This is a genomic window from Streptomyces sp. NPDC059003, assembly GCF_042740445.1.
Lineage (GTDB): Bacteria > Actinomycetota > Actinomycetes > Streptomycetales > Streptomycetaceae > Streptomyces.
Map to the genome: position 1 here is coordinate 1 of NZ_JBHYJH010000007.1, position 48,848 is coordinate 48,848.

41 protein-coding genes and 1 pseudogene are annotated in these 48,848 nt (G+C 73.7%); 16 read left to right on the forward strand and 26 right to left on the reverse strand.

What is annotated here, in order from left to right; translation table 11 throughout:
* Positions 1-42: 42 nt before the first annotated feature.
* Together ACFWZ5_RS05820 and ACFWZ5_RS05825 are read right to left on the reverse strand one after the other, a co-directional pair.
* Entirely contained in the window at positions 43-942 is a 900-nt protein-coding gene (locus ACFWZ5_RS05820) for a chitosanase (RefSeq protein WP_384800086.1), read from the reverse strand.
* A 58-nt stretch (positions 943-1,000) separates the two neighbouring features.
* The gene (locus ACFWZ5_RS05825) at positions 1,001-2,941 is read right to left on the reverse strand and encodes a protein-arginine deiminase domain-containing protein (protein ID WP_384800113.1); all 1,941 of its coding nucleotides are present in this window, start codon (positions 2,939-2,941) and stop codon (positions 1,001-1,003) included.
* Between the two features lie 302 nt (positions 2,942-3,243).
* Between ACFWZ5_RS05825 and ACFWZ5_RS05830 the strand changes: the two genes are divergently transcribed.
* Complete coding sequence (locus tag ACFWZ5_RS05830; protein WP_384800083.1) at positions 3,244-4,707, forward strand: tol-pal system YbgF family protein; 1,464 nt, start codon at positions 3,244-3,246, stop codon at positions 4,705-4,707.
* A 32-nt stretch (positions 4,708-4,739) separates the two neighbouring features.
* On the opposite strand, the gene ACFWZ5_RS05835 is transcribed toward ACFWZ5_RS05830, so the two are convergent.
* From ACFWZ5_RS05835 to ACFWZ5_RS05850, 4 genes are all read right to left on the reverse strand, one after another.
* Complete coding sequence (locus tag ACFWZ5_RS05835; protein WP_384800080.1) at positions 4,740-5,417, reverse strand: response regulator; 678 nt, start codon at positions 5,415-5,417, stop codon at positions 4,740-4,742.
* Positions 5,414-6,661 (reverse strand): sensor histidine kinase, encoded by a 1,248-nt coding sequence (locus ACFWZ5_RS05840; protein ID WP_384800077.1) that lies wholly within the window; start codon positions 6,659-6,661, stop codon positions 5,414-5,416. The genes ACFWZ5_RS05835 and ACFWZ5_RS05840 overlap by 4 nt, the downstream gene beginning before the upstream one ends.
* 7 nt (positions 6,662-6,668) lie before the next feature.
* On the reverse strand, positions 6,669-7,847 hold the full coding sequence (locus tag ACFWZ5_RS05845) for an alpha/beta hydrolase family protein (RefSeq protein WP_384800074.1): 1,179 nt from the start codon (positions 7,845-7,847) through the stop codon (positions 6,669-6,671).
* Between the two features lie 142 nt (positions 7,848-7,989).
* Positions 7,990-9,360: a hypothetical protein gene (locus ACFWZ5_RS05850; protein ID WP_384800066.1), complete on the reverse strand. Its 1,371-nt coding sequence runs from the start codon at positions 9,358-9,360 to the stop codon at positions 7,990-7,992.
* Between the two features lie 328 nt (positions 9,361-9,688).
* Between ACFWZ5_RS05850 and ACFWZ5_RS05855 the strand changes: the two genes are divergently transcribed.
* Positions 9,689-10,942, forward strand: a complete 1,254-nt coding sequence (locus ACFWZ5_RS05855) for a molybdopterin-dependent oxidoreductase (RefSeq protein WP_384800110.1) — start codon at positions 9,689-9,691, stop codon at positions 10,940-10,942.
* A gap of 382 nt (positions 10,943-11,324) precedes the next feature.
* Here ACFWZ5_RS05855 and ACFWZ5_RS05860 read toward each other — a convergent pair whose 3' ends face one another.
* From ACFWZ5_RS05860 to ACFWZ5_RS05870, 3 genes and pseudogenes are all read right to left on the reverse strand, one after another.
* On the reverse strand, positions 11,325-12,113 hold the full coding sequence (locus ACFWZ5_RS05860) for a class I SAM-dependent methyltransferase (RefSeq protein WP_384890467.1): 789 nt from the start codon (positions 12,111-12,113) through the stop codon (positions 11,325-11,327).
* A complete protein-coding gene (locus tag ACFWZ5_RS05865; protein ID WP_384798755.1) occupies positions 12,110-12,766 on the reverse strand; it encodes a DUF2064 domain-containing protein in 657 nt (218 codons plus the stop codon). The genes ACFWZ5_RS05860 and ACFWZ5_RS05865 overlap by 4 nt, the downstream gene beginning before the upstream one ends.
* 440 nt (positions 12,767-13,206) lie before the next feature.
* Positions 13,207-13,926: pseudogene (locus ACFWZ5_RS05870) on the reverse strand (glycosyltransferase family 2 protein); the annotation flags it as partial.
* Between the two features lie 114 nt (positions 13,927-14,040).
* Here ACFWZ5_RS05870 and ACFWZ5_RS05875 point away from each other — a divergent pair.
* Together ACFWZ5_RS05875 and ACFWZ5_RS05880 are read left to right on the forward strand one after the other, a co-directional pair.
* Positions 14,041-14,868, forward strand: coding sequence for a response regulator (locus ACFWZ5_RS05875; RefSeq protein ID WP_384798758.1), 828 nt, complete (start codon positions 14,041-14,043; stop codon positions 14,866-14,868).
* On the forward strand, positions 14,865-15,974 hold the full coding sequence (locus ACFWZ5_RS05880; RefSeq protein ID WP_384798761.1) for a sensor histidine kinase: 1,110 nt from the start codon (positions 14,865-14,867) through the stop codon (positions 15,972-15,974). The genes ACFWZ5_RS05875 and ACFWZ5_RS05880 overlap by 4 nt, the downstream gene beginning before the upstream one ends.
* Positions 15,975-16,031: 57 nt before the next feature.
* On the opposite strand, the gene ACFWZ5_RS05885 is transcribed toward ACFWZ5_RS05880, so the two are convergent.
* A complete protein-coding gene (locus ACFWZ5_RS05885; RefSeq protein ID WP_384798764.1) occupies positions 16,032-17,081 on the reverse strand; it encodes an NAD-dependent epimerase/dehydratase family protein in 1,050 nt (349 codons plus the stop codon).
* Positions 17,082-17,332: 251 nt separating this feature from the next.
* Between ACFWZ5_RS05885 and ACFWZ5_RS05890 the strand changes: the two genes are divergently transcribed.
* Positions 17,333-17,506 carry a hypothetical protein gene (locus ACFWZ5_RS05890; RefSeq protein ID WP_384798767.1) on the forward strand — a complete coding sequence of 58 codons (174 nt, stop codon included), beginning with the start codon at positions 17,333-17,335 and terminating at the stop codon, positions 17,504-17,506.
* 104 nt (positions 17,507-17,610) lie between these two features.
* Here ACFWZ5_RS05890 and ACFWZ5_RS05895 read toward each other — a convergent pair whose 3' ends face one another.
* A complete protein-coding gene (locus tag ACFWZ5_RS05895; protein ID WP_384798770.1) occupies positions 17,611-18,969 on the reverse strand; it encodes an alkaline phosphatase in 1,359 nt (452 codons plus the stop codon).
* Positions 18,970-19,215: 246 nt separating this feature from the next.
* Here ACFWZ5_RS05895 and ACFWZ5_RS05900 point away from each other — a divergent pair, with 246 nt between their 5' ends.
* The 3 genes from ACFWZ5_RS05900 to ACFWZ5_RS05910 all read left to right on the forward strand — a co-directional run bounded on the left by ACFWZ5_RS05900 (position 19,216) and on the right by ACFWZ5_RS05910 (position 21,985).
* A complete protein-coding gene (locus tag ACFWZ5_RS05900) occupies positions 19,216-19,617 on the forward strand; it encodes a hypothetical protein (RefSeq protein ID WP_384798773.1) in 402 nt (133 codons plus the stop codon).
* 227 nt (positions 19,618-19,844) lie between these two features.
* A complete protein-coding gene (locus tag ACFWZ5_RS05905; protein WP_384798775.1) occupies positions 19,845-20,423 on the forward strand; it encodes a phosphoesterase in 579 nt (192 codons plus the stop codon).
* Complete coding sequence (locus ACFWZ5_RS05910) at positions 20,420-21,985, forward strand: alkaline phosphatase D family protein (RefSeq protein ID WP_384798778.1); 1,566 nt, start codon at positions 20,420-20,422, stop codon at positions 21,983-21,985. The genes ACFWZ5_RS05905 and ACFWZ5_RS05910 overlap by 4 nt, the downstream gene beginning before the upstream one ends.
* A 62-nt stretch (positions 21,986-22,047) precedes the next feature.
* Here the strand turns inward: ACFWZ5_RS05910 and ACFWZ5_RS05915 are convergent, their stop codons facing one another.
* Positions 22,048-22,752 carry a DUF1326 domain-containing protein gene (locus tag ACFWZ5_RS05915; RefSeq protein WP_384798781.1) on the reverse strand — a complete coding sequence of 235 codons (705 nt, stop codon included), beginning with the start codon at positions 22,750-22,752 and terminating at the stop codon, positions 22,048-22,050.
* A 229-nt stretch (positions 22,753-22,981) separates the two neighbouring features.
* On the opposite strand from ACFWZ5_RS05915, the gene ACFWZ5_RS05920 reads away from it, so the two are divergent.
* Positions 22,982-24,130 carry an alkaline phosphatase PhoX gene (locus tag ACFWZ5_RS05920; RefSeq protein ID WP_384798784.1) on the forward strand — a complete coding sequence of 383 codons (1,149 nt, stop codon included), beginning with the start codon at positions 22,982-22,984 and terminating at the stop codon, positions 24,128-24,130.
* A gap of 3 nt (positions 24,131-24,133) precedes the next feature.
* Here ACFWZ5_RS05920 and ACFWZ5_RS05925 read toward each other — a convergent pair whose 3' ends face one another.
* Positions 24,134-24,820 (reverse strand): response regulator, encoded by a 687-nt coding sequence (locus ACFWZ5_RS05925; protein WP_384798787.1) that lies wholly within the window; start codon positions 24,818-24,820, stop codon positions 24,134-24,136.
* Positions 24,805-26,847 (reverse strand): sensor histidine kinase, encoded by a 2,043-nt coding sequence (locus ACFWZ5_RS05930; protein ID WP_384798790.1) that lies wholly within the window; start codon positions 26,845-26,847, stop codon positions 24,805-24,807. Before ACFWZ5_RS05930 ends, ACFWZ5_RS05925 begins: the two co-directional genes overlap by 16 nt.
* Positions 26,848-26,968: 121 nt before the next feature.
* Here ACFWZ5_RS05930 and ACFWZ5_RS05935 point away from each other — a divergent pair, with 121 nt between their 5' ends.
* On the forward strand, positions 26,969-29,470 hold the full coding sequence (locus ACFWZ5_RS05935; protein WP_384890469.1) for a hypothetical protein: 2,502 nt from the start codon (positions 26,969-26,971) through the stop codon (positions 29,468-29,470).
* Here ACFWZ5_RS05935 and ACFWZ5_RS05940 read toward each other — a convergent pair.
* Positions 29,467-30,012, reverse strand: coding sequence for a hypothetical protein (locus ACFWZ5_RS05940; RefSeq protein WP_384798796.1), 546 nt, complete (start codon positions 30,010-30,012; stop codon positions 29,467-29,469). The two genes, ACFWZ5_RS05935 and ACFWZ5_RS05940, sit on opposite strands and share 4 nt — an antisense overlap.
* Positions 30,013-30,134: 122 nt before the next feature.
* Here ACFWZ5_RS05940 and ACFWZ5_RS05945 point away from each other — a divergent pair, with 122 nt between their 5' ends.
* Positions 30,135-30,794 carry a histone deacetylase gene (locus ACFWZ5_RS05945; RefSeq protein ID WP_384798799.1) on the forward strand — a complete coding sequence of 220 codons (660 nt, stop codon included), beginning with the start codon at positions 30,135-30,137 and terminating at the stop codon, positions 30,792-30,794.
* Here the strand turns inward: ACFWZ5_RS05945 and ACFWZ5_RS05950 are convergent.
* The 7 genes from ACFWZ5_RS05950 to ACFWZ5_RS05980 all read right to left on the reverse strand — a co-directional run bounded on the left by ACFWZ5_RS05950 (position 30,775) and on the right by ACFWZ5_RS05980 (position 35,784).
* The gene (locus ACFWZ5_RS05950) at positions 30,775-31,329 is read right to left on the reverse strand and encodes a hypothetical protein (RefSeq protein WP_384798802.1); all 555 of its coding nucleotides are present in this window, start codon (positions 31,327-31,329) and stop codon (positions 30,775-30,777) included. The genes ACFWZ5_RS05945 and ACFWZ5_RS05950 overlap by 20 nt on opposite strands.
* 45 nt (positions 31,330-31,374) lie before the next feature.
* A complete protein-coding gene (locus ACFWZ5_RS05955) occupies positions 31,375-32,343 on the reverse strand; it encodes a threo-3-hydroxy-L-aspartate ammonia-lyase (protein WP_384798805.1) in 969 nt (322 codons plus the stop codon).
* Complete coding sequence (locus tag ACFWZ5_RS05960) at positions 32,340-33,131, reverse strand: transcriptional regulator (RefSeq protein ID WP_384798808.1); 792 nt, start codon at positions 33,129-33,131, stop codon at positions 32,340-32,342. The genes ACFWZ5_RS05955 and ACFWZ5_RS05960 overlap by 4 nt, the downstream gene beginning before the upstream one ends.
* 80 nt (positions 33,132-33,211) lie before the next feature.
* A complete protein-coding gene (locus ACFWZ5_RS05965; RefSeq protein ID WP_384798811.1) occupies positions 33,212-33,817 on the reverse strand; it encodes a CatB-related O-acetyltransferase in 606 nt (201 codons plus the stop codon).
* Between the two features lie 212 nt (positions 33,818-34,029).
* Positions 34,030-34,707, reverse strand: a complete 678-nt coding sequence (locus ACFWZ5_RS05970; RefSeq protein ID WP_384788798.1) for a hypothetical protein — start codon at positions 34,705-34,707, stop codon at positions 34,030-34,032.
* 223 nt (positions 34,708-34,930) lie between these two features.
* Positions 34,931-35,260, reverse strand: coding sequence for a hypothetical protein (locus ACFWZ5_RS05975; RefSeq protein ID WP_384788801.1), 330 nt, complete (start codon positions 35,258-35,260; stop codon positions 34,931-34,933).
* The gene (locus ACFWZ5_RS05980) at positions 35,254-35,784 is read right to left on the reverse strand and encodes a PadR family transcriptional regulator (RefSeq protein ID WP_384788804.1); all 531 of its coding nucleotides are present in this window, start codon (positions 35,782-35,784) and stop codon (positions 35,254-35,256) included. The genes ACFWZ5_RS05975 and ACFWZ5_RS05980 overlap by 7 nt, the downstream gene beginning before the upstream one ends.
* Positions 35,785-35,911: 127 nt before the next feature.
* On the opposite strand from ACFWZ5_RS05980, the gene ACFWZ5_RS05985 reads away from it, so the two are divergent.
* Complete coding sequence (locus ACFWZ5_RS05985) at positions 35,912-36,568, forward strand: cysteine hydrolase family protein (RefSeq protein WP_384788808.1); 657 nt, start codon at positions 35,912-35,914, stop codon at positions 36,566-36,568.
* Positions 36,569-36,664: 96 nt separating this feature from the next.
* Positions 36,665-38,059, forward strand: a complete 1,395-nt coding sequence (locus ACFWZ5_RS05990) for an amino acid permease (RefSeq protein ID WP_384788811.1) — start codon at positions 36,665-36,667, stop codon at positions 38,057-38,059.
* Here the strand turns inward: ACFWZ5_RS05990 and ACFWZ5_RS05995 are convergent.
* Positions 38,043-40,832 carry an NACHT domain-containing protein gene (locus ACFWZ5_RS05995; protein WP_384788814.1) on the reverse strand — a complete coding sequence of 930 codons (2,790 nt, stop codon included), beginning with the start codon at positions 40,830-40,832 and terminating at the stop codon, positions 38,043-38,045. The genes ACFWZ5_RS05990 and ACFWZ5_RS05995 overlap by 17 nt on opposite strands.
* Positions 40,833-40,946: 114 nt before the next feature.
* On the opposite strand from ACFWZ5_RS05995, the gene ACFWZ5_RS06000 reads away from it, so the two are divergent.
* The 3 genes from ACFWZ5_RS06000 to ACFWZ5_RS06010 all read left to right on the forward strand — a co-directional run bounded on the left by ACFWZ5_RS06000 (position 40,947) and on the right by ACFWZ5_RS06010 (position 43,290).
* On the forward strand, positions 40,947-41,150 hold the full coding sequence (locus ACFWZ5_RS06000; RefSeq protein ID WP_384788817.1) for a hypothetical protein: 204 nt from the start codon (positions 40,947-40,949) through the stop codon (positions 41,148-41,150).
* An 89-nt stretch (positions 41,151-41,239) separates the two neighbouring features.
* Positions 41,240-41,965, forward strand: a complete 726-nt coding sequence (locus tag ACFWZ5_RS06005; protein ID WP_384788820.1) for a FadR/GntR family transcriptional regulator — start codon at positions 41,240-41,242, stop codon at positions 41,963-41,965.
* A 38-nt stretch (positions 41,966-42,003) separates the two neighbouring features.
* A complete protein-coding gene (locus ACFWZ5_RS06010; protein WP_384788823.1) occupies positions 42,004-43,290 on the forward strand; it encodes a CynX/NimT family MFS transporter in 1,287 nt (428 codons plus the stop codon).
* A 90-nt stretch (positions 43,291-43,380) separates the two neighbouring features.
* On the opposite strand, the gene ACFWZ5_RS06015 is transcribed toward ACFWZ5_RS06010, so the two are convergent.
* The 3 genes from ACFWZ5_RS06015 to ACFWZ5_RS06025 form a co-directional block, all read right to left on the reverse strand.
* Entirely contained in the window at positions 43,381-45,495 is a 2,115-nt protein-coding gene (locus ACFWZ5_RS06015) for a DUF11 domain-containing protein (RefSeq protein ID WP_384788826.1), read from the reverse strand.
* A gap of 86 nt (positions 45,496-45,581) precedes the next feature.
* Positions 45,582-47,675 (reverse strand): hypothetical protein, encoded by a 2,094-nt coding sequence (locus ACFWZ5_RS06020; RefSeq protein ID WP_384890471.1) that lies wholly within the window; start codon positions 47,673-47,675, stop codon positions 45,582-45,584.
* Positions 47,672-48,848, reverse strand: a 1,177-nt coding sequence (locus ACFWZ5_RS06025; RefSeq protein WP_384890473.1) for a DUF11 domain-containing protein, incomplete at its 5' end; no start/stop codon positions are given. The genes ACFWZ5_RS06025 and ACFWZ5_RS06020, both read right to left, overlap by 4 nt.

Genomic DNA, 48,848 nt, shown 5'->3' on the forward strand with positions numbered 1-48,848 from the left:
GGGCAGACCCGCGCCGCCGCCCGGCGGCGGGGCCGGGTGACCTCAGCGGAGGGTGTACGTGTCTCCGAAGACCGAGAGCCGGACCGGCCCTTCGAGGTCGTAGTTGCCGCGCGCGGCGATGCGGCGTACGGCCGCGACGCGGTCGACGGAGTCCTGCCACTCGTCGGCGGTGCCGGTGTTCGCCGGGGACCTCAGGTCGGCGGCGCGGACGCGCAGGAAGGCGTCGAGCCAGCGCTTCTCGCCGGCTTCGGCGGCGGTGCCGACCTTCTCGGTGGTGCGGTCGACCAGGGCGTGCAGGCCGTCGGGGTCGCGCCCCGTGCCGTGCTGCACGGCGGTGTCGTACAGCTCGGCGCGCGCGAGGGGGGTGGTGAGGCCCGCGCGGTCGGCGGCGCGCATCGCGGGGCCGTAGTAGCGCCGGTCGACCTGCTGGTCCTGGACCTCGCGGAAGTCCGGGTCCTCGGCGGCCTTCTTCCAGGCGGCGACGTACCGGGCCTGGGGCAGGCCGTCGGTGGCGCCGCTGTTCTCCCGCTCCAGCCGTTCCAGCTCGGGGATGAACCGGGCCAGGGGGTTGTCCCGCACCTTGTGGGTGTACGCGCGGATGACCTTCAGGGCGTCGCCGTCGCTGGTGGTGAAGCCGATCCGGCCCGCGGTGATGCCGCGGCCGTCGTGCAGGTTCTCCGCGTAGCCGTACTGGATCCTGGTGGTGCCGTTCTCGAAGGCGCTCACCATCTGGTCGGCGCGGCGGCGCTGGGCGTCGGACAGACCGGCGTCCGACAGACCCGCGCCCGTGGCGGCCCCGTCGCCCTGGTAGCCCCCGCCGCCCCCGTCGTCCTTGCCGTCCCGGCCCGACGCCCACAGCAGCAGGCCGACGAGCGCGGTGAGGGCGGCGAGGCAGACGGCAGCGGCGGCGACACGGCGTCGCGTATGTCCTGTCACGATCACCGAACAAGCATGCGGCATGCTGCCCGCGGGCCGGTGACGGGGCCCGCGGGCAGGGCACTCACGCCGTCTTCCACCAGGGGGCCGTGGTGTCGCGCAGCGTGTTCGTGCCGCAGTGCACCTCACCCATGCCGATGTGGTACGTGTACCAGTCATCGATGTACTTGGTGGTGAAGCCCGCCTTGGCGTACACGGACGTCACGGCGTCGGTGAAGATGTCCCGGCCGCCGATGACCGGACCCCACTGCTGGGGCGCCAGATAGCGGGTCGGGCTGAGCAGGACGCCGTTGACCGCGCCGGGGATGTAGGCGCTGTTCTGCCAGGCGGCGGCCCGGGTGCCGGAGGCCCGGCCGCCGGCGCGCCGGTCACCGCTCGTCGGGGCACCCTTGTCGGCGCTCTTGTCGGCGCCGTTCCGCTGGTTGAGGTCGCGCAGCGAGTCGGGGCCCATGCGCCGCAGCTTGCGGCTGTCGCTGAGGCCGCTGTCCGACCGGCCGCTGGCGCCCTGGCCGTCCCGTACGTAGAGGCCGGGCACCTTCACGATCTCCGCGTCGGTGATGCCGGTCTCGCGCTTGAGGATGTCCAGGTTGGCCTTGATGCGCTCGGCGGCCAGCTTGTTGTCGGCGTGGAACTTGGTGGAGCCGAGGACCTTGTTGATGGTCTCCTTGGGCGCCGGGATGCCGGGCCCGCGCGGCACCGAGAACATCTTCTTCGCGCCGTGGCCCTCGCGCTTGGCCTTGCGAAGGAGTTCGACCCCGGCCTCCGGGTCGGCCACGCCGATGCGCCAGCCGCGCTCGGTGTCGGCGGGCAGGAACTGGATGAACTCGTCGACGTGCCCGACCGACAGCCAGGACGTGTCGAGCAGCAGCGGCGACTGGGCGCCCTGCGAGGCCAGGAACGTGCGCATGGCCTTGGCGGGCTTGGAGCCGGTGTCCTTGCGGTAGCCCTGGATGATGCGCCCGGCCGGGTAGCTCTTGTTCCCCAGCGTGTACGGCGGGATGGTCTCCAGGTTGCCCATGGAGTTGAGGGTCCACTCCTCGCTGTCGCGCACCCCGCTGACCTGCACGACGCCCACGTCCGGGCCGCGCAGCTTCTCGTACAGCTCGCGCCCGGCGTCGCGGTCCGGCTGGGCGGAGCGTATGAGGACGCGCATGGTGCGGGGCTTGCCGCCCGGGCCCGGCATGCTGGCGTACGCGGGCTCGACGAAGTCCTGCGCCCACGGGTCGCCGTACTTGGTGAACTTCGTCAGCGGCTTGGTGATCCCGGCGCTCTTCACCTGCGCCGCCAGCTTCTTGACGAACTTCTGCTGCGCCCGGCTGTAGGCGTCGCGCCCCGGCACCTTGGTCACCAGGACCTGCTCGGCCTTCTGCAGGTGGTGGTGGGTGAGGACGGGCGCGGTGCGCAGGACCACGTCGTCGGAGCGGGACTCGCCGCCGCCGGTGACCGTGAAGCGGACGGTCACGAGGCCGTCCCACTTCTGCTTGTCGCGCACGACGTCGGTGGCCTCGATGCCGAGTTCGACGCCGGAGCGCAGCTCCTTCACGGTGAGCCGGTCGGTGGGCTTCAGCATCGACCAGCGGCCGTCGCGGTTGATGAACACGCGGGACTTCTTGGCGCCGGCGCCGACGGCCTTCACGGTGCCGTGGCTGCCCGCGGGCGTGTCGGGGCGCGGCACGGTCTTCAGGCGCGCGAGGTCGGCGGCGTCACGCTTGCCGTTGACGACGGAGTCCGACGCGTCGTTGCACCGCGCCAGCTTGGCGTCGGAGAGCGGCCTGCCGCGCCCGTCCTTGACCGGGCAGCGCTTGGCGTCGTCGTCGACGTTCGGCAGCAGGACGGCGCCGCGTGCGGTCGTCCAGGTGTCCTCGCCGTCCGTGTCGGTGCTGCCCTCGACGTCCACGCGGCCGTCGCGGTTGACGTCCGCGCGCAGGTCGGGTGCCTCCGTCGCGGCCGCCGAGCGCGTCTCGGCGACGGCCGTGGTCCCCGTCGCCGCGAGCAGCCCCGCCATTGAGGTCGCGAGCGCGACCTTTCTCCAGCTGTGCGCGTGCACAGTTCCCCTCCTAGTCCCGGCCCTCTGGTCGGCTGATCAGGTGGCGAGGGCCGCTGGAGAGGAAGAGTCCGGTTACGGGGGCGGGGTTGCCAGGAGGTACGGAGAATCTGCGGCCGTCGGGAACCTTTCGGTGTCCGGGTCCGTCCCGAACCGGAACCCGACCCCGCACCGGGACCCGACCCCCCACCGGGACCCGTCCCGTGCCAGGCGCCGAACAATGCGTGGGCCGCCCCCGCCCGTTCCGCCGACAGGAGACCGGGATGGATGCCCCTCCGTACGCCGCCGCACCGGAACCCCCGCCCTCCGGGGCACGCAAGCCCGCCCGCGTACGCGATCCGCTGGCCGTGGCCCTCGGCAACGCCTCGCTGCTCGGCGTCGGCTATCTCCTCCTGCGGCGGCGCGTGCTCGCCCTGTTCACGGGAATGGTCTCCGTCGTGCTCGTCTCCGTTCTCGCGGCGGTGGCCCGGCCGTGGTGCGAGGTCGTCGTGCTCGGCTGGTGGGTGGCGGTCGTCGGGCACGGGTGGTTCGTGGCGGGTGGGCGCCTGCGGTGGCGCTCGCCGAGGGGACGGAAGGCAGGCCCGGTGCGCGGGCAGCGCCTCGTGGCGCTCGGCGTCACCGTGCCGGTGCTGCTGGCCGTGGGCCTGCTGCGGTACGACGCCGCCCGGATCCACTCGGACGTCACCGACGCCCGCGAACACGGCGACTGCGCCCGGGTGCTGGCCGCCCAGGACCGGGTGTGGTCCGGGCACCGCGTGGCCGACGCCCCGCTGACCGCCCGCGGCGACCGGACCGTCGAGGCCTGCCATCGCCTCGCGCGGGCCGGGGACGACCTCACCGCCGGACTGCGCGGCGACACGGACGCGTTGGCGTCGGGCTTCGACACCCTCGCCGCGGTCCTCGCGGAACCCGGCAACGACCGGACGGTCGGCGCCGTCCTCGACGCGTTCCTCGCCGGTCTGCCCGTCAAGAGCCCCTGCCGCACCGTCACGGTCACCGACTGGCTGCGCCACCGGCAGCCGAGCCGCACCGCCCTCGACCGCTCCGCCGGTGCCGTCGCCCGGACCGCGCCCGCGGCGCTCGCCGGATGCGGGGACGACCTGATGGCCGCCAAGGAGTGGAAGAAGGCCCGCAAGCACTATCAGCAGCTGCTCGACCAGTACCCGGGGGACGCGCGCGCCCCCGAGGCCCGCAAGGCGGTCGCGCGGGCCACGCTCGCCATCGAGCTGGCGCACGTCCGACGGCTCCTGGACGGGCCGAGCGACACCCAGCCCGAGTACTGCTCCACCCCGGCGAAGTACCGCGGCGCCGCCCCCTACCGCAGGGGAGTCAACCGCGCGCTGTTCTTCGGCAACGACACGTACGCACGGAAACTGCCCGCCGCGTGGCGCACCAGCGACCCCACCCGCGCCGCGCTCGTCGTCTGCGCCGACGAGGACGACGAGGGCACCCCCGTCCGGACCTGCCCCTACGAGAACAAGACGCTCCCCGACTTCCCGGCCGACGTGACGTTCCACAAGATCGCGATCCCCATGAAGGTCTATGAACTGCGCACCGGGAAGCGGATCGCCGACCGCAAGGTGCAGATCAGCGGCGCCAGTTGCCCGCAGGTCCTGGAGTACACCTCCTCCTCCCTCGTCGGCGACCTGGGACCGCCGTCGGACGTGAACGTCAAGGCGTCCAAGGCCGACGTGCGGGCCGCGTTCTGGCCGCTGTTCCACCGGTGAGGGACACCTGCGCGCCGTGCGCGTGTCCTCGGTCAGGGCGAGCCCGGGACGACCAGGCCGCTCTCGTACGCGAAGACGGCCGCCTGGGTCCGGTCGCGCAGGCCCAGTTTGTGCAGGATGCGGCCCACGTGGGTCTTGACGGTCTCCTCGGCGACGACGAGCGCCTCGGCGATCTCGGCGTTGGACAGGCCCTGGGCGATCCGGGTGAGCACCTCGGTCTCGCGGCCGGTCAGCCGCTCGATCCGCACGCCGGCCGGACGCCGCGGCCCGCCGGGCCCCGTGCCGAGACGGGCGAACTCGGCGATGAGCCGCCGGGTGAGGTCCGGCGAGAGCAGGGCCGCGCCGCGGGCCACCACCCGGACGGCCTCGGCGAGTTCGAGCCCGGAGGCGTCCTTGAGCAGAAAGCCGCCGGCTCCGGCGCGCAGCGCCTCGTACACGTACTCGTCCAGGTCGAAGGTGGTCAGGACCAGGATCTTCGTGGGGCAGTCGGGGCGGGCGGTGATCCGGCGGGTGGCCTCGATGCCGTCGACGCCGGGCATGCGGATGTCCATCACGATGACGTCCGGGAGCAGCCGCGCGGCGAGGGTGACGGCCTCGGCGCCGTCCTCGGCCGTCGCGACCACCTCGATGTCGGGCTGTGCGCCGAGAAGCACCGAGAAGGCCTCGCGGACCATGGCCTGATCGTCGGCGATCAGCACGCGGATCGTCATGCGGGAGTGTCCTTGTCCGTTCCTGTGGGCGTGGGGGCGGGGGCGGGCAGCACGGCCGTGACCTCGTAGCCGCCGTCGGGCGTGGGGCCCGCGGCGAAGTCGCCGCCGAGCATCGCGGCGCGCTCGCGCATGCCGGTGACGCCGTGACCGGCGCCGGGCGAGGGCGGTGCCGCCCGGGCGGACCGGCCGTTGGCGACGCGCAGGGTCAACGCGGACCGGCCGTAGGCGAGTTCCACGGTGGTGTCGGCCTCGGGGGCGTGGCGCAGGGCGTTGCTCAGCGCCTCCTGGACGATGCGGTACGCCGAGAGCTCCACGCCCGGCGGCAGGGGGCGGCGCGTGCCGTCGACGCGCGCGGTGACGGGCAGGCCCGCCGCGCGCACGGTGTCGAGGAGCCCGTCGAGCTGGGCGAGGGAGGGCTGCGGGGCGGTGGCGTCCTTGCCGGGCGCGTCGGGGCGCAACAGGCCGAGGAGATGGCGGAGTTCGGCCAGGCCTTCGCGCGCGTTGGCGCGGATCGACGCGAATTCGGCGACCAGTTCCGGCGGCGGGCCCGCGACCCGGTAGGGCGCGGCGTCCGCCTGGATGGAGATGAGCGACATGTGGTGGGCGACGACGTCGTGCAGCTCCCGGGCGATACGGGTGCGCTCCTCCAGGACGGTCCGCAGGGCCCGCTCGTGGGCGGTGGCGGCGATCTGCTCGGCGAGCCGGGCCCGGTCCTCGGTGCGGCCGCGCCGCACCGCCCCGACGACGACGGCCAGGGCGAACAGGGCGCAGCCGGTGAGGACCAGCGCCCAGGAGCCGACGGCGCGGTCCGCCAGCTTCAGGGCCGCCCCGAGCGCCGCGCTCGCGCCCGCCGCCGCGGCAGCCGACGCGAGCCGGATCCGCAGCGACAGGAGCAGCAGCACACCGGCGTGCACGAGCCACGCCCACAGGTCGTTGTCGTGGGACGGCGGGTGGCCGATGGCGATGACGGTGAACAGGCCCAGCGAGAGCCCGTACGCCAGGGCCGGGCGGCGCAGCGCCACGACCAGGGTGGCCGCGTGGGCGGCGGCGAGGAGCCGGGCGGCCGGGTCCGCGCCGGTGGCCGCGAGGGCCGCGGCCGCGAGGGCGACGAGGGTGTGCGGCAGCCACCGCAGCCATCGGGGCCAGGTCAGGGGCGGCAGGGGCGCGGGGCGCAGGGTGAGCAGGTCCGCCATCGGCGTGCGGGCCGCGGGGCGCTCCGCGGGCGGGGCGGACGTCTCGTGCACGGGGGCATTATCGGGCACGGGCGCGGTCCGACGCGTGCTGGAAGACGACCTCGGGGTTGGCGCCGCTCGGGCCGTCGAGGAGCGGCGCGTCCTTGCCGCGCAGCTGCTTGTCGAAGAAGGCACCCACGTAGTCGCGGGTGATCTCCGCGGCGCGCTTGCCGGGCAGCCCTTCCGGGTCGTCCTCGCCGAGCTGTCCGGCGAGCGGGGCCAGGTCGGTGAACGCGAAGTGGTCGGCGCCGGAGACGGTGAGCCAGCGCTTCCAGCCCTTCATGCGGTTCCAGGCCGTGGTCCACGTCGTGTCCCTGCCGCCGGGGCCGTGGAGGTCCTCGGTGCCCATCATCAGGAACGGCCGTCCGGCACGGCGCGACGCGGCGCTCGCGGTGTCGACGAACGGGCCGTCCAGGTTCGCCCCGGCGCGTACGCGCGCGTCCCGGCTCATCGTGGCGTCGGCGGCGGCGCCGCCCAGGGAGTGCCCGGCCATGCCGACCTTCTTCTTGTCGATCATGCCCGCGTACTTCCACGGGGACGTGGGTCCGATCAGCCGGTCCAGGGCGAAGGAGAGGTCCTTGGCGCGGCCCCGGGCGGCAGGCCGGAAGGTGTCCTCGTCGACCTTGTCGCAGGCCGCGCACGGCAGGATGCCCTTGCCGGGGAAGGTGACGCCGGAGGCCTCGTAGGCGTGGTCGACGACCGCGACGACGTAGCCGCGGCTGGTCAGTTCACCGGCGAGAGCGGTGAGGGTGGCGCCGGGCACGGAGAATCCGGGCGACAGGACCACGAGCGGGAACGTCCCGGGCTCGGGCCTCGCGCCCGCGTACGTGTGGGTGCGGGTGGCGCTGAGCACGTCGGCGGGGAGGTCGAGGCCCTTCGCGTCGAGGAAGGCCTTGGCCTCCTTCGGGCGCAGGTAGGGGGCGGGGTGTCCGGTGCCCTTCCGCGCCGGGTAGTACAGGGACACCATCAGCTCCCTGGCGCCCGCCGTCGGCACCCACGGGTCACGGCGGCTCTGGTCGACCAAGTGCAGCGAGGCGCGGCCGACGGCGTGTTCGCCGGTGGGCGCGGGGAGCGCGAGGCGCGCCTGCGCACGCTTCGACCCGCTCCCCGCGGAGGTCGCGGAGGCCGCGGCCGACACGGGTACGGCAACGGCACAGGCAAGCAGGACAGCGACGGCCCCACGACGACGTACAGACATGTTCACGACCCCTTCTCCCGGCGGCCGCACCCTTCCTGGACGGCCTCACACGTCAAAATTAGGAGCCGGGAAGCGGGGAGGAATCACGCCGAGGAGCCAACTCCGGGGGTAGCTCTCAGGAGCCAGGGCCACGCATCCGGGGTCACCAGCCGGTGAACAGCAGGTGGTTGACCAGCAGGGCCAGGACGGCCTGGGCCGTGAGCCAGGGGCGGGCGGTGCGGCGCGGCAGGAGTGCGGTCGCCGTGAGCAGGAACGCGGCGAACGGCAGCCAGATCCGCTCCGTCTCCGCCTTGCTCATGCCGGAGAGGTCGGCGGCGGCGAGCGCGAGCAGAGCCGCGAGCGCCAGGCCCGCGAGCCGGTCGGCCGCCGTGGTCCCGCCGCGGCCCACGCGGCGTACCGCACCCGGTGCCGCGGCGAGCGCCCGCCGCAGCCCGGCCACCGTCGCGAGGCCCACGGTGAGCACCGTGCAGGCCGGGTTGGCCCAGATCCAGTACCAGTACGGGCGGACTCCGCCCGCGCCCTGGTAGTAGCGCTCGACCAACAGCTGGTACGCCTCCCACCAGTGGAAGCCGAGAGCCGTGAACACCAGCGGCACCACCGCCGCGCCCGCCGCGAAGTACGGCAGGGGGCGGGCCGTACGGGCGAGCACGAGGACGCCCGCCGCGACGACCGCGAACAGCGTGAGGCCGTAGGACAGATAGCAGGTCAGGCCGAACAGCAGGCCCGCGGCGGCCGCGACGAGCGCGGGGTGGCGGGTCGTCCGGGTCGCCGCGAGCGCCAGCAGGGCCGTCATCCAGGCCGCGACGGCCGCGAAGTAGCCGTCCGCCGACGCGCCCATCCACACCGCGGCCGGGGCGAGGGCCAGGAACGGCGCCGCCCGGCGGGCGCAGGACTCGTCGGCGAGGGCCTTGACCGTGACCAGGACGGCGACGGCGACCGTACTGCTCGCCGTGATGACGAAGGCTCCCGCCCAGGCGCCGCCCCCGAGGCCGATCCGGTCCAGGAACACGAAGGTCAGGGGCGCGGCGGGTGGGTGGCCCGCGGTGTGCGCGGGCCAGTGGTACTCGCCGGGCGCGCCGAGCAGGATGTGGTCCGTGTAGCCGCGCAGCGCCGCCGGGATGTCCGCGAAGCGGTCGATGACCTGGAGGTATTCGTACTTCGTGGTGAGCCGCTCGGCGACGCCGCGATGCCAGCCGTCGACGAGCGCGAGCGACCAGATCCAGGCCGTGGACGCGGCCCAGGCCCCGGCCAGGAGCACCCGCCAGGGCAGCCGCGCGGCGAGCGCGGGCCCGTACGCCACCACGGCGGCGGCGACCGCGAGCGCGGCCGGGGTGCCCGGGCCGAGGTGCGGGTCCCAGCGGGCGTACAGCGGGGGCCAGTTGACGTGCAGGCTGCCGTCGGAGCGCTCCACGGCCCGGCCGACGACGACGGCCGCGGCGACGAGCAGGGCGCCGCACACGGCGGCGACGAGGTCGCGGCGGACGCCGGGCGTGCGTCGTTCTCGGTGGTTCACGCAGGCACCGTAGGCACAGCCGGGCCGCGACGGGCCGGTGCGCGGCCCCGCGTCACCGAACCGTCAGATCTCGCTCCTCAGCCGTCCCGCTCCTCAGCCGTCCCGCTCACCGCCCGTCTCGCCCACCGCCCGGCCGGACGGCGGAAGGCGTCAGCGTTTCGTCATGGGTCGTGACCGCCCCGGCACGGCTCCCCGGCCGTACGGTCGACCCGAGGCGACGGACCCACGTCGCGCGGACCTGCGAGGGCACAGCATGGGCGAAGCACCGAGGCCGAGGCGCTCCCAGGGAGCGACGGTCACCGCGCAGGCGAACCGGGTCCTGGGCGGGATGTGGCGCAGCCCGGTGCGCGGCCCCTGGTTCACCGCCGTGCTCGGCGCGGTGCTGCTGCCCGGCATGACGCTGCTGTTCGTCACCGGTCTGCTCTCCTACGCCGCGTACAACCCCGGTCTGTCGCCGGTGAACGACAAGACGCCCGACAAGGGGCTGCTCGGCTTCTACCTCTTCGACTGGCCGACCGACCCGCACTGGCTGTACCGCCTCACCCAGGGCCTGCACGTCACCGTCGGCGTCGTGCTCGTGCCGGTGCTGCTCGCCAAGCTGTGGTCGGTGCTTCCGAAGCTCTTCGCGCTGCCGCCCGTCCGGTCGCTCGGCCATGCCCTGGAGCGGCTCTCGCTGCTGCTGCTCGTGGGCGGCGCGCTCTTCGAGTTCGCGACGGGTGTGCTCAACATCCAGTTGGAGTACGTCTTCCCGGGCTCGTTCTATCCGCTGCACTTCTACGGCGCGTGGGTGTTCTTCGGCGGGTTCGTCGTCCACGTGGCACTGAAGCTCCCGAGGACGGTGCGGGTGCTGCGGGAGCGGGGGTTCCGGGACCTGGTGCGCACGCAGGACGGGCGGCAGGACGTCGAACCCGAACCTGACGACGGCACCGGGCTCGTCGCCGTACGGCCCGCCGGGCCGACCGTGACGCGGCGCGGCGCGCTCGGCCTCGTCGGCGGTGGCTCGCTGCTGCTGTTCGGCACCACCGCGGGGCAGAGTTTCGACGGCTGGCCGCGCGCCACGGCCCTGTTCGCGCCGCACGGCGGCCGTGACCCGGGCGCGGGGCCCGGCGCGTTCCAGGTCAACAAGACGGCCGCGGCGGTGGGCATCGCGCCCCGGCACACGGGCGAAGCCTGGCGGCTCGTCGTCGCCGGGCCCGCCCGCACCCTGCGGCTCACCCGCGCCGACCTGCTCGGCCTCGCCCAGCACCAGGCCCGACTGCCCATCGCGTGCGTGGAGGGCTGGTCGACGTCCGACCAGGCGTGGAGCGGGGTGCGCCTTCGGGACCTCGCCGCGCTCGCCGGGTACGAGGACGGCGATCCGCCCGGTGTGCTGGTGGAGTCGCTCCAGCTGCGCGGCGCCTTCCACAGGGCGGCGCTGCGCGCCAACCAGGTGCGGGACGCGCGCTCCCTGCTCGCGCTGCGCGTCAACGGCGCCGACCTGACAGCGGATCACGGCTACCCGGCACGCGTCATCGTGCCCGCCGCGCCCGGCGTCCTGAACACCAAGTGGGTGGCCAGGCTGACCTTCGGAGGGCTGCGATGAGCGAGGAGCCAGTGGTACGGGGTGACGCGTCGCAGGCGCGGGGAGAGGAACCGGTGGCGGGCGGCGGGAGCGGCCGGTGGCGGCGCTGGTACGGCGAGGGTCCGCTGCACCTGCTGCTCCTGCTCGCCTCGTTCGCGCTCGCGCTGTACGCGGGAGTGCGGCTGCTTGCCGACGACTGGGCGGGCGTGGCCGTCTGGTTCGTCGGGGCCGCGCTGCTGCACGATCTGCTGCTCGCGCCGCTCTACGCGGCCGCCGACCGTGGCCTGAGAGCCGCACTCGGCGGGCGGGGCCGGAACCTGACCGTTTTCGTCCGGGTCCCGGCCGCCCTGTCCCTGCTGCTTCTGCTGGTCTGGTATCCGCTGATCACCCGTCAGGTGCCGCGCTACGAAGCGGCGACGGGCCTGCCGCCGGACGTGTTCCTGGCGCGCTGGCTGCTGGTGACGGCGGCGCTCTGCGCGGGCTCGGCCCTGTGTCTTTCGGTGCGGGTGCTGCGTACGGCGCGTCGGCGCAGCGCCACGAAGCAGCGGCCGCCCGCCGTCCACTGATCGGCGACCTGCCAGGCAGGCCCGTGCGCGTACCCGAGCAGGGCGGTCGTGCCGAGCCGCGCCCAGGGGAACGTCCCGCCGGGCTCGCCACGGCCGCGGCCGTCGTCGACGTGCACGCGCACCCGCTCGTCGACGTCGACCGGCGCGGTCTCCGCGAGCAGCAGACCGCGGGGCGCCAGGAGGCGGGCGACCCGGGCGAGCAGCGCCGCCGGGTCGCCACCGATGCCGATGTTGCCGTCCAGGAGCAGTGCGGTGCCCCAACGGCCCTCGCCCGGAAGCGGGTCGAAGACGGACCGGCGCAGGGCCGCGCCGCCCAGGCGCAGTGTGTGCCGTACGGCCGCCTCGCTGACGTCGATGCCGAGCGCGCGGTGCCCGGCCGCGGCGAGCGCGGCGACGAGACGGCCCGGGCCGCAGCCGATGTCGAGCACGGATCCGGCGCAGCGGCGCAGCGCGGACCTGTCCGCCGTGTCCGGTGCCGCGCACCACCGCTCCACGTCGAGCGGAAGCAGCCAGCCGTCGGCGCGGCGCAGGAAGAGGGGGCCGCGGCCGGTGCGCAGCGCCTCCGCGTACACGTCGGCGCTCCATGAGGGTGCCGCGGGTTCGACCGGTACCGCCGCCGTACTCACGGGCGGCCCGCCGGGGCCAGGCGGGCGAGCTCCGCCGCGAACCGGGTGTGCGGGGCCGCGGCCGCGACCCGGGCCGCGTCGTCCGCGGTGTCGACGTCCCACAGCACCGGCAGGTCGCGCACGCGAAGACCGGCCGCGGAGAGGCGGGCGCGCTGGATCGCCCCGGTCGACGGCGTGGACATCGGCACCCCGCGCAGGAGTTCCGGGTCGGGCTCGGCGAGCCCGAGCGCCCAGAAGCCGCCGTCGGCCGCGGGCCCGAACCACGCGTCCGCGGCGCGCCAGGCGTCGGCGGCGAGCGCGGGCGCGAGGAGGGCCGGAGTGACCTGAGGGGTGTCCATGCCGATGAGGACGGTCGGCCCGGCACAGCGGGCGAAGGCCCCCGCGAGCCGTGCGTCGAGGCCACCGGCACACTGCGGTACGACGTCGATCCCGGCCGGGAGCCACGGCCCGGGTTCGCCCGCGAGGGCGAGCACACGGCGGTGCGCGGGCGCCCGCAGGACGGCGTGCAAGGTGTCGACGAGCGCCGCCTCGGCGAGGCGCGCCGCCTCCTCGGGGGTGTACGGCGGGGTGAGACGCGTCTTGACCCGGCCGGGCAGCGGCGCCTTGGCGATGACGAGGAGGGTGGCGGGGGTGTGCCGGGACGGGACGTTCATGACCGCGCCTCCCGCGCACCGGTCTCCGGGTCCGGGCGCCGCGGACGGGCGGGATCCGTGGCGGGCTGCGCTGCCGGATCGGCGGAGGCTTCATGCGCCGGAACCACGGAAGCCGGACGCACCGGCCCCGGGGTGAGCTCCCGTCCCGCTGTCGTGTCCGGCTCCCGTGCCGGGGACGGTGGCGGTGCCTCGGCTGAGAGGGATGCCGAAGTCGCGGGCGGCGCCGAGTCGGGCAGCGGTGCCGCATCCACTCCAGGACCGCGCGCCGGACCCTCGGACACCTCCCGCACCGGGGGCGGACTCGCCCCGTGCGCCGGGGACGGTTCCGGACCCGAGGACGGCCCGGGCTCCACACCCGGACCGCACTCCGGGCCCGCGCCCGCCTCCCGCGCCGAACCCGTGGCGGCCCCCCGCACGGGCCCCGGGGAGGGATCACGCACGGGACCCGCGAGCGGTCCCTCCGCCAGTACCCGCCGCATGTCGCGCACCGCCTGCCACGTGCCCCGCCATGTCCCGGTGACCTTCGAGGTGCCGGTGCGTGGCAGGTAGGGCACGTCGCGTTCCTCGATCCGCCAGCCCGCGTCGGAGGCTCGGACCACCATCTGCAAGGGGTAGCCGCTGCGGCGGTCGGTGAGCGCGAGGGCCAGCAGATCGGTGCGGCGGGCGGCCCGCAGGGGGCCGAGGTCGCGCAGGCGCAGGCCGGTGCGGCGGCGGAGCATCCGGGTCAGGGCGAGATTGCCCGCGCGGGCGTGCGGCGGCCAGGCACCCCGTGTTCGGGGGCGTCGGCGGCCGAGGACGAGGTCGGCGCGGCCCGCCGCCACCTCGCGTACGAAGGGGACGAGCAGTCCCGGGTCGAGCGACGCGTCGCAGTCGCAGAAGCACACGATGTCCGCGTCGGCGGCGGTGAGCCCGGCGTGGCAGGCGGCGCCGAAGCCGCGCCGGGGTTCGTGCACGACGGTCGCGCCGAGCGACCGGGCGAGGTCGGCCGAGCCGTCCGTGGAGCCGTTGTCCACGACGATCGCACGCCAGCCCGCGGGAACGCGCGCGAGCACCCAGGGCAGTGCCGCGGCCTCGTCCAGGCAGGGCAGCACGACATCGACGGGAGGCACAGGCGGAGCCGGGGCCGGGGAGTCGGGGAAGGAGTGGGTCACGCCTCTCACCCTATGAAGCAGAAGGGGACTTTTCGGACTTCGGGTTCTTACGAAACAGGGACGTCGGCCCCGCCGACCGCCGCGCGCGTCCCGCACGCGCGGCCACGGTGCGAGGCTTGCCACATGGACACACCACTCCCGGGCACCGGCTCCCGCGTCCTCGTCGTGGACGACGACCGCACCGTCGCCGAGGTCGTCACCGGCTACCTGGAGCGCGCCGGATACGCCGTCGACCAGGCCGAGGACGGCCCGCTCGCGCTCGAGCGCGCGGCGCACCGCAGGCCCGACCTCGTCGTGCTCGACCTGATGCTGCCCGGCATGGACGGCCTGGAGGTGTGCCGCAGGCTCCGCGCCCGCGGTCCCGTACCCGTGATCATGCTGACGGCGCGCGGCGACGAGGACGACCGGATCCTCGGCCTGGAGATAGGCGCCGACGACTACGTGACGAAGCCGTTCAGCCCGCGCGAACTGGTGCTGCGGGTCGAGTCGGTGCTCCGCCGCGGCCGCGTCCCCGCGCCGACGCCCGGTGCCCTGCTGCACGCCGGAGGCCTGACCCTCGACCCCGCCGCGCGGCGCGCCGCGAAGAACGGCGCCGAACTCTCCCTGACGGTACGCGAGTTCGACCTCCTGGCCTTCTTCCTGCGGCACCCGCGCCGGGCGTTCGGCCGCGAGGAGCTGATGCGCGAGGTGTGGGGCTGGGACTTCGGCGACCTCTCCACCGTGACCGTCCACGTCCGCAGGCTCCGCGGGAAGGTCGAGGACGACCCGGCCGCGCCGCGGCTGATCCGGACGGTGTGGGGCGTGGGCTACCGCCTCGACGCCGGCGAACCGGATCCTGCGGACACGCCGGAGCCGGGCCTTGCGGACGCGCCGGAGCCGGGCCCCGCGGACGCACCGGAGCCGGGCCCGACCGGCTCGCCGGAGCCGACGGCGCCGGGCGGCCCGTCGTGACCGACGTCCTGCTCATCGCCCTCTACGCCTTCCTCGGCGCCGCCGCGGCGGGGCTGCTCGGCGCGCTCGCGCTGCGGCTGCTGCGGCACCGCTCGCTCGTCGCGCTGCTGACCGTCGTCGCCGCCGTGGCCGTGACCGCGATGCTCGCGGGAACCCTCGCCGTGGCCTGGCAGATGCTCCTGTCCCCGCACGACCTGACCGTGGTCACCGTCGTCGTCGCCATGGCCGCCGTGGTGTCGTTCGCCACCGCGCTGCTGCTCGGGCGGTGGGTCGTGGCCCGCAGCAGGGCGCTGACCCTGGCGGCCCGCTCCTTCGGCATCGGCGGCAGCTTCGCCGCACCCGACGAGCCGGCGACCGCCGAACTGGCCGCGCTCACCCGCGAGTTGGAGGCGACCAGCGCGCGCCTCGCCGATTCCCGCGAGCGCGAGCGCGCCCTGGAGACCTCGCGGCGCGAGCTCGTCGCCTGGATCTCCCACGACCTGCGCACCCCGCTCGCCGGGCTGCGCGCCATGGCCGAGGCCCTGGAGGACGGCATGGCCGCGGAGCCGGACCGCTATCTGCGCCAGATCCGCACCGAGGTCGAACGGCTCAACGGCATGGTCGGCGACCTCTTCGAGCTCTCCCGCATCCACGCCGGCGCCCTCGCGCTCTCGCCCGCCCGGATCTCCGCGTACGACCTCGTGGGGGACGCGCTCGCGGGCGCGGACCCGCTCGCGCGGGAGCACGGCGTACGCCTCGTGGGCCACCGCATCGACGCGGTACCGGTCGAGGTCGACAGCAAGGAGATGAGCCGCGTCCTGGGCAATCTGCTGATCAACGCGATCCGCCGGACACCGGCCGACGGCACGGTCGCGATCGCCGCCGAGCGGTCGGACGCGGGCCTCGTGCTGTCCGTGACCGACGAGTGCGGGGGCATCCCGGACGAGGACCTGGCGCGCGTCTTCGACACGGGCTGGCGCGGCACGAACGCGCGGACGCCCCCGGCGGGCGCCGGTCTCGGCCTCGCCATCGTCCGCGGCATCGTCGAGGCGCACCGGGGCCGGGCGGCGGTGCGGAACGTGTCCGGGGGCTGCCGGTTCGAGGTGGTCCTGCCCCTGGCGGGCTGACGCCGGGTGGCTGCCCTCCCCCTCGCCCACAGTCACCGCAGCCCCACCCACGCGCCCCTACCGCAGCTCCGCCCGCGCGAACTCCCGCATGCCATCGGCGAAGCCGACCCGCGGCTTCCAGCCGAACTCCCGGCGCAGCCGCGCCGAGTCCGCCGTCACATGGCGCACGTCCCCGAGCCGGTACTCGCCGGTCGTCACCGGCGGCGGCCCGCCGTACGCCGCCGCGAGAGCATGCGCCATCTCGCCGACCGTGTGCGGGTCGCCGCTGCCGGTGTTGTACGCGGCGAACGACCCCGCGCCCCGGCCCCGCACCGCCTCCACGGCCGTCGCCGCCGCCTCCGCCACGTCACGGACGTGGACGAAGTCCCGCCGCTGGCCCCCGTCCTCGAAGACGCGCGGCGCCTCGCCGCGGGCCAGGGCCGACCGGAACAGGGCGGCGACCCCGGCGTAGGGGGTGTCGCGCGGCATGCCGGGGCCGTACACGTTGTGGTAGCGCAGCGACACCGCGCGGCCGCCCGTCGCACGGGCCCACGCCGCGCACAGGTGCTCCTGCGCGAGCTTCGTCGCGGCGTACACACTGCGCGGGTCGGGCGGCGCGTCCTCGGTCACCAGGCCCGGCGCCAACGGCGCCCCGCAGGACGGACATCCCGGCTCGAAGCGGCCCGCGGCCAGGTCCTGCTCGGCGCGCGGCCCGGGCCGCACCACGCCGTGGCGCGCGCAGGCGTACCGGCCCTCGCCGTACACCACCATCGACCCGGCGAGCACCAGCTCCCGCACCCCGGCCCGGGCAAGCGCGGCGAGCAGCACCGCCGTGCCCAGGTCGTTGCAGCCGACGTACGCGGGCGCGTCCGCGAAGTCCTTGCCGAGTCCGACCATCGCCGCCTGATGACACACCGCGTCGACGCCCCGCAGCGCGTCGGCCACGGCGTCCTCGTCGCGCACGTCACCGACGACGAGCCGCTCCCCCGGGCGCGCCGCACGGGGCGGGCCCTGGTGCGCCGACGCCAGCACCACGTCGTACGAGACGACCTCGTGGCCGCGCGCGAGCAGCGCGTCGACGATGTGTGTTCCGATGAAACCGGCGCCGCCGGTGACCAGTACCCGCATGCCGTCCACGCTAGGCAGCCGGCACCCGCGCCGTCCCGCGCCGCGGCCCCACGTCACCGTTCCGTAAGGGCGCGCCACACGGCGGCATCAGTCGTCGACGCGGGCGTCCGCGCGCAGCGCGGGCCACAGCAACGCCACCACCCGCCCGGCCGGTGACCGTCGGGGGTGCGGTGGCGGCGGTTGCGGGGAACACAGACAGGACCGGGCTGAATCGATACAGCGCGGGGAGTCGGCAGGGGCGGTGATCGGTCGTGGGTGGCTACGCCGATGCGTTGATCGAGCGGGTGCGTCAGGCGCGGACCGCGCTGGCGGACGCCATGGCGGACGAGGACGTGTACGCCGTGGCGGTGGCCGAGGACGAGCTGGACGACGCGCTGCGGATGGCGCGCCGGCACGGGCTCGCCAAGGAGGTCGGCGAAGGGTGAGCACGAAGATGCCGGTTCCGTTCCCGGAACCGGCATCTCGGCATGCGCCGTCATGCGTGGTCAGCCGCGGGCGCCCCCGGCCGTCCTCGGGCGCCCGCGCCAGGTCAGCGCAGTCGCAGCGCCTCACGGACCGTCCCGAACAGGTCGGTCTGGTTCGTGACGCCGAGGACCCGGTAGGCCTGCGGGCCCTGCGCGGCGATCCGGACCTGGGTGCCGGTGTGCTCCTGGGCCTTGCCGGGCGTGTTGGTCGAGTAGTTGACCTTCAGCTGCTGGCCCTCGTTGGTGACCAGCGTGGAGGACAGGCCGGGCGGGGTGGCCTCCAGGGGCACGATCTGGCTGGTGTGGGCGTGGTCGGCGGTGGTCACCACGAGGGTGTCGGGGTGCTTGGCCGCGTAGTCACGGGCCACCTTCACCGCGCGGTCGAAGGCCGCGGTCTCACCGATCTGCCCGCAGGGGTCGGCCGCGTGGTCCTGCTTGTCGATCGAGGCGCCCTCGATCTGCAGGAAGAAGCCCTTCTTGGAGTGCTTCTGCTTGGCCTCGAGGAGCTTGATCGCCTTGCTCGCCGAGTCGGCGAGGGCCGGGGTGCCCGACGGGCGGTCCGGGTTGGAGGTGACGCAGCGCTGCGGGTCGGTGCCGCCGGTCGCGGCGCCCTTGCCGGTCCACTCCACCGGCACGTTGCCGGGGGCGAAGAGGCCGAGCACCGGCTTGCCCGCCTTGGCCTTCTCCATCCCGGTCTTGTCCGTGACGACCTGGTAGCCGAGCCCGCGCGCCTGCTCGGTGACCGTCTTCCCCTTGTACTTGCCGTCGGTGACCTTCTGGTCGAACCGCTGCTTCCCGCCGCCGAACAGCACGTCCACCTTGTGGTTGACGGACTGCTCGGCGATCGAGCCGGGGCCGCCCTTGGCGATCGTGTCCGCCGGGCACTTGGCCATGTCGGCCGGGCCCTGGCAGGAGCGGTCGGTCGCATGCGAGGCGAGCACGGCCGGGGTCGCGTCGGTGAGCTCGGCCGTGGTGACGCTGCCGGTCGCGTAGCCGTTCTTCTGCGCGAGCTCCAGGATCGTCGGTACGGCCTTGTCGGTGCCCGGCGTCTTCGAGATGCGGCCGTTGACGGTCTTGACGCCCGTGGCCCAGCCCGAGCCGCTCGCCGCGGAGTCGGTCACGTAGTCCGGCGTGCCGTCCTTGTGCACGGCGTACGTCGTGTACGAGCCGGTCAGCGGGAACTTGTCCATGTTCAGGCGGCCGTTCGCGCCGACCGTGTAGTCCCGGGCCAGGGTGATCTCCGAGTCCCCCATGCCGTCGCCGATCAGCAGGATGACGTTCTTCGCCTTCCCGCCCTTGATCGCGCGCTCGGCCTGTTCCTTGGTCCCGGAGGCGCCGGCGGCGGTCGTGACGGCCACGGCTGCCACGGCGGCGGCGACCACTGCGGTGCCGACCATGAGGTGGCGACGGGAGGGGCGGTGCATGGAATCTCCTTGGATCGTGCGGACGGGCCCGGGGGCCGACGGGCGTCAGCTCACCAGCCGTCGGTGAATCAGAGGTGACGTTTCTGCGCCGCCGCTCCATCCGGAACATGACGTGCACCTCTCAGGCCGGGGGCCTCCACGGCGTAACCGATGATCTTGTCCCGCGTTGGTCCGCCTGGACAGGAGTCCTCCTGTGCCAGGACACCGACAGCGCCCGGCGCCCCGTCGCCGGGCCACGAGGAAGGCATGAGGGCAGCACACATGCAGGTCATCTCCCAGCGGATCGCGGCGGGCGTCGCAGCGCTCGCCGCGGCGCTCGGCTGTGTCGTCGCCACCGGGCCCTCGGCCGTCGCGGACGGCAAGTGGTGCAACCACTCGGTCTGCATCGAGACGTACGACACCGGCACCTACCTGGGCCGGGTCGAGGTGTCGGTCACCAACACCAACCAGCCCCACCGCATCAGCGCGCGCGTGTGGACCACCAACGGCTGGAGCGCGCACACCAAGGTGGAGGACGTCGCGGCGTTCCGCACCTACCGGGACCAGGCGTACCCGCAGCGGCACTTCCCCGCGGGCACCCGGCTGTGCGCGGAGGGCTTCCGCGGCGGCGCGAGCGTGGGCCTGCCCTGTGTCACGCTGACCAACTGACCGTCGGACGGCAGAACGCCCGCAGGCCGAACACCGGCCAACTGAAAACCGACCATCGGCGGGACGGCGCCGGGGGAACCACCTGGGTGGTTCCCCCGGCGCGCACGTCAGATGTGCACGATGACACCCCCGCGACGGACGTAACAGAATTCGCCGCCACGCTTCTCCCGGTTCACACGGGGCTGGTGGGCTGACCGCGCTCAAGTCACCCACCACAGGAGGCGCGCGTGAATCTCGTCGTCAACGGCGACGCGGAGAGCGGGGCGGGCGGCAGCGCCGACCCCGTGACCACCGTTCGCGGCTGGAAGGTCCTGCAGGGAGCGCCCGCGCTCATCGCCTACAGCCTGGGCGGCGGCTACCCGACGCCCGCCGACCCCGGGCCCGCACGGCGCGGCAGCCGGTTCTTCTCCGGCGGCAACAGCCCGCGCACCGCGCTCGTCCAGGACGTGGACCTGCCCAAGGGCGGGCCGACGGGGCGCCGTGCCGTCGACGCGGGCCGGGTGCGGTACACGCTGACCGCGTGGCTCGGGGGCTTCGCGGGCCAGGAGGACGGCGCCCGCCTCTCCGTGGAGTTCCGCGACGCCAAGGGCACCCCCGTGGCCCTGAGTGTCCTCGGTCCCGTCGGCGCGGCGGAGCGCGAGAGCCGTACCGGGCTACTTGAGCGGACGGCCGAGGCGCTCGTCCCGCCCACGGCCCGGTCGGCGCGGCTGCTTCTGGTGTTCACGCGCAGCGGCGGCGGCACGTCCAACGACGGCTACGCCGACGCCCTTTCCCTCACCCTGAGCGCCACCGGAGGCCGCCGATGACCGTCAACCGCCGTGACCTGCTCAAGGCCGCCGCGGCCGCCGGCGCCCTCAACCTCGCCTGGCCGCTTGCCCCCGGCCTCACCCCCGCGCAGGCCCGCGAGGCCGCCGAGACGCTGGGCGCCGAGTACGACCCCGCGCCGTTCACGCTCGGCGTGGCCTCCGGTGATCCGCAGCCGCACTCGGTGGTGCTGTGGACCAGACTCGCGCCCGAGCCGCTCGCCGCCGAACAGCAGCTCCCCGAGGCCGTCGAGGTCGACTGGGTCGTCGCCAAGGACGCGGGCCTGCGCCGTGTCGTCGCCCGCGGCACCGCCGTGGCGTCGGCGACGCTCGGCCACAGCGTGCACGTGCCGGTGAGCGGCCTGGCTCCCGGCCGGCACTACTGGTACGGGTTCAAGGCGCTCGGCAGGACCAGCCGCGTCGGCCGGACCAGGACCGCGCCGCGCGGCAAGGTCAAGAAGGTCACCTTCGCCGCCGCCAACTGCCAGGCGTTCCACGACGGCTACTACGCGGCACACCGCGGCATCGCCCGCGAGAAGGTCGACTTCGTCGTCCACCTCGGCGACTACATCTACGAGCACGGCCAGGTCGGCGGCGTACCCGAGAAGCACGTGCGCGACCACGACGGTCCTGAGATCCTCACGCTCGCCGACTACCGCAAGCGGCACGCGCTCTACAAGGGCGACAAGTCGCTGCGCGAGGCGCACGCGGCGCATCCGTGGTTCCTGACATGGGACGACCACGAGGTGGTCAACGACTACAGCGGCACGGGCGGCGGGGCCTCGTTCATGCGGCGCCGCGCGGCCGCGTACCAGGCGTGGTACGAGCACATGCCGCACCGCGACTCCTTCGGCGGGGCGGCGCTTCCCGACCCCGAGATCCACCGCGTGCGCCGCTGGGGCGACCTGCTCGAACTGACGGTGCTCGACCTGCGCTCGTACCGCTCCGCGCAGAATCTGCCCGACGGCACGATCCTGGGCGCCGACCAGAAGGCGTGGCTGCGCAAGGTCGTCGACCGGGCGCCGGACTCCTGGCACGTGTGGGCCAACTCGATCATGCTGAGCCAGCTGCGCGGCAGGCCGGGCGGCTCGTACATGTTCACCGACCAGTGGGACGGCTTCCTCGCCGAGCGCAAGGAGGTCCTTGGCCATGTGCACAGCAGCGGCCTCGAGGACCTGGTCGTCATCACCGGCGACTGGCACTCGGCGTTCGTCGACGACGTCCGCACCGACTTCGACCACCCCGATTCGCCGCTGGTGGGCACGGAGTTCACCGCGCACTCGGTGACGTCGGGGGCCTACTCCCCCGAGTGGAACGCCGCCAACGGCCCGCTCATGGGCAAGGCCAACCCGCACCTGAAGTACTTCGAGGGCAACCGGTACGGCTACGACGTGTACGAGGTGACGCCGGAGCGCTTCAGCGCCCATATGCGGGTGATCGGCGACCGCCGCGATCCGCTCTCCCCCGTCACGACGCTCACCACGTTCCACGTGGACCGCGGCACGGCGGGTTCGTACGAGGACGACGCCACGAAGTCGTCGCCGGCGCAGTACCGAAGGGGTTAGCTGCGGCCGCACGCACGGCCCCGGACCGCGGTGCCGGTCCGGGGCCGTGCGTGCGGGGCCGGTCAGGGGCGCCAGTCGAACGGGAAGTGCTTGCTGGATCCGCCGCGGTACTCGTGGGAGAAGTCAAAGCCCTCCGCGTGGTCGTTCTCGACCACGCCCCACGTCGCTATCTGGCCGGGCCCGACCTCGGCGCCCGGGGCGTTGATCAACTGGACGCGGCGGTTGGGGTCGGCGGTGGGGCCGGTGAGCGCGGTGGCGCCGACGGAGACCTTGCCGTCGACACTGGCCCGCCAGTACGAGAGGTCCTCGGCGGCGTCGAAGTGGACCGGGGCGTACCGGATCTCGCGCAGGTCGCTGATGAGCGAGCCGAACTTGCCCGGCCAGCCGCCGACATGACCGGCGAAGATCTGCTCCAGGGCGTCGCGCTGGGCCTGGTCGCCCTTGGCGTCGATGTAGAGCATCACCTTCATGGTGGCGTCCGGGTCGTCGACCCACATGTTGCCCGCGAACTCGCCGAGCGCGACCACGCCCAGGCCGTCCAGGCGCACGTCCCCGAAGTGCCCCTCGTGGACCTGCCAGACGAGGGTGAACACGCAGTCCCCGTGGGTCGGCGTCTGGGCGAAGGTGCAGGGGCAGGGCAGCGCGCAGCTGCAGACGTCGAACCACTCGCCGCGCAGGTGCCAGTCGGGGAGCGTGCTGTCAACCCCGGCGCGGACGACGGTGGTTGCGTCGGGAGCACTCTGCGGCGCGGCGGATGTGGTGCACATGGTTCGGCCTCCTGTCGAGACGGGAGCAGATACCTCCAGGGGGTACCTGCCGTCGATGAGAGAGAAGCTAGGGCTCGCCGACCGCGCACGTCAAGTACCCCCTAGGGGTATCAGCCCCAGCTCTTCTCCTCATGGCTGAAAACCGTTCATTCTCCGGTGACTTACCGCCTCGTCATGGCGGTCCTACTGTCCACGGCGTCCACCCCCCGCGTGTGACGAAGGAGTCGACATGGAACGCCGTACCGTGCTGCGCGCCGCTGTCATAGGCGCCGGAGCCGCAGCCTTCTCCGGTTCTCTCTGGCGGCAGGCCGTGGCCTATCCCGCCCTGCCGGGCCCCAGCCCCTACGGGGCGCTCCAGCCCGCCGACGCCAACGGCATCATGCTGCCGTCGGGCTTCACCAGCCGGGTCATCGCCCGCTCCACCCAGAAAGTGACCGGCACCAACCACACCTGGCACAAGGCGCCCGACGGCGGCGCGTGCTTCGCCGACGGATCCGGCTGGATCTATGTCTCCAACGCCGAGATGAGCGGCAGCGCGGGCGGCGCGGGTGCGGTGAAGTTCAACAGCGGCGCCCAGATCACCGGCGCCTACTCCATCCTGTCCGGCACCAACCGCAACTGCGCGGGCGGCGCGACGCCGTGGAACACCTGGCTGTCGTGCGAGGAGGTCGACACCGGCTTCGTGTACGAGACCGACCCCTGGGGCGTGAACGCGGCGGTGCAGCGGCCCGCGATGGGCCGGTTCAACCACGAGGCGGCCGCCGCCGACCCGGTCCGCCAGGTCATCTATCTGACCGAGGACAAGTCCGACGGCCGCTTCTACCGCTTCGTGCCCACCACGTGGGGCAACCTGGCGTCCGGAACGCTCCAGGTGCTCAAGGAGGTCGGCGGCGTCCTCTCCTGGGCGAACGTGCCCGACCCGGACGGCAGCCCCACCGCCACCCGCTACCAGGTGTCGGGCGCGAAGGTGTTCAACGGCGGCGAGGGCTGCCACTACCGCGCCGACATCTGCTACTTCACCACCAAGGGCGACAACCGCGTCTGGGCGTACCACGCGGCGAACAACACCCTCGCGGTCGTGTACGACGACAACGTCGGCGGCGCCCCGCTGACCGGCGTGGACAACGTCACCGCCGCCACCGTCGGCGACCTCTACGTCGCCGAGGACGGCGGCAACATGGAGATCTGCATCATCACGCCCAGCGACGTCGTCGCCCCGTTCCTGCGGATCACCGGCCAGTCCTCCTCCGAGATCACCGGACCGGCCTTCAACCCCGCGGGCAACCGGCTCTACTTCTCCTCGCAGAGAGGCACGTCGGGCTCCAGCAGCGGCGGCATCACCTACGAGGTGACCGGGCCCTTCCGCAGCAGCCTCTGACCCCTACGGGTCCAGGCGTCCGGGGGTGTCCGCTCCCGGGCTCGCGAGCCCCACCTCGTACGCGAAGATGATGGCCTGGGCCCGGTCCCGCAGGGACAGCTTCGCCAGGATCGCGTTGATGTGGGTCTTGACCGTGGACCTGCCGATGCCGAGGGCCCGGGCGATCTCCGGGTTGCTCAGGCCCTTGGCCACCTCGCGCAGGACCTCCGTCTCGCGCGCGGTGAGGACGTCGAGACGGCCGTCGGGGCGGGCGCGCGGAGCGACCGCCCCGGTGGCGAAGGCGTCGATGAGCCGACGGGTCACTGCGGGGGCGAGCAGGGCCTCGCCGGACGCGACGGTGCGGACGGCGTCGACCAGTTCCTGCGGCTCGCAGTCCTTCAGGAGGAAGCCGGACGCGCCGCCGCGCAGCGCCGAGAAGACGTACTCGTCGCGGCGGAACGTGGTGAGCACGAGGACCCGCACGGGCGGGTCCATGGCGGTCAGCAGCCGCGTGGCCGTCAGGCCGTCCACGCCCGGCATGCGGATGTCCATCAGGACCACGTCGGGGCGGGCCGCGCGGGCCAGTTCGACGGCCACCGCCCCGTCCGCCGCCTCGCCGCACACCGTCAGGTCGGGCTCGGCGTCGATGACGGCCGCGAAGCCCGCCCGCACCACCGCCTGGTCGTCCACCACGATCACCCTGACCGGCACGTCCCCGCCTCCTCCCCGACCCGCGCCGCACGCACGTCGGACTCGCTCAACTCGTCCATGGCGTCCAGGAGTTCCCGCAGGCCCGCCAGGGCGCCGCGCGCCGCGTCCGTCACCTCGGCGAGCGCGGCCCGCCGCCCGGCCCCTCCTGCGAGGCCGGCGTCGGCGGCGCGCACGAGGCGCACGGTGTGCTCGACGACCGTCGCGTGCAGGCCCGTCGCGACGCGCCGCCGCTCGCTCGTCACCGCGTCCCCGACCCGTGCCGCCACCGCGTCGAGGACGTGCCGCTCCCAGCGGCCGCCCTCGCCGCGCCGGGCGCGGGTGAGCAGGCCGAGGGCCCATACGGGAAGCAGCCAGGGCACCGCGGCCAGGCCGAGCGCGGCCAGGAGCGCCACTGTTGCGGGACCCGCCGACTCCGCCGGGTCGCTCGCCGCCGCCAGGCCGAGCACGGTGCCGCCGACGAGGCCCACCGCGACGGGCGCGGGCCAGGTCGCGCGGGCGGGGCCGTACGCGCCGACCGCGTGCAGGCCGACCAGCTCCGCCGCCCCGGCGACGGCGAGCGCCCCGAGCCAGTCGAAGGCGAGCAGCCCGGCGGCCGTGGCCGCCGCCCAGCCGAGGGCGACCGCGAGCGTCGCCGCCAAGGCGGTCGCCGGGGCGCGACGGCGCAGGAACAGCGGGGCCGCGTGGGCGGCCGCCAGGCCGACGAGCCCGACGAGTCCAGCACCGGACGGGACCACCGCGCCCACGCCGACCGGCACCACGACACAGCCGACGAACACCACCACGTCCCCGCCCCCACGAAGCCGCGGCACGACGGCACCACGACGCCCCACCCACGCGGCTCGGCCACGCCGCGCCCATCCGCCCGCCTCGGTCGGCAGCGTGGCCGTCACGGTCCAGCCGCCCCGCTCCCCCGGCCCCGCCGTCACGCGCCCGCCCGCGCCCGCGACCCGTTCCCGCATCCCCGCGACGCCCCGGCCGGTGCCGAGGCCCGGGCTGCCGGAGCCGGAAAGCGGGGCGTCGTCACCGGGAGACGGACCATGAGACGGACCATTGGTCACGGTGACCGTCAACTCGCCCGGGGCGTAGCCGATGCGTACCGACACCGGCGCCCCGGCCGCGTACCGCATCGCGTTCGTCAGCGACTCCTGTACGACGCGGTACGCGACCACGGACGTGTCGGGCCGCAAGGGGTAGGGGTGTCCGTGGAGGGCGAGGGTCACCGGGATGCCGAGGCGTTCCAGGCCGGCGCACAGGGGCGGGACGAGCTCGTGCAGCGGGCCGTCGTCCGGTGCGTCGCCGACCACCGGGACGAGCTTTCCCAGGGCGGCCAGGACGTCGCGGCCGGTCGCCGCGCCCGACGCGAGGGCCGCGTCGGCGAGCTCGGGGCGGGTGTCGGCGAGGCGCAGGGCGGCGGCGCTCTGCACGGCGACGGCGGTGAGGTGGTGTCCGGCCGTGTCGTGCAGGTCGCGGGCGAGCCGTTCGCGTTCGGCGGCGGCCGCCGCCCGGCGTTCGCGCTCCACGTCGGCGAGGCGGGCGAGGACCCGCGCGCGGCGGGCCGTCCGGTGGGCGCGCAGCCTGCCGCACAGCAGCACCACGCAGTGCGTGAGCGCACCGGCGAGCAGCTCGTCGAGAAGACGACCGCCTGCCTCGATCCCCACCCCGTAGAAGGGGAGGGACAGCACCGCGAGTGCCGTCGCCGTCAGCGCGCGGCGGTGTACGGCGACGGAGAACAGCGCCACCCACACCATCACCGGCAGCGCGGGCTCCGGCAGGAGCACCCGCGCCACCGCGTCCGCCACCACCACCGCGCAGCACACCGGCACCGGCGCCGTCCTGCGCCACACCAGCGCGGTGGCGGCCACCGCGGCCACCAGGACGCCGAGCGACGGCTGCCACGCCGCACCCCGCCCCGGGCCGTTGACCGTGTGCAGGACGACCGCCAGGTGTCCGGCAAGGAGCAGCGCGGGCACCGCCACGTCGGCGGCGCCGGGTCCGCCCCGCGCTGGTCCCCGTGCTCCCCGTCCCACGGGGCGACCCTACCGGCGCCTGTCTCCACCCCTGGGTGGAGAAGGGACCGGCCTGTTGGCCGGTGCCGACTCCCTTCCCGCGCAGGACGCCCGCCCGCCGGGACTGCGATCTGCTGGAGGCATGAGCATCGACCGACGCAGCGCCGTCACGGGCGGAATCGCCGCGGGTCTCGCCCTCGCGGCCACGACCGCCGTGCCGAAGAGCACCGCCACGACCGCGGCACACGGCCGTACGCCGGACCGGGAGACCCCCGTGATCACCGTGTCCGGCGAGTCCCCGGCCCGCACCAACATCCCGACCGCGCGGGACCCCAGGGCGTCCGGCGGCGCCCTGCTCGCGCTCGCCACGCCCAAGGAGCCGCCGTCCCAGGGGAGGTGGTACGCGACGTACGCCGTCGACGTCCCCCAGGCCGGGCCGTACCGGATCGAAGCGGTCGCCACCGTCCCGGTCGAGCAGCGGCACACCGAGGAGACCGGCTCGTACGTCCGCCTGGCCGTCAACGACGGCCCCGCGGTGCCGGTCAGCCGCTCGCAGCCGTACTGGTACGAGTCGCCGCCGGCGTGGGGCGACCTGGCGCGCGTCACGCTGGGCGAGGTCGAGCTGCGCCGGGGCGCGAACACGCTGACGTTCGTGGTGGCGGGCCCGACCGTCCTGGACGCGTACAACGGATACCGCTTCCTGCTCGACGAGTTCACGCTCACGCCGGTCCCGGTCGCCCTGTCCTCCGTGCACGCGCAGGACCCGGAGGACAACCTCGGCCACTACCGGGGCGGTGAGCGGGCGACGTTGACCTTCGCGCTCAATGCCGTGGCGCCGCGCCCGCTGACCGTCGCGTACCGCGTCCTCGACCACACGTCGAAGAAGGTCCTCTCCGGCTCGCTGCGCCTGGCCGCGGGCGCCGGAAGCGCGTCGCTCGTCCTGCCCGCGCTGCCGCCCGGCCACTACCGTGCCGTCGCGGCCCTGAGCACGGCGCCCAAGGGCACGGTCACGGGGTCGTTCGCGCGGCTGCCCGACCGGCGTGCCGTGCGCGGGCACGCCAACCGGTTCGGCGTCAACGTCTTCACGCACGCCCTGATGCCGCCCGCGCGCCTGCCCGCGCTCGCGTCGGCGGTGGCCGCCATGGGCGTCGGGCACGTCCGCGACGGCAGCGCGTGGCCCGCGGCCCAGCGGACGCCGCACGGCCCGTTCGACAGCGGCCTGTTCGACGCCGTCGCCGGGGTCTTCCGCGAGCGCGGCCTGAAGGTCCTCGAAGTGGTCTCGCCGCCCCCGGACTGGGCGCTGACCGAGACGTCCGTGCCGCTGCCCGCCGACCTGCGGGACGCCTACCGCTACGCCGCCCACCTGGCCGGGCGCGGCAAGCGGGCCGCGTCCGACGCGCTGCAGCTGTCCAACGAGCCCGACGTCGACGCCACCGCGAGCACCGGCGACCAGCACGCCGCGTACGTCAAGGCGGCCGCGCTCGGCATCAGGGACCGGGCGGGCGCGCCGCCGGTGGTGCTTCCGGGCATCGCGCAGTCAGGGGTGTTCCAGGAGCTGATGCTCCACAACGACGTGGTGCGGTACGCCGACGCCTGGAGCTTCCACGGCTATCCGGCCCTCGACGACACCGACCCCGAGCCGCCGTCGGCGCCGGACGACCAGCGGGAGCTGCGCGACCGGTTCGGGGCGCGGACGCCGCTGTGGATGACGGAGTGCGGCGCGTTCCTGCCCGCGCGGCCCGGCACGGATCTGTCGTACGCGACGCAGCGCACACAGGCCCGCTATCTGGTGCTGTCCACGGTGGAGAGCCTGGCGTCGGGCACCGACCGGCAGTTCTGGTTCTGCGGGCCGCCGTGCACGGACGAGGGCGTGTCGTTCGCCCTGCTCAGCCGGGACTTCCAGCCGCTGCCCGCGTTCAGCGCGTACGCGGCGCTCACCTCGCTCCTGGGCGAGGCGAACCACGCCGGTCTCCTCACGGAACTGCTGCCGCGCGCGGCCGGGTTCGTCTTCGCGGACGGGGCCGGGCGGACCGTGACGGTGGTGAGCGCGCCGCGGCCGCGGACAGTCGCGGTGCCGGTGCCCGACGGGCCGACCCGGGCGTACGACATCATGGGCGCCCCGCTCCGCACGCCGCGCCGGTCCACGCGCGGCACCGTCCGCGTGCGGGCGTCCCGCGACCCGCTCTATCTGGTGACGGACGCGCCGCCGCCCGGCCGCCCGAGGCCTCCGGCCGGTGACGAACGCACCGGCCGGAGGCCGCTGTCCGCCGCGGAGCACATCGTGCTCAACCAGCGGTACGCGGCCGCGAACGCCGCGCCCGGCAAGGACGACGGCGACGCGGAGCCGCCCCTGGGCTATCGCCTGGGCGCGACCACGCGCATGTGGGTCGACGTGTACAACTTCGACCGCGCCGCGCGGACGGTCACGCTGTCGGCGCGGCCGTCCGGCGGCTGGGCGGTGACGCCTCGGCGCGTGGCGGGGGTGCGGGTGCCCGCCGGTGGGCGGGTTCCCGTGCCGTTCACGGTCACGGCGGGCGAGCGGGTCCGGCCGGGTGTGGACCGGCTCCTCACCTTCGAGGCCCGTCTGGGCGACCGGGCGGTGCCGCCCTCCGTGTCCCGTGTGCAGCGGCGCCGCGGTGCTTAGCGCAGGCCGGTCTGGACGCGGCTGTCCAGCTTGTTGTTGGTGAAGCTGAAGATGGCGTTGCCGTACGTGCGGTTCTGCTCACACAGGTAGCTCGCCATCTTCGTGCCCTTCATCTCGCCGTCGGAGATCCGCACACACACGCCCTTGCCGGCGATGGTGTGCATCTGGGCGATGGTCTTGCCCTTCTTGATCTTGTTGTACTTGGCCTTCGTCATCTTGCCGTTGGACTTCTTGCCGTCCAGGCCCTGCTGCGACTTGAACTCCAGCTTGCCGTTGCCGAAGGAGAAGATCGCGTCGCTGTAGCGCTTGTTGCCCTTGCACTCGTAGACCTTGACCGAGAAGCCGGAGCCGCCGCTGCTCGACGTCTTCTTGCAGGCGCCCTTGCCGACCACGGAGGTCATCTTGGCGACGCTCGCGCCCAGCTTGACCTTGTCGTACTCGGCGCGCGTGATGTTGGCCGACGCGGCCGACGCGGACGGGGCCAGGGCGGCGGTGAGGGCGGCGGCGAGCAGGCCGGAGACGGCCAGCGACTTGCGGGACATGCGGATTCCTCTTCTTAAAGGGGCCAAAAGCCCGGAAAAGACAGGGCGGAGGCAGGAGTCGCGTATGTTCCGACATAGCGCGGCAGGCGCCTCACGATGATCTTGACTTCCCAGGTGGCCCCATGGTTGTACGGAAGATCGAACAAGTTTGGTACGTCTCCTACGGCTCGAACATGCACCTCGACCGCCTCATGACGTACATCGCGGGCGGCAGGCCGGACGGCTCGGCCAAGGACCACCCCGGCTGCCGCGACCGGCGGCCGCCCGAGGAGTCCCGGGGCGTGGAGCTCGCGGGCGTGGTGTACTTCGCGACCGAGTCGCTGCTGTGGACCGGCGGCCGCGCCTTCTACGACCCCGGGGTCCCTGGCCGGGTGTTCGCGCGGGCCCATCTGGTGACGGTCGGTCAGTTCTCCGACATCGCCGCCCAGGAGATGTACCGGGAGCCGGGCGCGGATCTCGACGTGGCGGCGGTGATGCGGGACGGGCGCGCCCGGCTCGGCGACGGGCGCTACGAGACGCTGGTGTGCCCGGGGCTCCTCGACGGCCTTCCCCTGCTCACCTTCACCGCGCCCTGGACCATGGCGGACGTCCCCCTCAACCCCCCGTCCGGCGTCTATCTGGACCGGCTCGCCGCCGGGCTCCTGGAGGCGGCGGCCTGGGACGAGGCCGCCGTCGCCGCGTACCTCGCGGACTGCCCCGGTGTGGCGGGGCACTGGCCGCCCGCACGGCTCGCGGAGATCACCGCGGCCGCGCGGGCGGGACTCAGCCGTCGCAGCCGTTGATGTCGTCGTCGCAGCCGTCCACCTCGTCCGGCGTGATGGTGTTCAGGCGCCACAGGACGAGGCCGGTGCCGTCCTTCACCGGGTCGACGCGCACGGTGAAGGGCTCACCCGCCGGGATGTTGAACTGGTCCCCCTCGCGGTCGCCGCACCCGATGCCGTACGGCTGCTCCACGTCGCCGCGTCCGAGGGTGAGGGTGACCTCCCCGATGCCGTCGGTGTCGCAGGTGATGTCGAGGCGGTACGGCCGGTTGCCGGCGCCCTTGAACGTCCTGCTGTCCATGCCGTCCGCCACGAAATCGGCGGCGGACTCGACGAGGGCCGGTTCGGTGCCGTCGTCCGCGTAGGCGTCCAGGGCCCGCGCGGCGCGCTGCAGTGCGTCGTCCGGCTCCCAGGCCCGCGCGGCGGGGCGGGGCCCCGCCTCCTGCCTCGCCCCCTTCTTCTCCTCGGCATCGGCCTTCTCCCCCTCGGCGCAGCCGACGAGCAGGACGCCCGCGGCCACGCAGAACGGAAGGGCATGGCGGAGACGATTCTTCACGTGCGTTCCACTGGGTCGGCGAACTGCTGGTCTGCCGCCATGCTGTCAGCCGCCGCAGAGCTCCGCGAAACGCCCGGCGTCGACGTTGCCCCCGGAGACGATCACGCCGACGCGCGGCGGCACCCGGTCGAGGCGGCCGGTCAGGAGCGCGGCGAGGCCGGTCGCGCCGCTGGGCTCGACGACGATCTTGAGGCGTTCGAAGGCGAACCGCATCGCGTCGCGGATCTCGTCGTCGGACACCGTGACGACCCCGTCGAGCAGGCGCTGGTTGATGGGGAACGTCACCTCGCCGGGAATCTCGATCACCTGGCCGTCGGCGATGGTGCGCGGCATGGGGACGGACACGCGGTGACCGGCCGCGAGGGACCGCTTGGTGTCGTCGCCCGCCTCCGGCTCGACGCCGTACACCCGGATGTCGGAGCTCAGGCCCTTCACGGCGGTGGAGCTGCCCGCGATCAGACCGCCGCCGCCGACGGGCGCGACGAGCGCGTCCAACTGGCCGACCTCTTCGAGGAGTTCCAGGGCCGCGGTGCCCTGGCCCGCGATGACGTGCGGGTGGTCATAGGGCGGGATCACGGTCAGTCCGCGCTCGGCGGCCAGGGCCTGGGTGATGGCGGCGCGGTCTCCCTCGTAGCGGTCGTACGTGACGACCTCCGCGCCGTAGCCCTTGGCGGCCGCGCGCTTGGAGCGCGGGGCGTCCTCGGGCATGACGATCACCGCGCGGCTGCCCTGCTCGCGGGCGGCGAGCGCGACGGCCTGGGCGTGGTTGCCGGACGAGAAGGTCGCGATGCCGCGCGCCAGTTGCTCGGGAGTGAGGCGGGACACGGCGTTGTAGGCGCCGCGGAACTTGAACGCGCCGATGCGCTGGAAGTTCTCGCACTTCAGATAGACCTCCGCGCCGACGCGGGCGTCCAGCGTCCGGGAGCGCAGGACCGGCGTGCGGTGGGCGACGCCCTTGAGACGGGCCGCGGCGTCGCGGACGTCGTCCAGGGTGACCGAGGGTGTGCTCGTCATGCGGATGCTCCCTGAGAAGTGTCGGACTGAGGTGCGTCGGACTGAGGTGCGTCGGGCTGTGAGATGTCGGGCCCGGGCGGCGGCGCGGCCTGGGCCCGGGCCTTGGAGAGGTAGCTGTAGGCGGAGGCGCGGGAGATGCCGAGGCGGGCGGCCACCTGCGGGACGGCGTGGCGCACCGCGAAGACGCCGCGCCCGTCGAGGCTCCGGAACAGGTCCAGGCGCGCGTCGCGGTCGAGTTCGCCCCAAGAGCACCGCTGGTCGAGCTGGTAGCTGTCCACGATGGAGTCGACGACGGAGTCCACGTCGTCGCCGAAGGTGGTCGTCGGCACCTCCGACCGGCCCGCCACACCGGCGAGTTCACCGATCAGGGTGCCGACCCTGTGCACGGCGGTGATGTCGAGGTTGACGCACAGCGCACCGAACACCACGCCGCCGCTGTCCCGCAGCAGCATCGTGGAGGACTTGAGCAGCTTCCCGTCCTGGGTGCGGGTCACATAGTTCAGCTCGTCGGCCGCCTCGTCGCCGCGGGCGAGCAGACCCATCCCGATCTCGCTCATCGCGCCGCCGACGCTGCGCCCCGTGACCGTCCCGGCGACGGCCACCACGGAGCCCTCCGGCCGCCGGTAGTCGTGGACGACCACCTCGCACATCGAGCCGAAGGTGGCGACGATCCCTTCGGTGACGGGCGCGAGCGCGGCGAGGATCGCGTCGCGCTCGGCCGTGCGCCCGTCGTCGGTACGTAGCTTGTCGGTACGTAGCTTGTCGGCGCGTACGTCGTCGTTGCTCATGTCGGCGCCCCGTCCCTCCCCGCCGCGCGGCGGATCTGGACACAACGTACACTGCTTGGACGAAAAGTCCAGAGCCTTTTCTACGGCTTGGGGGCCGCCGCCTCCAGGTCCGCCACGCTGCCGGACATCACCGCCGGGATGTGCTGGGTGAGGTGCTCCAACGGCCAGTCCCACCAGGCGAGTTCCAGGAGCCGCGCGATGCCCTCGTCGCTGAAGCGGCGGCGCAGCAGGCGCGCCGGGTTGCCGCCGACGATGCCGTAGTCCGGGACGTCGTCGACGACGACGGAGCCGGAGGCGATGACCGCGCCGTGACCGATGCGGACGCCCGGCATGACCAGGGTTCCGTACCCGAACCACACGTCGTTGCCGACGACGGTGTCACCGCGCCCCGGCAGCCCGGAGATGAGCCCGAAGTGCTCGGACCAGGACCCGCCCATGATGGGGAACGGGAACGTGGAGGGGCCGTCCATGCGGTGGTTGGCGCCGTTCATGATGAACCGCGTGCCCTCGCCGAGCGCGCAGTACTTGCCGATGACGAGCTTCTCCGGCCCGTAGTGGTACAGCACGTTGCGGGTCTCGAAGGCGGTCGGATCGTCCGGGTCGTCGTAGTACGTGAACTCGCCCACCTCGATCAGCGGCGAGGTGACGAGGGGCTTGAGCAGCACGACGCGCGGCTGCTCGGGCATGGGGTGCAGGACGTTCGGGTCGGCGGGGACGGGTGGCACGGGGTGCGCCCTTCTCTCATGATCGGGTTCCGGCTGGACCCGTCCATGATCGCAATCCGCGCGGGAGCGCCGACACCGAAATACGCGGGCGCCCGGCATCCACGCGGGATGCCGGGCGCCCGGGCTCACCTGCCGTACCTCTGTCTGAAGGGATCAGCCGTATCCCCGAGGGACTAGCGGACCGTGACGTTGAAGACCGACGACAGGGTGGCGCCGCTCTGCACGCGGAGCTCGTTCTTGCCCTTCAGGCCGAGCTTGACGCGCAGGGAGTACGCGCCGGACTTGTTGACGGTGGTGGAGGCGGGCAGGGACTTCCACGTGCCGCGCTGCTTCTGCTGCAGGGTGACCTTGCTGCCGGACTTGATGCCGGTCGCCTTGCCGCTGACGCGCAGCTCCTGCCAGGCCTTCACGGAGGTCGCGGACGGCTTGGCGGTCAGCGCGGCCTTCACCTTGGCGGTGGGGCTGTTCTTCTGGGTGCCGATCTGCTTGCCGGTCTTGACGTCCGAGATCGCGTACGGCGTGCCACCGCCCTGCGTCTTGCTGTACAGGCGCTTGCCGTCGGCGCTGAGGTGCAGGTAGATGCCGTTGTCGATGGTCTGGCCCGGCTTGATGACCTTGCCGTTGTAGTACGGCTTGCCGTCCTTGACGATGACGAGGGCACCGGCGCCGATGTCGATCTTCACGATCTTGGTGGCCTTGGTGGCGACCGCGGCCGACTGCACGGTGGCGGGGCGCTCGGGGGCCGGCGAGCTCGCCAGGGCCGCCGCGGCCGGGGCCAGCAGGGCGGTACCGGCGAGGACCGAGATGGTGGCGGTACGCAGGGCGCTACGGCGGTGAGTGGTGGTGCGCATAACGGCGGTGTTCCCCTTCACGATGCGGTGATGTGCTCCCGCACGGCTCGGGCCCACTGGTCGGGTGGACATGTTCCGTACGGACCTTTTGCCCTCTGCCGTCTGGCGAGTGCGGAATAAACGTAAATCACCTGCCATTGCAGCCATCCGAAGATCATGTAACGGTGCCCCATAGATCACCGCACGGGCTGACGTCGGCGCGCGATGCCCCCTCGGAAAGGCCCTAGTCGAGCCGTACGCCCATGGCGGCGGAGCGCCGCTCCCTGCCCTTGGTGTGCCACCACTCGTCCAGCAGGATCCGCAGCAGCCGCGCGACCCAGGCCACCAGGTCCTCCGGCGGGCGGCCGTTGAAGATGTTCATCTCCGAGCTGCCGAGTTTCACGGCCACGCTCCAGCGGCCGTCCGGCGCGACGACCTCCGCGTACACCGTGAACGCCCGCCCCTCCACGACGACCTGGAGGTCGACGACGTCGAGCTCGCTCCCCAGGCCCTGCTCCCCCGCTCCCAGCACACGCGGGGCAAGCAGGTCCCGCACCTCTTCCTCGGTCAGCACGCGCCCTCCTCCGCCCTCAGGGTCTCGCGCAGCCACGCGCGTTCGGCGCGGCTGGTGGCGCGGGCCACGACGAGCATGCCGCGACGGTAGGGGTCGGCGACGTCGTCCGCGCCCAGGAGCCGGTCGCCGTCCTGGAAGAAACTCGCAGGACGCTCCAGGAATTCCAGTCGGCGGCGCAGCACGGCGTGCCGGTCGGCCACGTCGGGGAGTTGGGAGAGGAACGCGAGGATCGTTCCGTACCGGCCGCTGTCGGTGATGTCGTGCTCAGCGGGCTCCCGCAGGCGGCGCAGCAGGTCGTCGCGGCCCTCTTCGGTGAGGCTGAGGACGTGCCGCCGCGCCGCCGCGGCGCCCGGCTCGGTGCGCCGCTCGAGCAGGCCCGCCGCCACCAGGCGGTTGATCGCCGGGTACAGACTGCCGTCGCTGACCGGCCGGGTGTGACCGGACAGGCGCGCGACGCGCCGCCGCAACTCGTAGCCGTGCAGAGGCCCTTCGGCCAGGAAACCCAGGATCGCAAGCTCCAGCATGCTGCTATGGTCGCACATCGAATCGAGATACCTCGTTTCGAGATACCTTGTTTCGAGATACGTCCTGTCGAGACAGCCGATCGTGCCGCGGTCCCGCGGCAGTGACGCGACGAGTCCTGGGGGTTCGATGGTGTACACGGAGGAGTGGGTTTCACGGCGGGCGCGGGAGGGCTACGAGCGCGGGCGGGCGTCGTTCGCGCTCCGCCCCGAGCGCACGGCGTTGCTGGTCATCGACATGCAGGACGAGTTCGTCCGCCCCGCCTGGAGCCCGTACTGGGTGCCCGCGGCCACACGCATGGCGCCCCGGCTCCGCGGCCTGGTCGACCGCTGCCGCACGGCGGACGTCCCGGTGATCTGGACCGTCTTCGACGACACCCACCTCGGCCTCGACCGCCCGCACGCGCTGCGGTATCTGCCGCACGGCGACACCGAGTGGCGCAGGCCTGGCCCCGCGCGGGTGTGGCACGAGATGGGCCAGCGCGAGGACGAGGTCGTCATCCGCAAGCCGTCGTACGGCGCGTTCTACGACACCCCGCTCGACACGATCCTGCGCAACCTGGGCCGGGACACCGTGATCGTCACGGGCACGCTCACCAACTACTGCTGCGGCACCACCGCCCGGCAGGCGTACGAGCGCGGGTACCGCGTGGTGTTCGGCGCGGACACGACGGCCACGGACGACGAGTCCCGGCAGGAGCCGGAACTCGCGGTCCTGCGGAAGGGGTTCGCGCTGGTGCTGAGCGCGGCGGAGATCGCCACGCGCCTTTCGGGCACGGAATCCTGACTGCCGATCCTGCCTGACCGCCCGGCCCGCCCGCTCCACGGACCCGCAATGCCGCGGCAACACGCCCGCAGGGTTCGCCGCCTAGCGTCGCCTCCCGTGAGTACGGACACGCGCGGCACCCCAGCCCCACCAGCACCCTCCCCGGACGCCGACGGCCTCGCCAAGGGGCTGAAGCGACGGCACATGAACCTGATCGCCCTCGGCGGGGTGATCGGAGCCGGGCTCTTCGTGGGCAGCGGCGTGGTCGTGCGGTCGACCGGGCCCGCGGCCGTCCTGTCCTTCCTGGCCGCCGGCGTCCTGACCGTCCTCGTCATGCGGATGCTCGCGGAGATGACGGTGGCGCGCCCCGCGCTCGGCTCGTTCTACGCCCACGTACGCGAGACGCTCGGCGCGCGGGCGGGCTTCGCCGTCGGCTGGCTCTACTGGTACTTCTTCGTGATCGTCGTCGCCGTGGAGGCGGTGGCGGGCGGCCGGATCATCCAACTCTGGCTCCCCGACGTGCCGTTGTGGGCGATCAGCCTCGTCCTGATGGCGCTCCTGACCGCCACGAACATGGTCTCCGCGCGCTCCTTCGGCGAGTTCGAGTACTGGTTCTCCTCCGTGAAGGTGCTCGCCATCGTCGTGTTCCTGTTCCTGGGCGCGCTGTACGTGTGCGGGCTGTGGCCGGACGCGTCCGGCGGCCTCGGCCACCTCACCGCGCACGGCGGCTTCGCGCCCGAAGGCGTGGGCGCGGTCCTCGCCGCCGTGGTGCCGTGCATCGGGTTCTTCACCGGCGCGGAGATCGTGACCATCGCCGCGGCGGAGTCCACGGAGCCGGAACGCGCCGTCGCGGCCGCCATCCGCTCGATCGTGCTGCGGGTGGTCGCCTTCTACGTCCTGTCCATCCTCGTCGTCGTCGCGGTGGTCCCCTGGACCGACAAGGCCGTCGAGGTCAGTCCGTACGCGGCGGTCCTGGAGCGCCTGGACGTGCCCGCGGCGGCCACCGTCATGAACGCGGTGGTCCTGGTGGCGGTCCTTTCCTGCCTCAACTCCGCGCTCTACACCTCCTCGCGGATGCTCTTCGCCCTCACCCGGAGCGGGGACGCGCCGCGGGGCTTCACCCGGCTCAGCCGGGGCGGCGTGCCGCGCCGCGCGATCCTCGCGGGCACGTCGGTCGGCTACGCCTCCGTCATCGCGGCCTGGACCTCCCCGGACGTGGTCTTCCAGTTCCTGATCGACTCGTACGGAGCGATCGCCCTCTTCGTCTATCTGGCGATCGCCCTCACCCAGCTCCGCATGCGCCGGGCGCTGGAACGCGAGGCCCCCGACCGCCTCACCCTGCGGATGTGGGGCTTTCCCTGGCTGAGCCGCGTCACCGCCGCCGCGATGGCGACGGTCATCGTCGCGATGGCCTTCCTGCCGGAGAGCCGGGCGCAGTTCTGGCTGAGCCTGGTGACGGTGGGGGTGGTGTTGGGGGCGTACGAGGTGCGGCGGGTCAGGGATTCCGGATGATCGCGCCGGGCGGGAAGTGTTCGGTGCCGATGGCTCCGGGCACCTCCCGCAGGGTGATGGTCAGGTCCGGCATGCCGCGCAAGGGGGTCAGGTCGATCCTTCGGTCGTGGCCCCAGCAGGCGACTTCCAGCGCGGTGAGGCGGGGTAGGGCCCTTCTCACGTGGGAGAGGTCACCGACTCCTGCGTCTCCGCCCAGGAACAAGCGGCGGATCCGCGGTGACGGGGGAAGATCCGCCAGCATGGACACACTGGCACCGACTTGCAGCATCAGGTAGTTCAGCCTGGGCAGTGCTGCCGCGAGAGCCAGTCCTTCCACGGGGCCGCAGAGGTTCAACGCGGTGAGGTTCGGCCAACGGTCGATCCCCTCCAGGGTGCCGAGGCTCTTGCACATCTGCTCCCAGAGCATCAGGTGTTCGACGCCGGCATGGCCCGGCAGCCCCCGAAGGCCGCCATGTCCGAGGTCGAGGTCGAGCCACAGGGTCCGCAAGGACGGGAACTGCCGCAGCAGTCGGAGATCTCGCAGCACGGAATTGTTCGTCACGTGCAACGACTCAAGGTCCTCCGGTGTCACCGCACTAGTGATGTCACGGCTGGTGAAGTCGCCGCTGAAGTGGACGGAGGCCGGGGTCGCCAAGGTGCGCAGTACGGAGAGTTGTTCGGCCGAGCGGACAATCAAGTGGTCAAGGCGGGGCAAGTGCCGGAGCACTTCTTGGGCGTAGTCCTCGGGGTCGAAGCCGTCCCAGCTGTGTTGCAGGGCGCCGCGCACTTGGCTGCTGGCACTCGCGCGGAACCGCCTCATGACCATGAGAGCCGCATCGCCCCCGATCTCGCCCGCGACACGGACGACCGCTTCGGCCTCGCCGTCCGCCAGACCGTCAGGGCCGGGAAGCAGGTCCAGGATGATCGGGCCGACGGCTGCCAGTGCTGCCGCTTCCCTGGCACTGCGCGGCGGCAGCAGATCCGCCGCCCGCCGCTCCACCTCCTCCCGCACCCCCGGCTCCAGCTCCGTCGCATGCTCAAGGCACGCCATCGCCAGCAGATGCAGCCGCGTACGGTGCTTGGCCACGCGATCGCCCCGGGCGACCAACCGCCGCAGCAGACTCGCGCGTTCAGCGGGCCGGGCATGCGCGACCGCCATCCGCAGAACGTCCTCCCACTGGTCGTCGTGCGCGTGCCGCACCAGGAGCGGGATGTCTCGGGCCTCGATCGCGGCCTTGGCGCCGAGGTAGTCCTGAAAAGTGCGGTGGACGAAGTCAATGGTGTCGGCGGTGGGCTGGCGCAACAGCCCGGAGCGGGCAAGGAGATGGGTGAGGACGCCCTCCGCGTCGGCCTGCTGCGCCACGTACGGCATCGACGGCAACGCATCACCGATGAGGCCCACGGCCATGTCGTGGTCGAGCTCGGTCTGGCCGTTGCGGATGAGCCAGTAGGCCAGGCGCTGGAGGATCTGGATGCTCTGGTGCTCGGTGAGCGCCAGGCCCTCGGGAGCGTCGATGTCGCGCTCCCGGTCGCGCCGGTGCAGGAGCATGGACAGGGCGGCGTCGTACAACTCCATGCGGCCGTGCGGCAGATGACCACGCCGGTCCCGGTGCAGGGCACAGACCAGGGCGCACAGCAGCGGTGTCGTGGTGAGCAGGGAAAGGTCGCGCTGGGAGCGCACCGTTTCCTTCAGTTCCTCCCCCAGCGCGACCAGTTGGCCCCGTTCCCGCTCGCCGGCGGCGTCCGCGGAAGCCGCCGCGTGCCAGCGTGTCACGAACACGGCCACGTCCCGGCTGCCCATCGGCCGTACGGTCAGTTCGGCGAAGCCGCTGTCGGCCAGCCAGCCCTCCGGCACCGCGGACGGCCTGGTGGTGACCAGGTACGCGGCCCGCGGATAGGCCGCGATCAGGTCCTGCAGCCACTGCCGGGTCCGGGCGCGCCGCGCCTGGGGCACCTCGTCGAGGCCGTCGACGAGCAGCAGGCCCCGGCCGTCGAGCAGCACCTGGTCGGCCCAGCCGGGCGGCTGGGCGCCCTCGCGCGGGCAGCCGGTCGCGGCCAGGTACGCGTGCGGGGCGGGCAGTTCATCACGGCGTACGAGAGAACGCAGCGGCAGGACGAACGGCACGCAGTCCCGCAAGTGAGCGAGCTCGTCCGGCAGGCCGCGCCGGGCGGTGGTGACCGCGAGCCAGTGCAGCAAGGTCGTCTTGCCGCTGCCCGCGAGCCCGCGCACCAAGGTCCGCCGCCGCCCGGCCAGGGCCTGCTCGGCCCGCTCCACGCTCACCGTCGCCCCGCCGACCCGGCCATCGGCCGGATCCCCGGGGGCAAGGGCATGGGTGGGCGTGGCGAACTCCAGGCTGAGGTACGCGGCATCCAGCGGCCAGCAGTTCCGCTCCGGGCGCGACAGGTCGAGGCCGATCACGGACAGCTGCCCGTACCGCTGCTCGACGTACTCCCGGTACCAGTCCTCGAACCGCTCCTCCGGCTCGGCGTTCGCCCTCCTCGCCGCGCCGGGCGCCCCCGACACGACACGCGGCGGCACGGCCCGGTCCCGCAGCCGCAGCAGCGGCTCGGCGTCGGTCCCGAGCGCGGCGGCCAGCGCCGCCACGGTCGCGTCGCTCGGCACGCCCGTGCCGTTCAGCGCCTGGCTGACGGTCGTCCGGCCGAGCCCGGCCCGCCGGGACAGCGCGATCATCGAAAGGTGCCGCCGGGCCCGTAAGCCCCGCAGCCGCTCCGTCAGCTCCGCCAGCGCCGCCCGCCGGTCCTCGCTCGCCCCCACCGGCCCCTCCACGGACACCCTTCCCACGGTCGTTCAGGCCCGTTCATCTTGGTCCAACCGAACGCCGCTGTACGCGACTTCGGCCATCTTCCTTGCCGTCACCCCGTCCTCCACCCGGGAAGGAAGATCCTCATGCCGTCCACGCCGACGCACTGGGCGCTGCTGCTCCTCGCGCTGACCGCCGCGGTCCTCGTCGCCCTCCTGGCCGCCGTCGCCACCGCCCTGCTCGCCCGCTGGGACGGCGCCTCCGTCCCGGCCGCCCTGCTGCGCGCCGGTGCCGCCTTCGGGGCCGCGCTCGCCCTGGGCGTCGCCCTGCTCGCCCTCGTCGCCGGTTGACAGCCGCAAACATGGGATGTTCCCATGTTTGCCGTTCCAGGGTCAGAATCCCGCGTCAGCACCCGTCCGGCAGAGAGGGCACCCGACCGATGCCGCTGCGCAGCACCGCACGTACGAATCTCGTCGACATGGTCATCGCCCAGATGGAGAGCCTGATCTCCGACGGCGAGTGGCGGGTCGGGGAGAAGATCCCGGCCGAACCGCTGCTCGTGGAGCAGCTGGCCGTGGGGCGGAACACCGTGCGGGAGGCGGTGCGGGCCCTGGTCCACACGGGAATGCTTGAGCCGCGTCAGGGCGACGGCACGTACGTGCGGGCCAGCAGTGACTTCGGGGCGGCCGTGCAGCGCCGGGTGCGCAGGGCGGGACTTCTCGAGGCGTACGAGGTGCGGGCCTCCCTGGAGCGCGACGCGGCCCGGTACGCGGCCGAGCGCCGCACCCCCGAGGACCTGGCCGCGCTGCGCGCCGCCCTCGCCGAGCGCGACCGGGCCTGGAACAGCGGGGACATCGACGCGTTCATCGACGCGGACATGGTCCTGCACCGCGCGGTCGCCGCGGCGGCCCACAACAGCGTCCTCGCCGATCTCTACGGACACCTCAGCGACGCGATGCGCTCCGCCGTGCGGTCCGTGACCTGCGCCCCCGTCCCCGAGGCCGTACGTCACCAGATCGACGCCCACCACGCCATCGTCGACGCCATCGAGGCGCAGGACCCCGAGGCCGCCGAGGCCGTGGTCCTCGCCCACCTCGACGAAGCCATGGCCGCGCTCCACGCGCAGCCGCTGGACGACGCGGACACCGCCGGGCGCACCCGCTGACGGCGCCTTCATCCCCCGAGAACCCCAGGAGTCACGTCATGCACAGGGAAGGGCCCGCCGCCACGGCCACCGCGGCGCGGGCGGACACCGCCACCCCGGCACCCGCCCCCGTCACGGACGGCCCGGCAGGGCAGAGCGGGCCGAGCGGGCGCCACGCCCTCTACCTGGGTCTCGGCGTCGTCCTGCTCGCCCTGAACCTGCGCCCGGCGCTGGTCGCCGTCTCGCCGCTCGCGGACACCATCCGCGACGACAGCGGCATGTCCGCGGCCGCCACCAGCCTCCTCACCGCGCTGCCGCTGCTCTGCTTCGGCCTGCTCGCCCCCGTCGCGCCGCGCCTCGGCCGCCGCTTCGGCATGGAGCGCGCACTGCTCGGCACCATGGCGCTGATCTGCGCGGGCACCGGGCTGCGGCTGCTCGACTCGGTCGTCGCGCTGTTCGGCGGGACGGTCGTCATCGGCGCGGGCATCGCCGTCGCCAACGTCCTGCTCCCGGGGCTCATCAAGCGGGACTTCCCCGCGAAGGCCGGGCTCATGACCGGGCTGTACTCGATGTCGCTGTTCGGCGGTGCCGCGCTAGCCGCCGGTGTCACGCTGCCGGTGCGGGAGGCGTCCGGCATGGACTGGCGGACGACGCTGGCCTGTTGGGGCGCCCTCGCGGTGGTGGCGCTCGTCGTGTGGCTGCCGCAGGTCCGCTCGCGCACACGGGTCGGCGCGGCGGCGGCCCGGCAGGCGGCGCATCCGGTGCGCGGCCTGTGGCGTTCGCCGCTCGCCTGGCAGGTCACCGGATACATGGGCCTGCAGTCGCTCAACTACTACGCCGCCGCTGCCTGGCTGCCGACGCTGCTCCAGGACTCCGGCATGAGCGCCGGCGACGCCGGGTGGATGCTGTCGTTCTCGTCGCTGCTCGGCATCGTGAGCTCGTTCCTGGCCCCGGTGATCGTCGGCAGGCGGCTGAGCTCCGCCACCCTCGCGGTCGTGGGCGCGGCGCTGTGCGCGGCCGGGTACGCCGGGGTGCTCACCGCCCCGGTCGGCGGCGCCTATCTGTGGATGAGCCTGCTCGGGCTCGGTCAGGGCGCGGCCATCAGTCTGGCGCTGCTCTTCATCGTGCAGCGGGCGCCGGACGCCCGGCACGTGGCGCAGCTGTCCAGCATGTCCCAGTGCTTCGGCTACATCCTCGCCGCGACGGGCCCGGCGATCCTGGGCGCCGTCCACGACGCCTCCCACAACTGGACCGTCCCGGTGGTCCTGCTCCTGGTGCTGCTTGTGCCGCAGGTCGCCGTGGGCCTCGGCGCGGCCCGCAACCGGCACGTGAGCGGCACCGCCTAGCGCGGGCCGACCACCCCTGTGGGGCGGGCCCGGACCGGCCCGCCCCACAGGGAACTGCACGTCACCGTCCTGAGGACGTCACGGAAGACGTCAGGGGATCTCCTTGGACACCTCCAGGTCGGCCGTGGGCTTCTCGACCTTGCCTCCGGGCGGGCCGGTGGTGCTGGAGTTGTTCTCGGTGACCGGGTCCTTGGTCGCCGACGACACCGTGCCCGTGTTGTCGAGGTCGCCGCCGTCACCGGTGTAGGTGGCGGCGAGCTTCACCTTGAACACCCAGCTGACCGAGGCGCCGGGCGCCAGGGTGGCCAGCGGTCCGCAGGTGACCGTGCGGCCCGCGGTGCACGGGTCGTCCGAGGAGACGAAGCTCAGCGCCGTGGGCAGGACGTCGGACACCTGGACCTGTTCGGCCTGCGAGGGGCCCTTGTTGGTGACCGTCACCATGTAGTCGAAGGTCTCGCCGGGCGCGACCGGCTTGTCCGTCGTCGGCTTCTTCTCGATCGCCAGGTCCGCGGAGGGTGCCGCGATCTCGCCGTCGGGCGGCCCGGCCGTGTCGGTGTCGTTGTCGCTGCTCGGGTCGATGTTGTCGGCGGTGACGTGGGCGGTGTTCTTGATGTCGCTGCCGTCGCCCTGGTAGGCGGGGTCCACCTTCACCGTCAGCGTGTACTCCACGGTCTCGCCGACCTTCAGCGGGGTCGCGCGGCGGCAGGACACCAGCTGTCCGGAGACCGTGCAGCCCTCCGGCGAGGAGGAGACGTACGACAGGCCCACGGGCAGGTCGTCGGTGAGCTTGACGTTGAACGCGTCCGCCGACGGGCCGTTGTTGGTGACGGTGATCCTGTAGTCGAAGGTCTCACCGGGGCGCGGCGCGGTGTCGCCGACGGCCGTCTTGGTCACGGCCAGGTCGGCCGTGGGCTTGTTGACCTTGCTGCCCGGCAGACCCGCCTCCGAGCTGGTGTTGTTGGGGAGGGCGGGGTCCTCGGTGTCGGAGGAGACGGTCGCGGTGTTGCGGATGTCGCTGCCGTCGCCGGTGTACTCGGAGTCGAGCCGGACGGTGAACTTCCAGGTCTTCGACGCGCCCGGCTCCAGGATGGCCTGCGGTCCGCAGGTGACGTCCTGGCCGGCGGCGGTGCAGCCGTCCGCCGAGCCCACGAAGGCGAGCTGCGTCGGCAGCCGGTCGACGGCCTTGGCGTTCAGGGCCCGCGACGGGCCGTCGTTGGTGGCGGTGACGGCGTACTCGAAGGTCTCGCCGGGGGCGATCGGCGTGCTGGTGACGGGCTCCTTGGCCGCCCACAGGTCGGCCTGGGGCTCGCTGACGCCGCCCGGCGGCAGGACGGGCCTGCTGGTGTTGTTGGACAGGTCCGGGTCCTTGGAGTCGGACGTGGACGTGGCCGTGTTGCGCAGGTCGGAGCCGTCGCCCCGGTAGGCGGCGCTCAGCTTCACCTTGAACGTCCACTTCACGGACGCGCCGGGCACCAGCTTCGCGTGCGGGCCGCAGGTCACCTGCTGGCCGGTGGCCGTGCAGGGGTCGGCGGACGACACGAACGTGATGCCCTCGGGCAGCGTGTCCGTGGCCTTCACGTTGCGGGCGTCGGACAGACCGGCGTTGTGGGCCTCGATCTCGTACTCGAACTCCTGGCCCGGGACGGTCGGCCCGACGCCGAGCGGTGTCTTCACGGTCGACACGTCGGACGTCGGCGTGAACGGCCCGGGTGGCGTGACCGGGTCGACCTTGTTGTTGTCCGGGTCGGGGTCGGTGGCGTCCGACGTGCCCGACGCGCTGTTGCCGAGGTCCGAGCCGTCGCCCTGGTAGGAGGGGCTCAACTGGGCGATGAACGTCCACTTCTTGGTCTGGCCCACGCCGAGCTGCGGCTCGGGGCCGCAGGTCACCGTGCGGCCGCTCGCGGTGCAGCCGTCGGCCGACGACACGAACGCCATGCCCTCGGGCAGCGTGTCCGACGCGGTCACGTTGCGGGCCACCGACGGCCCGTTGTTCTTCGCCGTCAGCGTGTACGTGACCAGTCCGCCGGGCGGGGTGTCCGCACGGGCCGCGGCGGGCAGGGCGCGGCTCAGCTGCGTGGTCACCCGTGGCACGGAGCCGGACGGCGCCGCCGCCTGGGCCTGCCCCGGCCACTGCGGCAGCGCGCAGACCAGCGCGGCGAGCGCCGCACCCGCCAGGCGGCGTCGGCGATGTCGTGTCGTACTCATCTCACATCGGTTCCGTTCGTGCTCCGGTCGCGTACACCGCTGTACGGACGTGCGAGGGGAGGGGTCCCGCCACTGCGGCGGGCCCGTCACGTGGGGGTGTTCTCGGCCTTCTTGTCGAATTCGAGGTCGGCGGTGGGCGGCTCGACCCGGCCGCCGGGCACGGTGGCGCTGCCGCTGTTGTTGCCGGTGTCGGGGTCGGCGGTGTCGGAGTCGGCCGTCGCGACGTTGAGGACGTCCGTGCCGTCGCCGCTGTAGTCCGCGTTGAGCCGCACCCGGAACGTCCACGACACGGAGGCCCCCGGCGCCAGGGTCGTGACCGGACCGCAGGCGACCGTGCGGCCCGTCAGCGTGCAGGCGTCGGCGGACGAGACGAACGTGAGCGAGGTCGGCAGGGGGTCCGCGATCCGGACGGCGCGCGCGACCGACGGGCCCTTGTTGGTGACCGTCACCGTGTACGCGTACTCCTCGCCGGGCGCCACCGTCGCGCTGGTCGTGGTCCGCTTGACGGTCGCGAGGTCGGCGGCGGGCGCGCGCACCCCGCCCGGGGGCAGGGCGGCGGTGCTGGTGTTGTTGGTGAGGTCGGGGTCGGTGACGCCGTGCGTGACCTTCGCGGTGTTGCCGAGATCGGACCCGTCGCCCTCGTACGCGGCGTCGAGCTTGACCCGGAACGTCCAGGACACCGAGGCGCCCGCGGCGAGCCTGCCCGCGGCGGGGCAGGTGACATCCTGCCCGGACGCCGTGCAGCCGCTGGTCGACGACACGAACGTCAGGCCGGCCGGCAGGGTGTCCGTGACCCGCACGTCGGAGGTGTCGGAAGGACCGTTGTCGCGGACCGTGATCCGGTACTCGAACTCCTCGCCCGGCCGCACGGGCCCCTGCCCGACGCCCGCCTTCGTCACGGCCGCGTCGGCCCGCGCGGTGATGGCCGTGGACGCGGTCGCCGTGTTGTCGGCGGGGTTGGTGTCGGTGCGGTTGCCGGGAGCGATGACGGTCGCCGTGTTGGTCAGGGTCGTCGGCTGCGCGGGGGCGGTGCCGGTGACGGTGTAGGTCACGGTGCCGCCGCGGTCCAGGTCGGCCGTGGTGTCGAGGGGGCCGGTGCCGGAGGGTGCGGCGCACGCGCTGCCGCTGCTCGCCGAGCACGTCCAGGTCACGTCGGTGAGCCCGGGGGCCGCGTCCTTCACGGCGGCCCCCGTCACGGCGTTGGCGTCGCTGTTGGTGACCGTCACCGTGTACGTGACCGGTCTGCTCCCGGCCGCCGCGGTGGCGGGCTTGCCGGACTTGGCGACGCTGAGGTCCGCCGGGACGTTGATCTTGAGGTCGCCGACCTCGTGGTTGTTCGTGGCGCCGCCGGTGCCCGCGGAGAAGCCGACGCGCAGGGTGGACGGCAGCGCGGGCTGGCCGCTCACGGTCGACACGTCGTAGTCGCTGATGAGCTTGGTGGACGTGGTGCCGGGTCCGGAGTCGGACCAGACCGACACGAGCAGCTTGCCGCCGCTGGGCTGCACGGTGACGCGCACGGTGCGGAAGCTGGCGCGGCTGCCCGTCTCGACGGTGCCGCCGGGGCCGCTCGCGGAGGTGCCGTAGCGGTAGCCGGAGGTGCCGTTGCCGCCGCCGCGCAGCACGATCTTGTTGGCCTGGGTGCCGGGCCCGCTCGCCCCGGTCATGGGCGACGAGAAGTTGCCGAACTCGTCGATGCCGATGCCGAGGAACGCGCCGGGCACGCCGTTGCTGGTGCAGCGCGACGCGGTGCCGGCGCAGGCGTAGCCGAGGGCGCCGCCGACCGCTCCGGTGCCGGTCGCGGCGGAGCCGTCGGCGAGGAAGAACGCAATGCCGTCGCCGCGCTTGCCGTCGAAGGTGGCGCCGCCGTACGTGGCGTAGGTGAACTCCGCGACGATGCCGAGGCTCGTGGAGAACGAGTCCTTCATCTGCCACGACCCGGCCCTGGACGTCTGGGCGGGCGTGAGCCGCAGCCAGCCGTCCTGGTAGGAGGCGCTGCCCGTGGCGGTGCCCAGGTCGTTGCCGTTGTCGAAGCTCTCGTGGACCGGGAAGGCCAGCTCCGCCCGCGCGAGCGAGACCGCCGCCGGGGCGAGCGCCCCGCCGACGAGGGCGCAGAGGGCGCCGAGCGCGACCAGCAGGGCGGCAAGGCCCCGCGCGCCCACCGGGTGTCGGGGGTTCGTCATGACCGCGAGCCTTCCTGCGTACGCGCCCCGCGGCGCCGGACCCCCGCCATCAGGAGGCCGCCGCAGGCCACCGCCGCGCCCGCGGCCCAGCCGAGCCAGGCGGGCACGTCCCCGCCGGTGTCGGGCAGTTCGCCGTCGGTCCTGACGTACACGGTGTGCGGCGGGTTCTGGTTGTCGCCCGGGTTCGGGTCCTTCGTCGTCGACGTCACCGTGGCGACGTTCTCGATCCTGCCGAGGTGGCGGGTCTGTGCCGTCGCCACGCGGACGGTGATCCCGTACGAGGCCGACGCGCCCGGCGCGAGCCGGTCGAGGGCGGGGCAGAGGATCCGTCGGCCGTCGCCGTCCGGGGCGCAGCCGTCCGGGGACCCGACGAAGTGCAGTCCGGCCGGGAGCGGGTCGCTCACCTGGACGCCGCGTGCCGTGCCGGGCCCCTTGTTGTGGACGGTGATCCGGTAGGTGAAGGTCTCGCCGGGCCGGACCCAGGACCGGCCGCCGGGCAGGACGGCCGTCTTGGCCAGGGAGAGGTCGGCGCGGCCCCAGTCCGGCGGCACGGGCAGACCGGTCACCGACGTCGTGTTGTTGTCCGGGGCGGGGTCGTGGGTGTTCGAGGAGACCGACGCCAGGTTCACGATGTCGCGGCCGTCGCCCTCGTAGTCGTCGGCGAGGCGGACGGTCACGATCCAGGTGTGGGACGCGCCGACGGCGAGCTCCGGCAGTGGCCCGCAGGTGATGGTCCGGCCGCTCGCCGTGCAGCCGTCGGGCGACGAGACGAACGTGAGGGACTCCGGCAGCTGGTCCTTGACGGTGACCCTGACGGCCTGTGAGGGGCCGTGGTTCGTGGCGGTGATGCGGTAGTCGTACACGCCGTCGGGCCGCGGCGCCGAGCCCGGGGAGCGGCGTGCCGGGCCCGTCCCGGTCCGTGTCAGGACTTCGAGGTCGGCCTTGCCGGACGCGGGGCGGCCCCGGTGCTCGCGGGCATCCGGCGACGACGGTGACGGTGACGGGGTGGAGGCCCGGGGTGTCGGTGGCGGCGGGGCCGGGGTGCGTGGCGTGGAGGGAGGCGAGGCCGGGGCGGTGGCCGGGGGCGTGACCGACGGCCGCGCCTGCGGGGGCGGAGCCGCCTGCGGGGGCGGAGCCGCCTGCGGGGGCGGAGCCGCCTGCGGGGGCGGAGCC

Bases quoted from the DNA above. Each gene is read 5' to 3' on its own strand.
- ACFWZ5_RS06000 (WP_384788817.1), top strand. From the start codon at position 40,947: ATGCCGTCCACGCCGACGCACTGGGCGCTGCTGCTCCTCGCGCTGACC.
- ACFWZ5_RS05900 (WP_384798773.1), top strand. From the start codon at position 19,216: ATGAGGGCAGCACACATGCAGGTCATCTCCCAGCGGATCGCGGCGGGC.
- ACFWZ5_RS05960 (WP_384798808.1), bottom strand. From the start codon at position 33,131: ATGAGCAACGACGACGTACGCGCCGACAAGCTACGTACCGACAAGCTA.
- ACFWZ5_RS05985 (WP_384788808.1), top strand. From the start codon at position 35,912: ATGGTGTACACGGAGGAGTGGGTTTCACGGCGGGCGCGGGAGGGCTAC.
- ACFWZ5_RS05945 (WP_384798799.1), top strand. From the start codon at position 30,135: ATGGTTGTACGGAAGATCGAACAAGTTTGGTACGTCTCCTACGGCTCG.
- ACFWZ5_RS06015 (WP_384788826.1), bottom strand. From the start codon at position 45,495: ATGAGTACGACACGACATCGCCGACGCCGCCTGGCGGGTGCGGCGCTC.
- ACFWZ5_RS05920 (WP_384798784.1), top strand. From the start codon at position 22,982: ATGGAACGCCGTACCGTGCTGCGCGCCGCTGTCATAGGCGCCGGAGCC.
- ACFWZ5_RS05955 (WP_384798805.1), bottom strand. From the start codon at position 32,343: ATGACGAGCACACCCTCGGTCACCCTGGACGACGTCCGCGACGCCGCG.
- ACFWZ5_RS05970 (WP_384788798.1), bottom strand. From the start codon at position 34,707: ATGCGCACCACCACTCACCGCCGTAGCGCCCTGCGTACCGCCACCATC.
- ACFWZ5_RS05855 (WP_384800110.1), top strand. From the start codon at position 9,689: ATGTGGCGCAGCCCGGTGCGCGGCCCCTGGTTCACCGCCGTGCTCGGC.
- ACFWZ5_RS05845 (WP_384800074.1), bottom strand. From the start codon at position 7,847: ATGTCTGTACGTCGTCGTGGGGCCGTCGCTGTCCTGCTTGCCTGTGCC.
- ACFWZ5_RS05935 (WP_384890469.1), top strand. From the start codon at position 26,969: ATGAGCATCGACCGACGCAGCGCCGTCACGGGCGGAATCGCCGCGGGT.
- ACFWZ5_RS05885 (WP_384798764.1), bottom strand. From the start codon at position 17,081: ATGCGGGTACTGGTCACCGGCGGCGCCGGTTTCATCGGAACACACATC.
- ACFWZ5_RS05980 (WP_384788804.1), bottom strand. From the start codon at position 35,784: ATGCTGGAGCTTGCGATCCTGGGTTTCCTGGCCGAAGGGCCTCTGCAC.
- ACFWZ5_RS05965 (WP_384798811.1), bottom strand. From the start codon at position 33,817: ATGCCCGAGCAGCCGCGCGTCGTGCTGCTCAAGCCCCTCGTCACCTCG.
- ACFWZ5_RS06005 (WP_384788820.1), top strand. From the start codon at position 41,240: ATGCCGCTGCGCAGCACCGCACGTACGAATCTCGTCGACATGGTCATC.
- ACFWZ5_RS05915 (WP_384798781.1), bottom strand. From the start codon at position 22,752: ATGTGCACCACATCCGCCGCGCCGCAGAGTGCTCCCGACGCAACCACC.
- ACFWZ5_RS05940 (WP_384798796.1), bottom strand. From the start codon at position 30,012: ATGTCCCGCAAGTCGCTGGCCGTCTCCGGCCTGCTCGCCGCCGCCCTC.
- ACFWZ5_RS05895 (WP_384798770.1), bottom strand. From the start codon at position 18,969: ATGCACCGCCCCTCCCGTCGCCACCTCATGGTCGGCACCGCAGTGGTC.
- ACFWZ5_RS05875 (WP_384798758.1), top strand. From the start codon at position 14,041: ATGGACACACCACTCCCGGGCACCGGCTCCCGCGTCCTCGTCGTGGAC.
- ACFWZ5_RS06010 (WP_384788823.1), top strand. From the start codon at position 42,004: ATGCACAGGGAAGGGCCCGCCGCCACGGCCACCGCGGCGCGGGCGGAC.
- ACFWZ5_RS05835 (WP_384800080.1), bottom strand. From the start codon at position 5,417: ATGACGATCCGCGTGCTGATCGCCGACGATCAGGCCATGGTCCGCGAG.
- ACFWZ5_RS05865 (WP_384798755.1), bottom strand. From the start codon at position 12,766: ATGAACGTCCCGTCCCGGCACACCCCCGCCACCCTCCTCGTCATCGCC.
- ACFWZ5_RS05825 (WP_384800113.1), bottom strand. From the start codon at position 2,941: ATGGCGGGGCTGCTCGCGGCGACGGGGACCACGGCCGTCGCCGAGACG.
- ACFWZ5_RS05910 (WP_384798778.1), top strand. From the start codon at position 20,420: ATGACCGTCAACCGCCGTGACCTGCTCAAGGCCGCCGCGGCCGCCGGC.
- ACFWZ5_RS06020 (WP_384890471.1), bottom strand. From the start codon at position 47,675: ATGACGAACCCCCGACACCCGGTGGGCGCGCGGGGCCTTGCCGCCCTG.
- ACFWZ5_RS05830 (WP_384800083.1), top strand. From the start codon at position 3,244: ATGGATGCCCCTCCGTACGCCGCCGCACCGGAACCCCCGCCCTCCGGG.